General features: G+C 64.2%; 55 protein-coding genes and 1 pseudogene. 28 read left to right on the top strand and 28 right to left on the bottom strand.

The annotated features are described in order from the left end of the window. Window positions 1–87: 87 nt before the first annotated feature. Entirely contained in the window at window positions 88–744 is a 657-nt protein-coding gene (locus ACOI1H_RS02015; protein ID WP_422435046.1) for a DUF2161 domain-containing phosphodiesterase, read from the bottom strand. 81 nt (window positions 745–825) lie between these two features. Here ACOI1H_RS02015 and ACOI1H_RS02010 point away from each other — a divergent pair, with 81 nt between their 5' ends. From ACOI1H_RS02010 to ACOI1H_RS01985, 6 genes are all read left to right on the top strand, one after another. Beyond that, the gene (locus tag ACOI1H_RS02010) at window positions 826–1,743 is read left to right on the top strand and encodes a manganese-dependent inorganic pyrophosphatase (protein ID WP_422435045.1); all 918 of its coding nucleotides are present in this window, start codon (window positions 826–828) and stop codon (window positions 1,741–1,743) included. Between the two features lie 137 nt (window positions 1,744–1,880). After that, entirely contained in the window at window positions 1,881–2,756 is an 876-nt protein-coding gene (locus ACOI1H_RS02005; RefSeq protein ID WP_422435044.1) for a TIGR01459 family HAD-type hydrolase, read from the top strand. A gap of 93 nt (window positions 2,757–2,849) precedes the next feature. Then, window positions 2,850–3,293: a MaoC family dehydratase gene (locus tag ACOI1H_RS02000; protein ID WP_422435043.1), complete on the top strand. Its 444-nt coding sequence runs from the start codon at window positions 2,850–2,852 to the stop codon at window positions 3,291–3,293. 45 nt (window positions 3,294–3,338) lie between these two features. Next, on the top strand, window positions 3,339–4,277 hold the full coding sequence (locus ACOI1H_RS01995; RefSeq protein WP_422435042.1) for a bifunctional riboflavin kinase/FAD synthetase: 939 nt from the start codon (window positions 3,339–3,341) through the stop codon (window positions 4,275–4,277). After that, on the top strand, window positions 4,270–4,755 hold the full coding sequence (locus ACOI1H_RS01990; RefSeq protein ID WP_422435041.1) for a YcgN family cysteine cluster protein: 486 nt from the start codon (window positions 4,270–4,272) through the stop codon (window positions 4,753–4,755). Before ACOI1H_RS01995 ends, ACOI1H_RS01990 begins: the two co-directional genes overlap by 8 nt. Window positions 4,756–4,757: 2 nt before the next feature. Beyond that, window positions 4,758–5,807, top strand: coding sequence for a threonine aldolase family protein (locus tag ACOI1H_RS01985; RefSeq protein ID WP_422435040.1), 1,050 nt, complete (start codon window positions 4,758–4,760; stop codon window positions 5,805–5,807). Here ACOI1H_RS01985 and ACOI1H_RS01980 read toward each other — a convergent pair. Both ACOI1H_RS01980 and ACOI1H_RS01975 read right to left on the bottom strand, forming a co-directional pair. Beyond that, window positions 5,785–6,561, bottom strand: a complete 777-nt coding sequence (locus ACOI1H_RS01980; RefSeq protein WP_422435039.1) for an alpha/beta fold hydrolase — start codon at window positions 6,559–6,561, stop codon at window positions 5,785–5,787. The genes ACOI1H_RS01985 and ACOI1H_RS01980 overlap by 23 nt on opposite strands. Continuing rightward, on the bottom strand, window positions 6,561–7,160 hold the full coding sequence (locus ACOI1H_RS01975; protein ID WP_422435038.1) for a 2-hydroxychromene-2-carboxylate isomerase: 600 nt from the start codon (window positions 7,158–7,160) through the stop codon (window positions 6,561–6,563). The genes ACOI1H_RS01980 and ACOI1H_RS01975 overlap by 1 nt, the downstream gene beginning before the upstream one ends. A 101-nt stretch (window positions 7,161–7,261) precedes the next feature. Here ACOI1H_RS01975 and ACOI1H_RS01970 point away from each other — a divergent pair, with 101 nt between their 5' ends. After that, window positions 7,262–8,278 carry a ribose-phosphate pyrophosphokinase gene (locus ACOI1H_RS01970; RefSeq protein ID WP_422435037.1) on the top strand — a complete coding sequence of 339 codons (1,017 nt, stop codon included), beginning with the start codon at window positions 7,262–7,264 and terminating at the stop codon, window positions 8,276–8,278. On the opposite strand, the gene ACOI1H_RS01965 is transcribed toward ACOI1H_RS01970, so the two are convergent. The 7 genes from ACOI1H_RS01965 to ACOI1H_RS01935 all read right to left on the bottom strand — a co-directional run bounded on the left by ACOI1H_RS01965 (window position 8,275) and on the right by ACOI1H_RS01935 (window position 14,589). Further along, entirely contained in the window at window positions 8,275–8,622 is a 348-nt protein-coding gene (locus ACOI1H_RS01965; RefSeq protein WP_422435036.1) for an H-type lectin domain-containing protein, read from the bottom strand. The two genes, ACOI1H_RS01970 and ACOI1H_RS01965, sit on opposite strands and share 4 nt — an antisense overlap. Before the next feature lie 126 nt (window positions 8,623–8,748). Further along, window positions 8,749–9,189, bottom strand: coding sequence for a F0F1 ATP synthase subunit epsilon (locus tag ACOI1H_RS01960; protein ID WP_422435035.1), 441 nt, complete (start codon window positions 9,187–9,189; stop codon window positions 8,749–8,751). A gap of 9 nt (window positions 9,190–9,198) precedes the next feature. Further along, entirely contained in the window at window positions 9,199–10,623 is a 1,425-nt protein-coding gene (atpD, locus tag ACOI1H_RS01955) for a F0F1 ATP synthase subunit beta (RefSeq protein ID WP_422435034.1), read from the bottom strand. 16 nt (window positions 10,624–10,639) lie between these two features. Next, a complete protein-coding gene (locus ACOI1H_RS01950; protein WP_422435033.1) occupies window positions 10,640–11,518 on the bottom strand; it encodes a F0F1 ATP synthase subunit gamma in 879 nt (292 codons plus the stop codon). Between the two features lie 27 nt (window positions 11,519–11,545). Beyond that, the gene (atpA, locus tag ACOI1H_RS01945) at window positions 11,546–13,081 is read right to left on the bottom strand and encodes a F0F1 ATP synthase subunit alpha (RefSeq protein WP_422435032.1); all 1,536 of its coding nucleotides are present in this window, start codon (window positions 13,079–13,081) and stop codon (window positions 11,546–11,548) included. Continuing rightward, window positions 13,082–13,642, bottom strand: coding sequence for a F0F1 ATP synthase subunit delta (locus tag ACOI1H_RS01940; RefSeq protein WP_422435031.1), 561 nt, complete (start codon window positions 13,640–13,642; stop codon window positions 13,082–13,084). Between the two features lie 212 nt (window positions 13,643–13,854). Then, window positions 13,855–14,589, bottom strand: a complete 735-nt coding sequence (locus tag ACOI1H_RS01935; protein ID WP_422435030.1) for a class I SAM-dependent methyltransferase — start codon at window positions 14,587–14,589, stop codon at window positions 13,855–13,857. Window positions 14,590–14,652: 63 nt separating this feature from the next. Between ACOI1H_RS01935 and gloB the strand changes: the two genes are divergently transcribed. The 3 genes from gloB to ACOI1H_RS01920 all read left to right on the top strand — a co-directional run bounded on the left by gloB (window position 14,653) and on the right by ACOI1H_RS01920 (window position 18,887). Further along, complete coding sequence (gloB, locus tag ACOI1H_RS01930; RefSeq protein ID WP_422435029.1) at window positions 14,653–15,414, top strand: hydroxyacylglutathione hydrolase; 762 nt, start codon at window positions 14,653–14,655, stop codon at window positions 15,412–15,414. A 192-nt stretch (window positions 15,415–15,606) separates the two neighbouring features. Further along, entirely contained in the window at window positions 15,607–17,925 is a 2,319-nt protein-coding gene (clpA, locus tag ACOI1H_RS01925; protein WP_422435028.1) for an ATP-dependent Clp protease ATP-binding subunit ClpA, read from the top strand. Beyond that, window positions 17,922–18,887, top strand: coding sequence for a M23 family metallopeptidase (locus ACOI1H_RS01920; protein WP_422435027.1), 966 nt, complete (start codon window positions 17,922–17,924; stop codon window positions 18,885–18,887). Before clpA ends, ACOI1H_RS01920 begins: the two co-directional genes overlap by 4 nt. On the opposite strand, the gene ACOI1H_RS01915 is transcribed toward ACOI1H_RS01920, so the two are convergent. The 3 genes from ACOI1H_RS01915 to ACOI1H_RS01905 all read right to left on the bottom strand — a co-directional run bounded on the left by ACOI1H_RS01915 (window position 18,884) and on the right by ACOI1H_RS01905 (window position 22,244). Continuing rightward, the gene (locus ACOI1H_RS01915) at window positions 18,884–20,479 is read right to left on the bottom strand and encodes a peptidoglycan -binding protein (RefSeq protein ID WP_422435026.1); all 1,596 of its coding nucleotides are present in this window, start codon (window positions 20,477–20,479) and stop codon (window positions 18,884–18,886) included. The genes ACOI1H_RS01920 and ACOI1H_RS01915 overlap by 4 nt on opposite strands. Window positions 20,480–20,482: 3 nt before the next feature. Beyond that, window positions 20,483–21,583, bottom strand: coding sequence for a biopolymer transporter ExbB (locus tag ACOI1H_RS01910; protein ID WP_422435097.1), 1,101 nt, complete (start codon window positions 21,581–21,583; stop codon window positions 20,483–20,485). 130 nt (window positions 21,584–21,713) lie between these two features. Beyond that, window positions 21,714–22,244 carry a gamma-glutamylcyclotransferase gene (locus ACOI1H_RS01905; protein ID WP_422435025.1) on the bottom strand — a complete coding sequence of 177 codons (531 nt, stop codon included), beginning with the start codon at window positions 22,242–22,244 and terminating at the stop codon, window positions 21,714–21,716. Window positions 22,245–22,306: 62 nt separating this feature from the next. Between ACOI1H_RS01905 and ACOI1H_RS01900 the strand changes: the two genes are divergently transcribed. Beyond that, complete coding sequence (locus tag ACOI1H_RS01900) at window positions 22,307–23,275, top strand: DUF2125 domain-containing protein (protein ID WP_422435024.1); 969 nt, start codon at window positions 22,307–22,309, stop codon at window positions 23,273–23,275. Here the strand turns inward: ACOI1H_RS01900 and gshB are convergent. From gshB to rsmI, 3 genes are all read right to left on the bottom strand, one after another. After that, window positions 23,272–24,216 carry a glutathione synthase gene (gene gshB, locus ACOI1H_RS01895; RefSeq protein ID WP_422435023.1) on the bottom strand — a complete coding sequence of 315 codons (945 nt, stop codon included), beginning with the start codon at window positions 24,214–24,216 and terminating at the stop codon, window positions 23,272–23,274. The genes ACOI1H_RS01900 and gshB overlap by 4 nt on opposite strands. Window positions 24,217–24,282: 66 nt before the next feature. Then, window positions 24,283–24,651: a YraN family protein gene (locus ACOI1H_RS01890; protein WP_422435022.1), complete on the bottom strand. Its 369-nt coding sequence runs from the start codon at window positions 24,649–24,651 to the stop codon at window positions 24,283–24,285. A 2-nt stretch (window positions 24,652–24,653) separates the two neighbouring features. Next, the gene (gene rsmI, locus ACOI1H_RS01885; RefSeq protein WP_422435021.1) at window positions 24,654–25,517 is read right to left on the bottom strand and encodes a 16S rRNA (cytidine(1402)-2'-O)-methyltransferase; all 864 of its coding nucleotides are present in this window, start codon (window positions 25,515–25,517) and stop codon (window positions 24,654–24,656) included. Window positions 25,518–25,635: 118 nt separating this feature from the next. On the opposite strand from rsmI, the gene ACOI1H_RS01880 reads away from it, so the two are divergent. The 3 genes from ACOI1H_RS01880 to murJ are packed head-to-tail and all read left to right on the top strand — an operon-like array spanning window position 25,636 to window position 31,219. Next, complete coding sequence (locus tag ACOI1H_RS01880) at window positions 25,636–26,835, top strand: penicillin-binding protein activator (RefSeq protein ID WP_422435020.1); 1,200 nt, start codon at window positions 25,636–25,638, stop codon at window positions 26,833–26,835. Beyond that, window positions 26,801–29,608, top strand: a complete 2,808-nt coding sequence (locus ACOI1H_RS01875; RefSeq protein ID WP_422435096.1) for a [protein-PII] uridylyltransferase — start codon at window positions 26,801–26,803, stop codon at window positions 29,606–29,608. The genes ACOI1H_RS01880 and ACOI1H_RS01875 overlap by 35 nt, the downstream gene beginning before the upstream one ends. 24 nt (window positions 29,609–29,632) lie before the next feature. Continuing rightward, window positions 29,633–31,219 carry a murein biosynthesis integral membrane protein MurJ gene (gene murJ, locus ACOI1H_RS01870; protein ID WP_422435019.1) on the top strand — a complete coding sequence of 529 codons (1,587 nt, stop codon included), beginning with the start codon at window positions 29,633–29,635 and terminating at the stop codon, window positions 31,217–31,219. A 49-nt stretch (window positions 31,220–31,268) separates the two neighbouring features. Here murJ and ACOI1H_RS01865 read toward each other — a convergent pair whose 3' ends face one another. Continuing rightward, complete coding sequence (locus ACOI1H_RS01865; protein ID WP_422435018.1) at window positions 31,269–31,961, bottom strand: rhomboid family intramembrane serine protease; 693 nt, start codon at window positions 31,959–31,961, stop codon at window positions 31,269–31,271. Between the two features lie 102 nt (window positions 31,962–32,063). Here ACOI1H_RS01865 and trpS point away from each other — a divergent pair, with 102 nt between their 5' ends. The 14 genes from trpS to ACOI1H_RS01795 all read left to right on the top strand — a co-directional run bounded on the left by trpS (window position 32,064) and on the right by ACOI1H_RS01795 (window position 44,040). Beyond that, window positions 32,064–33,092, top strand: coding sequence for a tryptophan--tRNA ligase (gene trpS / locus ACOI1H_RS01860; protein ID WP_422435017.1), 1,029 nt, complete (start codon window positions 32,064–32,066; stop codon window positions 33,090–33,092). 177 nt (window positions 33,093–33,269) lie between these two features. After that, window positions 33,270–33,770, top strand: coding sequence for a VOC family protein (locus ACOI1H_RS01855; protein ID WP_422435016.1), 501 nt, complete (start codon window positions 33,270–33,272; stop codon window positions 33,768–33,770). Window positions 33,771–33,943: 173 nt separating this feature from the next. After that, window positions 33,944–34,810 carry a branched-chain amino acid aminotransferase gene (locus ACOI1H_RS01850; protein WP_422435015.1) on the top strand — a complete coding sequence of 289 codons (867 nt, stop codon included), beginning with the start codon at window positions 33,944–33,946 and terminating at the stop codon, window positions 34,808–34,810. 54 nt (window positions 34,811–34,864) lie between these two features. Next, window positions 34,865–35,320 (top strand): universal stress protein, encoded by a 456-nt coding sequence (locus ACOI1H_RS01845; RefSeq protein WP_422435014.1) that lies wholly within the window; start codon window positions 34,865–34,867, stop codon window positions 35,318–35,320. An 81-nt stretch (window positions 35,321–35,401) separates the two neighbouring features. Further along, window positions 35,402–35,965 carry a NifU family protein gene (locus tag ACOI1H_RS01840; RefSeq protein ID WP_422435013.1) on the top strand — a complete coding sequence of 188 codons (564 nt, stop codon included), beginning with the start codon at window positions 35,402–35,404 and terminating at the stop codon, window positions 35,963–35,965. After that, window positions 35,955–36,617, top strand: coding sequence for a tRNA (adenosine(37)-N6)-threonylcarbamoyltransferase complex dimerization subunit type 1 TsaB (gene tsaB, locus ACOI1H_RS01835; RefSeq protein ID WP_422435012.1), 663 nt, complete (start codon window positions 35,955–35,957; stop codon window positions 36,615–36,617). The genes ACOI1H_RS01840 and tsaB overlap by 11 nt, the downstream gene beginning before the upstream one ends. Beyond that, window positions 36,614–37,030 carry a GNAT family N-acetyltransferase gene (locus ACOI1H_RS01830; protein ID WP_422435011.1) on the top strand — a complete coding sequence of 139 codons (417 nt, stop codon included), beginning with the start codon at window positions 36,614–36,616 and terminating at the stop codon, window positions 37,028–37,030. Before tsaB ends, ACOI1H_RS01830 begins: the two co-directional genes overlap by 4 nt. A gap of 142 nt (window positions 37,031–37,172) precedes the next feature. Next, window positions 37,173–38,168 (top strand): BMP family lipoprotein, encoded by a 996-nt coding sequence (locus ACOI1H_RS01825; RefSeq protein WP_422435010.1) that lies wholly within the window; start codon window positions 37,173–37,175, stop codon window positions 38,166–38,168. Between the two features lie 73 nt (window positions 38,169–38,241). After that, the gene (locus ACOI1H_RS01820) at window positions 38,242–38,598 is read left to right on the top strand and encodes a molecular chaperone GroEL (protein ID WP_422435009.1); all 357 of its coding nucleotides are present in this window, start codon (window positions 38,242–38,244) and stop codon (window positions 38,596–38,598) included. Further along, window positions 38,595–40,202: an ABC transporter ATP-binding protein gene (locus tag ACOI1H_RS01815; protein ID WP_422435008.1), complete on the top strand. Its 1,608-nt coding sequence runs from the start codon at window positions 38,595–38,597 to the stop codon at window positions 40,200–40,202. The genes ACOI1H_RS01820 and ACOI1H_RS01815 overlap by 4 nt, the downstream gene beginning before the upstream one ends. A 3-nt stretch (window positions 40,203–40,205) precedes the next feature. Continuing rightward, complete coding sequence (locus ACOI1H_RS01810; RefSeq protein ID WP_422435007.1) at window positions 40,206–41,327, top strand: ABC transporter permease; 1,122 nt, start codon at window positions 40,206–40,208, stop codon at window positions 41,325–41,327. Between the two features lie 4 nt (window positions 41,328–41,331). Further along, the gene (locus ACOI1H_RS01805) at window positions 41,332–42,300 is read left to right on the top strand and encodes an ABC transporter permease (protein WP_422435006.1); all 969 of its coding nucleotides are present in this window, start codon (window positions 41,332–41,334) and stop codon (window positions 42,298–42,300) included. Window positions 42,301–42,367: 67 nt separating this feature from the next. After that, window positions 42,368–43,288 carry a sulfite exporter TauE/SafE family protein gene (locus ACOI1H_RS01800; protein ID WP_422435005.1) on the top strand — a complete coding sequence of 307 codons (921 nt, stop codon included), beginning with the start codon at window positions 42,368–42,370 and terminating at the stop codon, window positions 43,286–43,288. Next, window positions 43,288–44,040 carry a TIGR02186 family protein gene (locus ACOI1H_RS01795; RefSeq protein ID WP_422435004.1) on the top strand — a complete coding sequence of 251 codons (753 nt, stop codon included), beginning with the start codon at window positions 43,288–43,290 and terminating at the stop codon, window positions 44,038–44,040. Before ACOI1H_RS01800 ends, ACOI1H_RS01795 begins: the two co-directional genes overlap by 1 nt. Here the strand turns inward: ACOI1H_RS01795 and ACOI1H_RS01790 are convergent. The 11 genes and pseudogenes from ACOI1H_RS01790 to ACOI1H_RS01740 form a co-directional block, all read right to left on the bottom strand. Further along, window positions 44,037–45,575, bottom strand: a complete 1,539-nt coding sequence (locus ACOI1H_RS01790) for an ATP-dependent DNA helicase (protein ID WP_422435003.1) — start codon at window positions 45,573–45,575, stop codon at window positions 44,037–44,039. The genes ACOI1H_RS01795 and ACOI1H_RS01790 overlap by 4 nt on opposite strands. 40 nt (window positions 45,576–45,615) lie before the next feature. Further along, a complete protein-coding gene (locus tag ACOI1H_RS01785) occupies window positions 45,616–46,254 on the bottom strand; it encodes an acyl-homoserine-lactone synthase (protein WP_422435095.1) in 639 nt (212 codons plus the stop codon). Between the two features lie 78 nt (window positions 46,255–46,332). Next, on the bottom strand, window positions 46,333–47,118 hold the full coding sequence (locus tag ACOI1H_RS01780) for a helix-turn-helix transcriptional regulator (RefSeq protein ID WP_422435002.1): 786 nt from the start codon (window positions 47,116–47,118) through the stop codon (window positions 46,333–46,335). Beyond that, entirely contained in the window at window positions 47,063–47,278 is a 216-nt protein-coding gene (locus tag ACOI1H_RS01775; protein WP_422435001.1) for a hypothetical protein, read from the bottom strand. Before ACOI1H_RS01775 ends, ACOI1H_RS01780 begins: the two co-directional genes overlap by 56 nt. Window positions 47,279–47,528: 250 nt before the next feature. Further along, on the bottom strand, window positions 47,529–48,578 hold the full coding sequence (locus ACOI1H_RS01770) for a ketopantoate reductase family protein (protein WP_422435000.1): 1,050 nt from the start codon (window positions 48,576–48,578) through the stop codon (window positions 47,529–47,531). A gap of 77 nt (window positions 48,579–48,655) precedes the next feature. After that, window positions 48,656–49,336: pseudogene (locus tag ACOI1H_RS01765) on the bottom strand (dioxygenase); the annotation flags it as partial. A 115-nt stretch (window positions 49,337–49,451) separates the two neighbouring features. Next, entirely contained in the window at window positions 49,452–50,510 is a 1,059-nt protein-coding gene (locus ACOI1H_RS01760) for a maleylacetate reductase (protein WP_422434999.1), read from the bottom strand. Continuing rightward, the gene (locus ACOI1H_RS01755) at window positions 50,510–53,035 is read right to left on the bottom strand and encodes an ATP-binding cassette domain-containing protein (RefSeq protein WP_422434998.1); all 2,526 of its coding nucleotides are present in this window, start codon (window positions 53,033–53,035) and stop codon (window positions 50,510–50,512) included. Before ACOI1H_RS01755 ends, ACOI1H_RS01760 begins: the two co-directional genes overlap by 1 nt. A 71-nt stretch (window positions 53,036–53,106) precedes the next feature. After that, on the bottom strand, window positions 53,107–54,162 hold the full coding sequence (locus ACOI1H_RS01750) for a substrate-binding domain-containing protein (protein WP_422434997.1): 1,056 nt from the start codon (window positions 54,160–54,162) through the stop codon (window positions 53,107–53,109). After that, entirely contained in the window at window positions 54,155–55,174 is a 1,020-nt protein-coding gene (locus ACOI1H_RS01745) for an ABC transporter permease (RefSeq protein ID WP_422434996.1), read from the bottom strand. Before ACOI1H_RS01745 ends, ACOI1H_RS01750 begins: the two co-directional genes overlap by 8 nt. 25 nt (window positions 55,175–55,199) lie before the next feature. Then, window positions 55,200–56,037 (bottom strand): zinc-dependent alcohol dehydrogenase (locus tag ACOI1H_RS01740; protein ID WP_422434995.1); only part of this gene is annotated, 838 nt, incomplete at its 5' end.

Raw genomic sequence — 56,037 nt, 5'->3', positions numbered from 1 at the left:
TCCCGATCTGCTGGTTTTCCGACCACGGATTTTGCACCGGGCCAGACGACCGCAACCCCCTGTCCGATTCCGGCCCTGTCCGCTGGCCTAACCGTCGCCCCAGTCCGCGAGGCCCCGACGCCCGGCCGCGGTCAGGTCATAGACACCGCGACTGATCCGGATGAACCAGCCATAGTGGTCGTCCGCCATGATCCGGGTCGCACCCGGGATTTCGGCCCAGTCCTTGATGCGCGCACCGCTTGACGGGCCGTGGATCGCCAGAAACCGTGCGCAGGCCACCGCATCCTGCCGATAGCCCGTGACCAGCCCGTGCCGCGTCGCACCGCCGGCGTTGGGATCACCCCTCAGCCGGGCAAAGGCCTTCTTCAGCGCCTTCGCTTTCTTCGGAGCCTTGCGCGGCGTGAAGGGCACGGGTTCCGCCAGCACTTCAACCAGCCCGTCGCGCAGGCGCACGGTCATCACGCCCAGCCGCAACCGCCGCGCCATGCCGACGTTCGCCAACAATGCCTTGCGCTGTCCGTCGGCAGGGACCGCCAGATAGACGTCGTCGGTGACGGCCTGCCGCGCGATGCCCTGATGAAACAGGGGCAGTGAAAACCCCGTCTTCATTTCGACCACCAGCACCGCGTCGCCTTTGACGGCCACGACATCGGCGGCCCCGACCTCGCCCTTCACGTCATAGCCTTGCCGGGTCAGGTACGCCTTGATGGCGGGATAAAGGTCAGCTTCGCGCGGTTTGGTCATTGTCGTCCCGTCCTGCGTGACAGCAAGCGCCATCAACACTATAAGGCGGCCAAATCATCACTTGGCATAGGCGAAATGACAATGACCACCCTGATCTTCGGCCACAAATCCCCCGACACCGATTCCACCGGGTCACCGCTGATTTGGGAATGGTTCCTGAAGGACGCAGGCATCGACGCAAAGGCCGTCCTGCTGGGGCAGCCCAACACCGAGGCGGCCTTTGTCGCCCAGCGTTGGGGGTTCGATCTGCCCGAGATCGTGCGCGACATCGCGGACGGCCAGGCCTGCGTCATCGTCGACACCAACAATCCGGCCGAATTGCCAGAGAACATCAACGGAGCCGACGTCCAGGCGATCATTGATCACCACCTGCTGGTCGGCGGGATCAAGACCAAGGGCCCGATCGACGTGACCATCCGTCCGCTGGCCTGCACCGCCACGATCATGCACCAACTGATGGGCGACAAGGCCGCAGGGATGCCCGACGACATCAAGGGGCTGATGCTGTCGTGCATCCTGTCCGACACCCTCGCCTTCCGCTCGCCCACGACGACCCCGGTGGACAAGAAACTGGCCGAAAACCTTGCCGCCGATCTGGGCATCGACATCACCACTTACGCGGATGAGATGTTTGCCGCCAAATCCGACGTCAGCGCGTTCAGCGACGCCGAATTGCTGCGGATGGATTCCAAGGAATACGAGATCGAGGGCACCAAATTCCGCGTGTCCGTGCTGGAAACAACGTCGCCCGCCGCGATCCTCGACCGCAAGGACGCCCTCGTCGCCGCCATGCCCGCCGTCGCGGCCGAGGATGGCGTGGACCAGGTCCTGCTGTTCGTCGTGGACATCATCCGCGAGGAAGCCACGATGCTGCTGCCCAACGACCTGACCAAGCAGGTCGCCCGCGCATCCTTCGATGCCGACACCAGCAGCGACACGGTCGTCCTGCCCGGCGTCATGAGCCGCAAGAAGCAGATCATCCCGAACCTCAAGAAATAGGCGTCCCCCCTGCCACGTCACCGGAGGCACCTGCCTCAGCCTCCGGTATCGTCCACCCGCATTCATCTGGCCAGAAAACTCCCGCCGGAGGCGCCAAGACCGCACCCGGCGACACCCCCACCCGCAAAGGCACCGCCATGGCCCAGATCGTCCACAGCTTCCTTGACATCGCGGGCGACTACGACGCCGCCTTCGTGGACCTTTGGGGCTGCATGCACAACGGCCTCGCGGCCTTTCCCGATGCCGTCAAGGCGATGCAGGATTACCGCAGCGCCGGGGGGCGGGTCATCCTAGTGACAAACGCGCCGCGACCCTGGACGTCGGTGCAGACCCAGATCCAGCGCATGGGTATCCCCGACGACTGTTGGGACGCGATCGCGACCTCTGGCGACTCTGCGCGGGCGGCGATGTTCACGGGGGCGGTGGGACAGAATGTCTATTTCATCGGCGAGGATCACGACCAGTCGTTCTTCAAGCCCATGACGCTGATCGATCACCCGCTGGAAATCGCGCAGGTCCCGCTGGACCGCGCCGAAGGTATCGTCTGCTGTGGCCCCACCGACCCGCATGCCGATCCGTCCGTCTATCGACCGACGTTTCTGGCCGCAAAACAGCGCGGCCTGAAACTGCTCTGCGCCAATCCCGATATCGTCGTGGACCGCGGCGAAAGCCGCGAATGGTGCGCCGGTGCCCTTGCACGACTTTATACAGAAATGGGCGGCGAAAGCCTCTATTTCGGCAAGCCGCACCCGCCGATCTACGATCTGGCTCGCAAACGCCTTGCGGCGCTGGACGGCGGTGCGGATGCCACGCGGATCATCTGCATCGGCGACGGCATCCAGACGGATATCCTTGGCGCGCAGCAGGAAGACCTCGATTCCCTGTTCATTACCGGTGGCCTGGCCGCGGAAGAGACCGAGACGCAGGACTTGCACCCCGCCGGTCCCGCGCTGGAGTCTTATCTTGCACGCGAGATGGTCAGTCCGACCTATGCGATCGGCTTTTTGCGCTAGACCTAAGGCGCACTTGACTTTTTGCAGTCGCAGCGTAATTAAGTTACAAATCGAACCCCTGATGTGATGGTTTATGACTTAAAGGAACGCGACATGCTCGACAACGCCCCGCGCGGCACCATCGTGATCGAGGATCTGGCCGTCGGCATGATGCGGTCACTGCGCAAGGTCGTGACCGACACGGATATCGAGATGTTCGCGCAGGTCAGCACCGACCGTAATCCGGTGCATCTGGACGACGCCTATGCCCGCGACACCATCTTTGAAGGACGGATCGCGCATGGCATGCTGACCGCTGGGCTGATTTCGGCCGTCATCGGGGAACAACTGCCGGGGCATGGCACCGTCTACCTTGGCCAGACCCTGAAATTCCTGGCCCCCGTGCGTCCCGGCGACATGGTGACGGCCGAAGTCGAGGTGACGGCCATCGACTACGGCAAGCGCAAGGTCACGATGGAGACCCGGTGTCTGGTGGACGGAAAGAAGGTTCTGATCGGCGAAGCGGTCGTTCTGGCGCCCTCTGCCAAGTTCGACTGATCCCGACCGCTTGCGCCTGTCTCGGGTGCGGGTTACGCAATCGCCATGCGCATCATCCGTGACACCCTCTACCTTGACCCTGCCGACCGGGGTGCCGCTGCCGCCATCGGCAATTTCGACGGCGTCCATCTGGGGCACCGGGCCGTCATCGACGCCGCGCGCGATGCCGCCGCGCGGCGGAACGCACCGCTCGGCCTGATGACGTTCGAACCGCATCCCCGCCAGTTCTTTGCCCCGGATGCCCCACCCTTCCGACTTATGAACGCCGAAGGGCGGGCCAACGAGCTGGCGAAACAAGGGGTCGAGAAGTTGTATGAGGTGCCGTTCAACGCGGCGCTTGTCGCGCTGACACCGCAGGATTTCGCGCAGACGATCATTCACGACCGGCTGGGGCTGGCGCATGTCGTCGTCGGTGCCGATTTCTGCTTTGGCCGTGACCGCGCGGGCAGCGCCGCCGATCTGGAACGTTTCGGGGCCGAGATGGGCTTTGGTGTCACCATCGCCCCGATGGTCAAGCTGGAGGCGGGGCGTGTCAGTTCCACCGCGATCAGGGCCGCCTTGACGGATGGCCGCCCGCGCGACGCGGCCGCCATGCTGGGCCATTGGCACCGCATCGTGGGCGAGGTCATGCGCGGCGACCAGCGCGGGCGCGAATTGGGGTATCCCACCGCCAACATGTCCATCGTGGGTCTGCATCCGCCCGCGTTCGGTGTCTATGCCGTGCGCATCGACATTGCCGACGGTCCGCACAAGGGACGCTATGACGGGGCCGCCAGCATCGGCGTGCGACCGATGTTCAACGGCGAGGTTCCGAATTGCGAGACCTTCATCTTCGACTTCAAGGGTGATCTTTACGGGCAGCACATCAGCGTGGCGCTGGTCGATTACCTGCGCCCCGAGATGACGTTCGACGGCTTGCCCGGCCTGATCGCCCAGATGGACGCCGACTGCGCCCGCGCCAAGGAAATCCTGTCTCATGTCTGACGCATCGAGCCCCAAGGCGATCGACCGTTCCGGCCTGCGCCCCCGGTTCTGGAAAACCGTGCCGATGGCGAAACTGACAAGGCCGGAATGGGAAGCGCTATGCGACGGCTGCGGCAAATGCTGCCTCAACAAGCTCGAGGACGAGGATACAGGCGATGTCGCGCTGACCCGCGTGGCGTGCCGTCTTTTGGACAACGACACCTGCCTGTGCGCGCAGTATCCGATCCGTCACCAGTTCGTGCCGGAATGCATCGTGCTGACGCCCAAGACGATCAAGGACAACATGTACTGGCTGCCGCAGACCTGCGCCTATCGTCTCGTGGCCGAAGGGCGCGACCTGTATCCGTGGCACCCTCTGCTGTCGGGCGACCCTGACAGCCCGCATGCGGCAGGCGTCACCATGCGCGGCCAGACCATCCCGGAGTTCGAAATCGACGAGGCGGACTGGGAAGATCACATAATCGAGGAGCCGACCTGACCATGTTCTTTGCATCCGACAACGCAGGCCCCGCGCACCCCAAGGTGATGGAGGCGCTGAACGCCGCCAACGACGGCTATGCCAGCGGATACGGCGCGGATGCGGGCATGGGCCGGGTGCGCGACATGGTGCGCGACGTGTTCGAGGCACCGGAGGCCGCCGTCTATCTGGTGGCGACCGGCACCGCAGCGAACGTGCTGACTCTCGCGACACTGGCCAACCCGTGGGAGACGATCTTCTGTTCGCCCATGGCGCATATCCACGAAGACGAGTGTAACGCGCCCGAATTCTTTACTGGCGGCGCCAAGCTGACGCTGGTGGATACGGTCGACGCCAAGATCACCGCGCGGGGTTTGCAGAGGGCGATCGAGAAGGAACAGACCCGCGGCGTCCACGGCCCCCAGCGCGGGCCGGTATCGATCACGCAGGCGACTGAAAAGGGCACGGTCTATACCGCCGCTGAATTGCATGTCCTGACCGACGTGGCCCGGCGCTATGGGCTGAAGGCGCATATGGACGGCGCGCGGTTCACCAATGCGCTCGTGGCCCTGGGCTGTTCGGCGGCAGAGATGACATGGAAGGCCGGGATCGACGCCGTCAGCTTTGGCGGGACGAAAAACGGTCTTCTGGGGGTCGAGGCCTGCATCTTTTTCGACCCATCCGTCGGGCTGGAGTTCGAGCTGCGGCGCAAGCGCGGGGCGCATCTGTTTTCCAAGCACCGCTTTCTGTCAGCCCAGATGGAGGCCTATCTGACCGACGATCTGTGGCTGACGATGGCGCGGCAGGCCAACGACGCCTGCGCGCATCTGATTTCGGGGCTAGAGCATGTGCCGGACGTGCAGGTCCTGTTCGCGCCCCAGTCGAACCTCGTGTTCTTCGATGCGCCGCGCAGCCTGCACCAGAAGGCGCTGGCTGCGGGCGCGGTCTATTACGTAACTTCGGGCGATCCCGACAGCGGTCCGGCGGATGAACGCCTGACCGGGCGGCTGGTCTGCGACTGGTCGACGGATCACGCTGCCATCGACCGCTTCATCGCGCATCTGAAAGGATGATCGCGGCCACATCGGCGGTGTGGGTCATCGGCACCATGTGACCGGCCCCGCCGACCACATGGTCGCGCGCTTGCGGGACCGCCGCGCGGATCGCTGCGTGTATGGCCGGGATGATCGGCAAAGAGGTCTCGCCCCGGATCAGGGTCACCGGCACGGTGATCCGACCAAGCCGGTCGGCTACGCCGTGAATGTCGTCCTGAATGGCCGGCACGCCGGCCATGATCAAGGGCATCCGCCTGATGAAACCCGCGCGGCTGTGATCCGGCATTGCGGACCAATCACCGTCGCCCCAGTCGCCATGAAACAGGCGGGCGGCGATTTCCATGTCACCGGCGTCGACGGCGGCCATGATCGGGCCGAAGCGCGCACGGTGATCGGCCTGCGCGGCAGCGTCGGTGGCAAGGGCGAAATACACAGGCTCGATCAGTGTCACGCGGCTGACCCTGTCGGGGTGATCCAGCGCCATGCGCAGGGCGATCGTCGCGCCGAAGGAATGGCCGATCAGGTGCATCGGGCGGTCGCACAGATCGGCAGCGGCTGTCATGTTTGCGGTCTGGTAATCCTCGCCCCCGTTCCAGTCCTGTGATTTTCCGTGGCCCAGCAGGTCCATCAGCACCGCGTTCCCCGGCAATGCCTGCGCCAGTGGCAGCAGCGCCTCTGACCGGGCAAGCGTGCAGTGCAGCAGCAGATACCGGGGGTCCGGTCCGGTGCGCAGGACGTTCACGTCCAGCCCCGCGTGGCGTTCGACCGGCATCAAATGCGGCCCGACAGATGTGCCTCCAGATCGTCAAGGCGGTCCTCGCCCCAGAACCGCTGATCTCCGTAGGTGATGAAGAAGGGTGCGCCGAAGACACCGAGGCGGACGGCCTCCTCCGTGTTGCGGTGATAGGCTTCGGCCCCCGCCAGCAGGCCCTTGTCGGCCAGTGCCGGATCGAAGCCTGCCTGTGTCAGGCAATCGCGGATCACGTCATCGTCTGCGATGTCGCGGTCCATGGCCCAGCAGGCGCGGGTCATGGTCGCCACAAGTGTCGACAGACTGCCGCCGCCGGCCTCTTGGGCGGCGATGATCGCATAGGCGCTGGGGGCCGGGTTGGTGGGGAAGAAGGCGGGTTTCACGTTCAGCGGCAGGTCGCGCAGTGCGGCGCGGCGCGCGAGGTCCTGAAGGCGGTAGTCCTGCCGGCTGGGATGGCGTTCCGGCACGGGCTGGCCACCGGTACGTGTGAAGACACTCATCAGATCGACCGGGCGATAGGTGATCGTGGCCCCATGCGCGCGGGCGATTTCCTCGGGCCGGATACCGCAGAGATAGGTGTAGGGGCTGATCGTGGCGAAGAAGTAATCGATGTGGGCCATTTCGTTCAGCCTTTCAGGTGTTGATGTTTTCGGGACCGTAGCGGTGTGCTAGGCGGTGTCAACGCGGGCGATTCCGCCGCTGCACCACAAGGACTCCCCAGATGGCTAACCTGCATGAACCCAAGCTGATTTCCGGCAACGCGAACCGACCGCTGGCCGAAGCCGTCGCCGCGCGCATGTCGATGCACCGGGGCATGGATGTCAGCCTTGTGGATGCGCGGGTCGAACGGTTCAACGACGGCGAGATCTTTGTCGAGGTGTTCGAGAACGTGCGCGGCGAGGACATGTACATCATCCAACCGACCAGCAATCCGACGAACGACAACCTGATGGAACTGCTGATCATCGCGGACGCGCTGCGCCGGTCGTCAGCGGCGCGGATCACGGCCGTCATGCCCTACTTCGGCTACGCCCGGCAAGATCGCCGCAGCAAGGCGCGGACGCCGATCACCGCCAAGCTGGTAGCCAATATCCTGGTCGAAGCGGGGATCGAACGCATCCTGACGCTGGACCTGCATGCGACGCAGATTCAGGGGTTCTTCGACATTCCGGTAGACAACCTTTATGCCAGCCCACTGTGGGCGCTTGATGTGATGCACAACTTCAAAGGCAACATGGAAGAGGTGATGGTCGTGTCCCCTGACGTGGGCGGCGTCGCACGCGCGCGCGATCTGGCGCAACGGATCGGGGCCCCCCTGTCGATCGTCGACAAGCGGCGCGGCAAGCCCGGCGAAGTCGCCGAGATGACCGTGATCGGCGACGTGAAGGACCGGGTCTGCCTGATCGTGGACGACCTTGTCGACACGGCCGGCACCCTGTGCAAGGCGGCCGAAGTCCTGATGGAGAACGGGGCCAAGGAGGTCCATTCCTACATCACCCACGGTGTGCTGTCAGGCCCGGCGGTCGAGCGCGTCAGCAAGTCTGTGATGAAGAACCTTGTCATCACAGACACCATCGCGCCCAAGGCCGAGGCGCTGGCCTGCCCCAATATCCGCATCGTCAAGACGGCGCCGATCTTTGCGCAGGCGATCCTGAACACCTGGAACGGCACTTCGGTGTCGTCCCTGTTCAACCACAAGACACTGCAACCGATCTACGAAGGCGTCTACAGCCGCTAAAGGTCCCAGGTGTCGTCGTTACGGATCGGCCCGATGCTGATCCAGGCGACGCGCACGCGGGCGACACGGGTGTCGCCCCAGGTGCGAAACACGATGTCGAAGCCGTCGCGCGTCACCAGTTCGGACGTCACATCCGCGCGGGCGTTTGCTCCGTTCGAGATGTCCCACATCGACAAGGAAACCTGCACGACGGGTGGCGCATCGTAGCTATCGGCAAAGCGCACGCTGCGGCGGGTCAGACGGGGGCCCTCACCGGTCCACATCTCTCCGTCATCCTCGAAATCGGAAAAGAGGACGAGGTCGCCCTGATCCACCCCGACGGTGTGATTGCCGAATTTACGCATGATGTCCTGGTCCGGAAAATCGATGGTCGCTCATATTCGCGTCATTGGGGTATATTGATGATGTGGCAAAGCGAAAAGGCCCCGCGGTGCGGGGCCTTTTGCATGTCTGTTACCGAAATACTGCGGTCAGCCGAAATTGGATTGCTTGGGGTCCAGACCGATATGGGTGCCGACGGCCACCATGTCGGACATCAGCTTGGCCGCGTCGTCGACCGGACCGGGCTCGTTCTCGAAGGTCTCGCGGGCCTTCTTCATCTCGGCACGGGCGTCGTCCATCATGCGGTCATAGACATCCTGGGACATCTCGCCACGCGGCAGTGCGCTTTCGGCCAGGACCGATACGGAGGTCGCGGTGATTTCGGCGAAGCCGCCAAGCACGACGTATTCGTCGATGCCGCCGCTGTGGATGACCTTCAGCACGCCGGGGCGCAGGGTGGTGATGGTGGGCGCGTGGCCCGCCATCGCCGTCATGTCGCCGTCGGCACCGGGGATTTGCACCTCGGAGGCCTCGACCGAGGCCAGACGGCGCTCGGGCGAGACGAGATCGAATTGCAGATGATCTGCCATGATCGCTCCTTACGCCGCGTCTGCGGCCATTTTCTCGGCTTTGGCTTTCACATCGTCGATGCCGCCGACCATGTAGAAGGCACCTTCCGGCAGGTGATCGTATTCACCGGCCACGACGGCCTTGAACGAGGCAATGGTGTCTTCCAGCGCGACCTGCACACCGGGCGAGCCGGTGAAGACCTGAGCCACGTCGAAGGGCTGGGACAGGAAGCGTTCCAGCTTGCGGGCGCGGGCAACGGTCAGTTTGTCGTCCTCGGACAGTTCGTCCATCCCGAGGATGGCGATGATGTCCTGCAGCGACTTGTAGCGTTGCAGGATCTGCTGCACGTCGTTGGCGACCTTGTAGTGCTCTTCACCCACGATGCCCGGATCGAGCAGGCGCGAGGTGGAGTCCAGCGGGTCCACGGCCGGGTAGATCCCCTTTTCCGAGATCGCACGGTTCAGAACCGTCGTCGCGTCGAGGTGGGCGAACGACGTGGCGGGTGCCGGGTCGGTCAGGTCGTCGGCCGGCACGTAGATCGCCTGCACGGACGTGATGGAGCCGTTCTTGGTCGAGGTGATGCGTTCCTGCATCTGGCCCATGTCGGTGGCCAGCGTCGGCTGGTAGCCCACGGCAGAGGGGATACGGCCCAGAAGTGCGGACACTTCGGAACCGGCCTGCGTGAAGCGGAAGATGTTGTCCACGAAGAACAGAACGTCGGTGCCGGACTGGTCGCGGAACTGTTCCGCCATCGTCAGACCGGACAGCGCGACGCGCATGCGGGCACCCGGCGGCTCGTTCATCTGACCATAGACGAGAGCCACCTTGGACTTGGTCAGGTCTTCGGCGTTGATGACGCCGGATTCGATGAATTCGTAGTAAAGGTCGTTGCCCTCACGCGTCCGCTCGCCCACGCCGGCGAAGACGGAGTAGCCGGAGTGCACCTTGGCGATGTTGTTGATCAGTTCCTGGATCAGAACCGTCTTGCCCACGCCGGCACCGCCGAACAGTCCGATCTTGCCGCCCTTGGCATAGGGGGCCAGCAGGTCGATGACCTTGATGCCGGTCACCAGCACTTCGGACGCGGTCGACTGCGATTCGAAGGATGGTGCGGTGTTGTGGATCGAGCGGCGCTCGGTCTCGCCGATCGGGCCCTTCTCGTCGACGGGGTCGCCGACGACGTTCATGATGCGCCCGAGGGTCGCGTCGCCGACGGGCACGGTGATCGTGTTATCCATGTCGGTGACTTCCTGACCGCGGACCAGACCTTCGGTCGCGTCCATGGCGATGCAGCGCACGGTGTTCTCACCAAGGTGCTGCGCCACTTCGAGGGTCAGCAACTTGCCGTTGTTGTCGGTGGTCAGCGCGTTCAGGATCTCGGGCAGGTGGTCCCCGAACTGGACGTCAACGACGGCACCAATCACCTGCGTGATCTTGCCTTTTGCGTTTGCCATAAGTGTTTCTCCAGTCTTAGAGCGCTTCAGCGCCCGAAATGATTTCGATCAGCTCGTTCGTGATCTTCGCCTGACGCGAGCGGTTGAACTCGATGGTCAGGTCTTCGATCATGTCGCCCGCGTTGCGCGTCGCGTTGTCCATTGCAGACATCCGCGCGCCCTGTTCGGAGGCCGCGTTTTCCAGCAGGGCCGCAAAGATCTGCGTGGCGACGCCGCGCGGCAGCAGGTCGGCGAGGATCGCCTCTTCGCTGGGCTCGTAGTCGTAGAGCGTGTTGGTGTCAGACGCGTCAGCCACGGCGTCGAACTTTGCCGGGATGATCTGCTGTGCGGTCGGATGCTGGGCCACGACGTTTTCGAAGCGGGCGAAGAAGATCGTCGCCACGTCGCATTCACCGGCGTCGAAGCGGGTCAGCACGTCCTTGGCAACACGCTGCGCATCGACGTAGGACATCCGTTTCACGTCGGACATGTCGATGTGACCGACGAAGTGGTCGCCCAGTTCGCGCCGCATGCTGTCGCGACCCTTCTTGCCGACCGTCAGGATCTTGACGGTCTTGCCTTCGGAGATCAGCTTCTTGGCACGGACGCGCGCCAGCTTGGCGATGTTGGCGTTGAAGCCGCCACACAGGCCGCGTTCCGCCGTCATTACCACCAGCAGGTGCACATTGTCCGATCCGGTGCCGGACAGCAGCTTTGGCGCAGAGGGCGAGCCCTCCGCTGCCTGGCTCAGACCTGCCATGACCGCGTTGAACCGCTCCGTATAGGGGCGCGCGGCCTCGGCTGCGTCCTGTGCCCGCCGCAGTTTCGCGGCGGCCACCATCTGCATGGCCTTGGTGATCTTGCGGGTCGACTTGACCGACGCGATCCGGTTCTTAAGGTCCTTGAGACTAGGCAAAACCTAAACTCCTCTCTCGGGCAAAGGTTATGCGAAATCCTTGGCGAAGGCGTCGATGGCGGCCTTCAGCTTGGCTTCTGCATCGCCCTTGATCTTGGGGTCCTCGTTCGTGATCATGTCCAGCACGTCGCGGCCTTGCGTCCGCATGTGCTTCAACAGACCGGCTTCGAAACGACCGACCTGCTTAGTGTCGATCTTGTCCAGATAACCCTTGGTGCCGGCATAGATGACGGTCACGATCTCGGCGTTGGTCAGCGGCGAATACTGCGGCTGCTTCATCAGTTCCGTCAGACGCGCGCCACGGTTCAGCAAACGCTGGGTCGCGGCGTCAAGGTCGGAGCCGAACTGAGCGAAGGCCGCCATTTCGCGGTACTGCGCAAGCTCCAGCTTCACCGGACCGGCGACCGATTTCATCGCGTTGGTCTGGGCAGCCGAACCCACGCGGGACACGGACAGACCGGTGTTCACGGCGGGGCGGATGCCCTGGAAGAACAGTTCCGTTTCGAGGAAGATCTGGCCGTCGGTGATCGAGATCACGTTCGTCGGGATGAACGCCGACACGTCGCCGCCCTGCGTTTCGATGATCGGCAGCGCAGTCAGCGAACCGGAACCATTGTCCTCGTTCAGCTTGGCCGAACGCTCCAGCAGGCGAGAGTGGAGGTAGAACACGTCGCCGGGATAGGCTTCACGGCCCGGCGGGCGACGCAGGAGCAGTGACATCTGGCGGTAGGACACGGCCTGCTTGGACAGGTCATCATAGATGATGAGCGCGTGCTTGCCGTTGTCGCGGAAATACTCGGCCATCGCGGTGGCGGAATAGGGGGCCAGATACTGCATCGGCGCGGGGTCGGATGCGGTGGCGGCGACGATCGTGGTGTATTCGATGGCGCCGGTCTCTTCCAGCTTCTTCACCAGCTGGGCCACGGTGGACCGCTTTTGGCCGATGGCGACGTAGATGCAATACAGCTTCTCGGAGTCGTCCTTGGCCGCGTCGTTGTAGGACTTCTGGTTCAGGATCGTGTCGAGCGCCACGGCGGTCTTGCCGGTCTGGCGGTCGCCGATGATCAGCTCGCGCTGGCCACGGCCGATCGGGATCATGGAGTCGATGGCCTTCAGGCCGGTCGGCATCGGTTCGTGCACGGATTTGCGCGGGATGATGCCGGGGGCCTTCACGTCGGCCACGCGACGCTCTGACGCGTTGATCGGACCCTTGCCGTCCAGCGGATTGCCAAGACCGTCAACGACGCGGCCCAGCAGTTCCAGACCGGCAGGCACGTCCACGATGGACTTCGTGCGCTTGACGGTGTCGCCTTCCTTAATGTCGCGGTCAGAGCCGAAGATTACGACGCCGACGTTGTCGGTCTCGAGGTTCAGAGCCATGCCACGGATGCCACCGGGGAATTCCACCATCTCGCCGGCCTGCACGGCGTCGAGGCCATAGACGCGGGCGATACCGTCACCGACGGACAGCACGCGGCCAACCTCGGCGACTTCGGCATCCTGACCGAAGTTCTTGATCTGGTCCTTCAGGATCGCAGAGATTTCAGACGCTTGGATCGCCATTTATCCGACCTCTTTCATGTTGTTCTGGAGTGCATTGAGTTTGGACGCGATCGAGGTGTCGAGCATGCGGCTGCCGACCTTGACGATCAAGCCACCAAGAATGGAGGCGTCCACGGTTTCCTTGATGCTGACGGTCTTGCCGACCTGGTCGGACAACGTCTTGGCCAGCTCGTCGCTTTGCGTCTTGCTCAGCGCCTGCGCGGTGGTGACTTCGGCGATGACTTCGCCGCGGTCGGTGGCCAGCATGTCGCGCAGGGTGCCGACGATGCCGGGCAGCACGAACAGGCGACGCTTGTCGGCCAGCAGACCCAGCAGATTCGCCATCGTGTCCGACAGCGCCATCTTCTGGGCGATCGCCTTTACGGCGGCAGCTTGCTCGTCACGGCCATAGAGCGGCGAGGTGATCAGATCGCGGAAATCGGCGCTTTCGGACAGGGCGGCGTCGAGAGCGTCGACGTCCTGTTCCATCGCCTTGAGATTGTTGCCATCCTTGGCGATGTCGAACACCGCTGACGCATAGCGCCCGGCGATACCCTGTGTGATCGAAGCTGGTTCGGACACGTCCACCCTTCCGATATAAGGCCCCCGCGACCCCAAAAGGGTCCGGAGGCGTTCACGTCTCCTCGAAGTTTCCGAGGCATTAAAATCTGCGCCGATCTAACAGAGGAGTTATCCCCCCGCAACATGTTAAGCCGATTTTTCGCGAATGGTGGAACCGAAGACGGACGGGGCATTTCGGCGCTCGGGACGAAGTGTCGCAGGGGGCCGGACCGTCATGCCGGTGCCGCTTCGGGAAAGGGTGCCAATGCGGTGTCGCGGGATCGCACGCGCAGTCGCGGCCCGTTGGCGGCGGGCGATTGCTTGCAGGCTTCGACGATCAGGACACCCCCGCCCGCCAGCATCGGAATTGCGTGACCCGCCCCTTCCAGCACGGTCGCCATGCGGCGCCACAGCGGATTGTGCGACGGCGGCTGATACAGTGTCGCGCGAACGCTGCCGATGTCGAAATCATGCGCACGCAGCTGGATTTCCAGCTGACTCGGCGAATAGGGGCGCCCGAAGCCAAAGGGCGTGCGATCGGACCGGGACCAGAGCCCCGCCCGGTTCGGCACGATGAAGATCGCCCGCCCGCCCGGTCCCAGGACGCGATGGCACTCATTCAGCACGGCGGTCGGATGCTCTGTCGTCTCGAGCCCGTGCATCACGACCAGCTTGTCCACGAACCCGTTCGGCAGCGGCCAGAGCGTATCCTCGCACAGGACGGTGACATTGGGCTGGCCGGCGGGCCAAGGCATGACACCCTGCGGACCGGGCATCAGGCCGATGACACGACGCGCATCGCCGAGATAGGGGCGCAGCAGCGGCACCGCGAAACCGAAGCCCGCGACCGTCTGGCCCTTTGCCTCGGGCCACATTCGCACCAGTTCATCACGTATGACCTTCTGCGCAGCCCGGCCAAGTGCGCTGCGGTAGTAGAAGTTGCGCAGTTGAAGTACGTCGAGATGCATTGCGGTCTGCGTGGTCCATTGGCGGGCTTGCAGCCTACCCTAGCAAAGAATAGCGAACTTGCCATGCCCGTTGAACTGATCACCGTCCCTTGCCTGTCAGACAACTATGCGTTCCTGATCCACGACCCGCAGACCGGCCAGACAGCGCTCGTGGATGTGCCCGAGGCGGCGCCGGTTCAGGCCGTGCTCGATCAGCGGGGATGGTCCCTGACGGACATCCTGATCACGCACCACCATGACGACCATGTGCAGGGGCTGCAGGCCCTGCGCGGCGACGCCCGCGTCGTGGGTGCCAAGGCCGATGCCCACCGCCTGCCGCGTCTGGACACGGAGGTTGCGGACGGGGACACGATCACGGTCTGCGGTCAGCAGGTCCACATTTTCGACGTGTCCGGCCACACCATCGGTCACATCGCGTTCCATATGCCCGAGACCCAACTGCTTTTTACCGCCGACAGCCTGATGGCGATGGGGTGCGGGCGGTTGTTCGAAGGCACGCCATCGCAGATGTGGAACAGCCTGCAAAAGCTGCGCGCCCTGCCCGGCGACACGACGGTCTGTTCCGGTCACGAGTACACGATGACGAATGTGCGTTTTGCATTATCCCTTGAACCGAACAATCCAAAGATTATGTCTCGATCCGAGGCTACGCGGACGGCGCGTGAAAACGGCCATGCCACCGTCCCGTCGCTTTTGTCGCTGGAGTGCGAAACCAACCCGTTTCTGCGCGCCGACGATCCGGTTCTGGCACAGGCCATCGACATGGCCGACGCACAACCCGCCGAAATTTTCACCGAAATCCGGGCCCGCAGGGACCGGTTCTGACACCTCTCGGGCAGACTGAATCGCTTTTGCCCGTCAGACCGCCGCGTTCACGACACGTCATTCTTTTTGTGAACAGGCTTAACAAGAAAAACCTTGAAGGTTGGGCCGAAAAGCCAAACTCTCAAAGACAAGGCCACGGTCCGTTCCGGATGACCCGCCCACCGGACCCCCGAATAGCAAGGAGCACCCGAAGTGCCATCTTTTTCAACGACGCTCGAGCAGTCCATTCACGGAGCCCTGGCCCTGGCCAATGCACGCCGTCACGAACTTGCCACGCTGGAACACCTGCTGCTGGCCCTGATCGACGAGCCCGACGCCGCACGCGTGATGCAGGCGTGTTCGGTCGATCTGGATGAGTTGCGCAAGGACCTTGAAGATTTCATCTCGGACGATCTGTCGACGCTTGAAACCGACGTCGACGGATCAGAAGCGGTGCCGACGGCCGCGTTCCAGCGCGTCATCCAGCGCGCGGCGATCCACGTCCAGTCGTCGGGCCGGACCGAAGTGACAGGTGCCAACGTGCTGGTCGCGATCTTTGCCGAACGCGAAAGCAACGCGGCCTATTTCCTGCAGGAACAGGACATGACGCGCTATGACGCGGTCAACTTCATCGCGCATGGCGTGGCGAAGGACCCGGCCTTCGGCGAAAGCCGCCCCGTGCAGGGATCGACCCCGCGCGAAGAGGACGAGAGCGTCACCGATGGCGACAAGAAGGAATCCGCGCTGGCGAAATATTGCGTGGACCTGAACGCGAAGGCGGGCAAGGGTGACCTTGATCCGCTGATCGGCCGCGCGCACGAGGTCGAACGCTGCATCCAGGTGCTGTGCCGCCGCCGCAAGAACAACCCGCTGCTGGTGGGTGATCCGGGCGTAGGCAAGACGGCCATCGCCGAAGGACTGGCCTACAAGATCGTCAACCACGAAGTGCCGGAGGTGCTGTCGAAGGCCACGATCTACAGTCTCGACATGGGCGCGCTGCTGGCCGGCACACGCTATCGTGGCGATTTCGAGGAACGGCTGAAGGCCGTGATGACCGAGATGGAGAACCACAAGGACGCGGTCCTGTTCATCGACGAGATCCACACGATCATCGGGGCCGGTGCGACCTCTGGCGGCGCGATGGACGCGTCCAACCTGCTGAAGCCCGCGTTGCAGGGCGGCAAGCTGCGCTGCATGGGGTCCACGACCTACAAGGAGTTCCGCCAGCATTTCGAAAAGGACCGCGCGCTGTCCCGCCGGTTCCAGAAGATCGATGTGAACGAGCCTTCGGTCGAGGACGCTGTGAAGATCCTCAAGGGTCTGAAGCCCTATTTCGAGGAGCATCACGGGGTGAAATACACCTCTGACGCAATCAAGGCGGCCGTCGAATTGTCGGCGCGCTACATCAACGACCGCAAGCTGCCGGACAAGGCCATCGACGTCATCGACGAGGCGGGCGCGTCCCAGCAACTGCTGCCCGATTCCAAGCGTCGCAAGACCCTTGGCATCAAGGAGATCGAAGCCGTCGTGGCCAAGATCGCCCGCATCCCGCCGAAGAACGTCAGCAAGGACGATGCCGAAGTTCTGAAGGATCTGGAATCGTCGCTGAAGCGCGTCGTCTTCGGTCAGGATCAGGCGATTGAGGCGTTGGCCTCCGCCATCAAGCTGGCCCGTGCGGGTCTGCGCGAGCCTGAGAAGCCGATCGGCAACTACCTGTTCACGGGTCCGACCGGCGTCGGCAAGACCGAGGTGGCCAAGCAACTGGCGGATACGCTGGGTGTGGAATTGATCCGGTTCGACATGTCCGAATACATGGAAAAGCACGCAGTCTCTCGACTGATCGGCGCGCCTCCGGGGTACGTCGGTTTCGATCAGGGCGGCATGCTTACCGACGGTGTCGACCAGAACCCCCACTGCGTCCTATTGCTGGACGAGATGGAAAAGGCGCACCCGGATGTCTACAACATCCTGTTGCAGGTGATGGACCACGGGAAACTGACCGACCACAACGGCCGGACGACCGATTTCCGCAACGTGATCCTGATCATGACCAGCAACGCCGGCGCGTCCGAAATGGGCAAGAACGCGATGGGCTTTGGCCGCGAAACCCGCGAGGGCGAGGACACGGCAGCGATCGAGCGCATCTTCACGCCGGAATTCCGCAACCGTCTGGATGCGATCATCAGCTTCGGCGCGTTGCCGAAAGAGGTGATCATGAAGGTGGTCGAAAAGTTCGTGCTGCAGCTTGAGGCGCAATTGATCGACCGCAACGTCCATATCGAACTGACCCCCGCCGCGGCCGAATGGCTAGGCAACAAGGGTTACGATGTCAAGATGGGCGCGCGTCCGCTGGGCCGGGTGATCCAGGAACACATCAAGAAGCCGCTGGCCGAGGAACTTTTGTTCGGCAAGCTGGTGAAGGGTGGTTTGATCAAGGTCGGCGTGAAGGGCAAGGATCTGGACCTGACGTTCGAGGCACCGGAACAGGCCCGAATTTCGGGCAAGAAGCCGCCTTTACTGACGGCTGAATGATCCGAAACGGCGCAATCGCGATCCTGTCCCTCGCAGCCACAATGGCTGCGGGGGACATTCTTTTGATACCGCCGCTGGACTGCGATCTGACGCAGACCTGCTACATCCAGCAGGGCGTCGATCACGATCCGGGCTCCGGTGCGCAGGATTTCCTGTGCGGCCGGTTGACCTATGACGGGCACAAGGGGACCGACTTCGCCCTGCCCTCTCTGGCGATGCAGGCAGAGGGCGTCGATGTCATCGCTGCTGCGCCCGGCACGGTGCGCGGCGTGCGCAACGACATGGCAGATGTCTTGCAGGGCATGCCTGGCGCGCCCGATGTGGCGGACCGGGAATGCGGCAACGGTGTCGTCGTCAGCCACGGCGATGGCTGGGAAACGCAGTATTGCCACATGAAACAGGGCTCTGTCGTTGTCCAAACCGGGCAAAGGGTCGTGATGGGGCAGGTGATGGGACAGGTCGGATTGTCCGGGCAGACGCAGTTTCCGCATGTCCATCTGTCGGTGCGCAAGGACGGTGCGGTCGTCGACCCGTTTGCACCCGATGCCCCGAACGCCTGTGGCGACGCATCGGGCAAGACGCTTTGGAATACGCCTTTCGCCTTCGTGCCCGGCGGGCTAATCAGCGCCGGTTTCAGTGACGCTGTGCCGGAATATGCCGCGATAAAGGCCGGAACGGCAGCCCGCCAGACGATGCCGGCCACGGCACCGGGTCTGGTCGTCTGGGGATTCGCCTTTGGCGGCAGGGTCGGCGACTCGGTGACCCTGGCGATCCGGGGTCCGCAGGGCGAGGTCTTCACCGATACGCAGACGCTGGACCGCGATCAGGCGCAACTGTTTCGGGCCGGAGGCAGACGGGTGCCTCCGGGCGGTTGGCCTCGTGGCGACTATGCCGGCACGGTCGAGATGCGGCGGGACGGCCAGACGCTCGATGTGCAAACCACGACGGTCACGCTGGACTAGCGTTCGGTCAGCTTCAATTCGATCCGCCGGTTCTGGGCGCGGGCAGCGTCGGTGTCCGCCGGGTTCAGCGGCTGGAATTCGGCAAAGCCGTTGGCGGACATGCGGTTGGGCGGAATGCCGAGGCTTTCCATGTATTTGACGACCGACAGGGCGCGGGCCTGCGAAAGCTGCCAGTTGTCTGCAAACTGGCCGTTGCCCGACAGCGGCACATCGTCCGTGTGACCGTCGACGCGGATGATCCAGTCGATGTTGTCGGGAATCCGGTCTGCGATCTGCCGCAACAGGGTCGCAACCTTCGCAATCTCCTGTCGGCCACGCGCCGAGAGGGTCGCGTCGCCTGTGCCGAACAGCACCTCTGACGAAAACACGAAGCGGTCACCGGCAATCTGCACACCATCAAGCCCTTCGACCAGTCCGCGCAGCTCACCGAAAAAGTCCGACCGGAAGCGTTCGAGGTTCTGATTCTCGGCCTCCAGCCGCACACGCTCTGCTTCTTCGAGTGCCGCGCGACGGCGTTCTTCGGCAGCGACCCGGGCCAGCGCGGTGTTCAGTTGGGCACCAAGCTGCTCGATCTGCACGTCAGCATCCTCGCTTTCGCTTTGCGCGACGTTCAACAGGGATTGCAACGTCCCGACCTGCTGGCGCAGCGCCGCGACCTGTTCGTTCAGCAGCGCGGTCTGGCGTTGTGCCGCGGCGCTCAGCTCCTGCTCTTCGGACAAGGCGGCATTGGCCGTCGCCAGCAAGGCCGCCTGACGCTCCGCTTCGCTCAATGCTGCGGTCCGGGTCGATTCCACGGCGGACAGGTCGGAGGCCAACGCGTCCCGGCCGGCATTCGCGGCGGCCAGTAGGGTCAACGTCTCCTCGGCCCGCTTGCGCTGTTCTTCCAGCGAAAGGGTCATCGCAGTCAGTTCGGTATCCGCAGTCTCAAGCCGTTCTCGCAACGCGGCGGCGGCGGCGGCATCGACAAGCTGCGCCGCTTCAAGGTCGCTGATCCGCTCAGACTGATCGCTGGTCTGTGCCGTCAGGTCGGCGGTCTGCGCGTTCAGGTCATCGACCAACGCCTGAAGCGCGTCCCGGCGGGCCGCAGCAAGACGGGCGGCCTCTGCCTCCGCATCCACCTCGGACCGGGCGGTGGCCAGTGCAAGGGTCAGTTGCTCCTGTTCGGACAGAAGGTCCGCGTTGCTGTCCTCCAACCCGGCCACCTGCGCCGACAGATCGGCCCGCTGCGCCAGAAGTCCCGCGACCTGCGCCTCGAACCCGGTGATCCGGTTCTGCGCGCTTTGCAGCGCGGCGGCGGTCTGGTCGCGTTCCTCGACCAGCACGGCAATGCGTTCGGACTGCGCGGCGTTGTCCTCGGTCAGGGTCGCCGTCTCGGCCTGCGACAGGCCCAGCGCGTTGGTCAGGGACGCCACCTGCCCCGCCAGATCGTCCAGCTGCGTCGCCTGCCCACTGATCGTTTCACGCAGGACGAACTGGATCACCATGAAGATGGTCAGCACGAACATCAGCACCAGCAGCAGGCCGGTCATCGCATCGACGAAGCCGGGCCAGATGTTGCCGTTCATGCGCTGGGTGCGACGGGACAGGGCCATGCGTCAGGCGTCCCTCCTGCTCTGCTTGATCGCGCGGGTCAAACCGGCAAGATCGCTGCGCAGATCGGCCAGCGTTTCCTGCCGGCCGGCGGCGACCTCTTCCAGCAGGCGCAGCATCTGCGTATCGATGGACCGCAGCCGCATCCGGCTTTCCGCGTCAAGGCCGTCGACGCCACCATCCTGCATCTGCGTGATCAGACGATCCTGCCCTTCGGCGATGCGGGTCAGCAACGCCTCGTTCGCCCCGTTGCCACGCTGGCTGTCGACCAGGCGTTCGATGGTGCGAGTCAATTGCGAAAGGTGATCGTCGGCCTGGCCCCGGGTCTGTTCGGCCTGCACGAACATCTCTTTCATCGTGTCCAGCTGCGCACCCATGTGGTCGGCGAAGGCCGCCATCATGGCGCTGTCCTCGCCCGCGCCACCGTCCTCGCCGCTGGCGAAACCAAGGCGCGTGATCGTGGACAACCAATCCTCAAGCTCGCGGTAGAAGCGGTTCTGACCGTGTCCGGCAAAAAGCTCCAGCAAGCCGACGACAAGCGACCCCGCCAGCCCGAGGAGGGAAGACGAGAACGCCGTGCCCATGCCGCCCAGCTGGCTTTCCAACCCCTGCTGGAGGCGGGCGAAGACCTCTGCCCCGCTTTCGTCTGCGGCGGGGTTCAGCGACCTTATCGTCTCGACCAGCGCAGGCACCGTGGTCGCCAGACCGTAAAAGGTGCCGAGAAGGCCAAGAAAGATCAAAGTGTTGCCAAGATACCGCGTGATCTCTCGATCTTCGTCGATGCGTTGCGCGACGGAATCCTGGATCGAGGTCGCGGCCGTCGAGGAGATGTGCATCCGCGCACCCCGCGACCGCAGCAACGTCGCAAGGGGGGCCAACAGCGACGGTGCAACGGTGATCTGGTGGCCGGGACGATGGGTCGCGAACCCCTCGATCCATTCCACCGATTTCATCAACTGCCAGACCTGCGCAAAGGTCGATCCGACGCCCAGCACGAAGACGAACAGGATCAACCCGTTCAGGTAAGCGTTCGACAGAAAGATTTGCCGCATCTGCGCAAAGCCGACGTAGATCCCCGCCCCGACCAGCGCCAGCGCGATCAGCATGGATGTGATCTGCCGCACGGGCTGGGAAAACTGCGGCGGCACGTCGGGCCTCTTGAAATCCGTCACGTCGGGCGGTCCTGTCCTGTCATTCGTCAACAGCCTAAGTGTGTTACGGGGCAAACGGAAACGATTAATCGGTGACGGTCAAGGCCCGCACACGGTCCACCAACCAGCGCATGTCAGGATCCACGATGTCCATCTGATCCAGATGCGCCGCCGTTCGATAAAGGTATTCGGGGTTCGGGCCGCGCCCGCCCGTACTGCGCGCGATCATCCGGGCCTGCGTGTCCAGATCAAGCTGGACGTACTGGTCGTGTTGCGGGTCGATCACATAGGCCACCGCGTCCTGCGGACCGTCCTCGGTCTGCAGCGTCACGGTGCGTTCTAGATAGGCCGAAGAGATCAGTTCCCTGTCCCGCAGCATCTTCAGCACGTGTTCCGCCTCTGCATCCTCGGCGCGAAAGGCCATGCCGGTGCATTGCCCGCCCGGCACGGCATCGAGTGCCAGCACAAGACCGGGTGCCTCTGGCGTGCCGCGATGGTGGATCGACAACATGCAAAAGCTGCGGTGATAGTCGTGCAGGACCGCGCGGCGTGCCTCGGCCGGGGTGAAACCGGGGTTCCACAAAAGCGAGCCATAGCCGAAAACCCACAAGCGCATGTGACTGGTCCTTCCTTCCCGCCCCCTATAAACGCGGGGCGAACCGAATGCGAGGGCCCGCCATGAAGCTGTTGTTGACCGTCGTGCTGGTCGTGGCCGCACTCTATGCAGGATATTGGGTACTGGCGTCCCGCGGGCTTGACGGCGGCCTGCGAAACGGCATTGCCGCGGCAGAGGCACAGGGGTGGCGGATCGAGACCGAGAGCCTGACAACGGGCGGCTTTCCCTCTCGCTTTGATGTGACCGCGCGGGAACTTTCGGTGACCTCGCCGGATGGCACGTTCGTCTGGCAGACCCCTTGGGTCGAGACGGCGGCCCTGTCCTACCGCCCGAACAAGGTTATCGCAGTCTTTGCGCCCAGTCAGACCGTGACAGTCGGTCCGCAGATCATTGCGGTGAACGCCGATGGGTTGCGCGCCAGCTTCGCCGTCGCGGCCACGACGGCGCTCGGCTTTGACACCATGACCGCCGAAGCGCAGGGGTTGACGGTCACGACCGCAGCGGGGACTGGACTGTCAGCGGGCAAGAGCCTGCTGGCTCTGCGCGCCCTGGACCCGCAGCCGAACACCTACGAAGGCTTCCTGAGCCTCGACGATCTCGTGACCGTGGCCGGGCTGCCCGGTCTGCCCGCGGGCGCGGCACGGCTGACGACGGACGCGACAATGGTGCTCGATCGGCCGCTGGACCGCCATGCGATGATGCCGGCGCGCCCCTTGATCCAGGAACTGACGCTCAACAGCCTCGATCTGACCTGGGGCGACCTGCGGCTGACGGGCAGCGGTGCGCTGACCGTGGATGCCGCAGGGTTGCCGACCGGGCAGATCGCCTTGAAGGCCAAGGGGTGGGACACGGTGGTCGATCTGCTGGCTGCGACAGGGGCAATCGCGCCGCAATCTGTGCAGACGATCCGGACGATGGCCGGCCTGCTGTCGGCTGACGATACCCTGTCGCTGCCCTTGACCTTTGCCAATGGCGGCATGGCATTGGGACCGATCCCGCTTGGCTCGGCCCCGGTGATCAGACTGCCCTAGTCCACGCGGCGGGCTTCGATCGCCAGCCAGATTTGCGCGGCGATGTTGGTGCCGTCGAAGCGTTCCAGTTCCTGGATGCCGGTGGGCGAGGTCACGTTGATCTCGGTCAGCCAGTCGCCGATGACGTCAATGCCGACGAAAATCTGACCCTTCTCGCGCAACAGTGGCCCGATCCGCGCGCAGATCTCGCGATCCCGGTCGGTCAGCGCGACCTTTTCGGGTCGGCCGCCGACATGCATGTTCGACCGTGTCTCGCCTGCCGCCGGCACGCGGTTGATCGCCCCGACGGGTTCGCCGTCGACCAGGATGATGCGCTTGTCACCCTTGGCGACCGCCGGCAGGAATTTCTGCATGATCAATGGCTCGCGGTTGATGCCGGAAAAAAGCTCGTGCAGCGATGCGAGGTTGCCGTCACCCTGTGACAGCTTGAACACGCCGGCCCCGCCATTGCCGTAAAGCGGCTTCAGAATGACATCGCCGTGGGCAGACCGAAAACCGCGCAGGGTGTCGAGGTCGCGGGCTATCATCGTGGGCGGCGTCAGGTCCTGGAACCGCAACACCAGCAGTTTCTCGGGGTAGTTGCGGACCCAGAAGGGATCGTTCACCACCAGCGTCGTGTCGCGGATCATGTCCAGCAGATGCGTCGTGGTGATGTAACCCATGTCGAAGGGCGGGTCTTGGCGAAGCCAGACGACATCGAAATCCGCCAGATCGACTTCGGCGGCTTCCCCGAGTGAATAGTGATTTCCCTTTTCCCGCCGCACGGTCAGCGGCCAACCGCGTGCCGTCACGCGCCCTTCACGATAGGCAAGCTTGTCTGGCGTGTAGTAGAACAGCCTGTGGCCGCGGGCCTGTGCCTCTTCCGCGATGCGGAACGTGCTGTCGGCATCGATGTTGATCGGCCCGATCGGGTCCATCTGAATCGCGACTTTCAAAGACATGGGCGGCCTTTCGGAACGGGTTGCGTCACCGATATGGCGCAGGCCCGACCGATCCGCAATGGCGCGTCACCAACCGCCGAAGGCGTTCGCCACGACCCGCACATCGCCGGACTGATCGACGGTCGCCACATCGAACCGCATCGGCGTCAGCGAACCGCGCGGTTCGCCACCGACGAATTCGCAGGCCGCCATGCAGATCCGGTCCATCTGCCGACGCGTCACACGCTGCGCTGCCTGCGCATGGGTCCGGCTTTTCTTCACCTCCACGAACACGACGGAATCGCCGTCGCGCAAGATGAGGTCGATTTCGCCACCCTGCCCCCGCCACCGGCGCGCCGCCTCGGCGCAGCCGCGCGCGGCGTAGCACCGTGCGACGATATCCTCGGCCGCGACGCCCGCATGATAGTTCGTTCGGCTGCGTATCGATGTCGACATTGTCATTCGTCCTTTCGATCCATATCCAAGGCCGTCTGATAGACCTGCCTGCGGGGCAACCCGAGCGCGCCGGCGACTGCCGTGGCCGCATCCTTCACCCGCATCGTCGTCATCGCGTCGCGCAGGGCCTTTTCGACATCGCCGTCCGCCACGGTTTGGGCACCGGCACGGCCGATCAGCACGACGACTTCGCCCTTTACGGCGCGACCTTCGAAATCGCCCATCAGCGATCCCAACGTTCCGCGCGACACCTCCTCGAACTTCTTCGTCAGCTCGCGGCACACCACCGCAGACCGACCTTCCCCCAGAACATCGCACGCATCACTTAACAGATCGTGAACACGCTTGGGCGATTCATAGATCACCAAGGTAAACGGCATCTCTCGGACCTCTGCGAGTTGCGTCTTGCGTTGTGAAGCCGCCGCGGACAGAAAGCCGAGGAATGCGAAGCGGTCGGTCGGCAGGCCCGCGACCGCAAGGGCCGTCAGCACGGCCGACGCGCCGGGTGCCGCCGTCACCGGAAGCCCCGCGGCCTGAACCGCAACTGCCAGTTCATAGCCGGGATCGGCGATCAGAGGCGTGCCCGCTTCCGACACACAGGCGACGGATCGACCCGCGGCGATGGCTGCGACAAGGCGGTCGACCTGACCCGCGTTGCTGTGATCGTGAAAGGCAACGACCTGTCTCTTGCCCAGCGGAACGCCATGTATCTCCATCAGTTTTCGGGCCGTCCGGGTATCCTCGGCTGCAATCAGGTCACAGCTTGCAAGGATATCGAGCGCGCGCAGGGTGATGTCGCGGGCCGACCCGATCGGGGTCGCGACAAGATACAATCCCGCGCTCAATGGTCTGATCTCGTGATTCATGCCTAGACCCCTGTGCGCCCTGCCTTATGATGCCCGAGCCATTCAACAATGGGGACCTGCGGGCATGACGACAACGCCCGTCGCACTCCAACGACCGAAAAACAAGAGGATGCTGCCGATGATTGCCTTGCTGCCCCCCGCGCCCACACCCATTCTGCGCCGGCTGGCTGCGCGCATGACAGGGTTTCTGGCCTTCACCTGGCTGGCCGCCTGTGCGGCCATGCCCATCAACGAGCAAACGAACACAGGTGTCGCCATCGACCCCAATGCGCCCGTGCAGGTCGCGCTGCTGGTGCCAGCCGGGTCCGGCGATTCCAACGATGCGACCCTGGCACGCAACCTCGAGAATGCGGCCCGCCTGGCGATTGCCGACCTGAACGGTGTTCAGATCGACCTTCGGGTCTACAACAGCGGGGCCAGTCCCGCAATGGCCGCGCAGGCCGCGACTCAAGCCGCCGACGAGGGGGCGAAGATCATCGTCGGCCCGCTTTACGGCGAAACGGTGAACCCGGTCGGCAATGCCGTGGCCGCGCGCAACATCAACGTGCTGGCATTGTCGAACAATCCGACCGTGGCCGGCGGAAACGTGTTCATCCTCGGGTCCACCTTCAACAACACCGCCAACCGCCTCGTGTCATATGCGCGCCAGACAGGGATCGAGCGATTTGGCGTCGTCCACGCCAACGACCTTGGCGGTCAGCTTGGCCGCGATGCGATCATCTCGGCGGTGCAGGCGAACGGCGCGCAGGTCGCCGGGGTCGGCAGCTATCCGCTGTCCCAACAAGGCATCGTGTCGGCAACACCGCAGATCGCCGCCACGCTGAAGGCAGCGGGGGCGCAGGCTGTCTTTCTGACCGCCGGGGCAAACGCCGACCTGCCCTTGATCGCGACCGCCCTGCCCGAGGCGGGCGTCAATCCGGTCGACACACGGTATATCGGACTGACCAACTGGTCCGTCGCCCCGCAGGCGCTGGCGCTGCCGGGCGTGCAGGGCGGGCTGTTCGCGGTCCCGGATCGCGGCACTGTCGCAAGTTTCGAAGCACGCTATCGCGCGGCCTACGGCAACGATCCACATCCGCTGGCCGGCCTGGCCTACGACGGGATCGCCGCGATCGGCGCACTGGCCGCGACCGGAAACCGCAATGCGCTGACCAAATCGGCCCTGACCACCAGCCAGGGTTTCCAAGGCACGAACGGCATCTTTCGCTTCCTGCCGTCGGGTCTGAACGAACGCGGCCTGGCCATCGCCACCGTGCGCGGCAACCAGATGGTTGTCCTTGAAAATGCCCCACGCAGTTTCGGCCGTGCTGGCAGCTGAACCGATCGGTCATCCCATCGCCGCGACGCCGGAGGATCTGATCCTGCCGGCGTCGCAGATTTTTGACGCGGCCGATGTCGCCTTTCAGCTGGCCGAGATCACCAAGGCCGTGCCCGACGACCGGACCCTGCGGGCCGCCACGGTGGGAATTCTCAAGGCCGCGCAGGCGCGGGGCCGCGCGGCGATCCGCGAGGCCTTTCTGGCACAGCCGTTCCGCGCCACGCCGACCACCCGCGCCTACAGTTGGCTGACCGACCAGATCATCAAGACGGTGCTGGAAGTCGCCCGCAACCACCTGCACCGGCTGCCCAATCCGACAACCAGCGAGCGGCTGTCCGTGATCGCGGTCGGCGGCTATGGTCGTGGCGAGATGGCACCCCATTCCGACGTGGACCTGCTGTTTCTGACACCCTACAAGATCACCCCCTGGGCGGAGAGCGTAATCGAATCCACGCTTTACATGCTGTGGGACCTCAAGATGAAGGTCGGCCATGCCAGCCGCACCATCAAGGACTGCCTGCGCCTTGCGGGCGAGGATTACACGATCCGCACCTCTTTGGTGGAATACCGCTATCTCACTGGTGACGAACGGTTGGCCGAAGACCTGGGCAAGCGCCTTTGGACCGAGCTTTTCAAGTCCTCCGCCCCCGATTTCATTCAGGCCAAGCTGGACGAACGCGCCCAGCGTCACCGCAAGCAGGGCGGTCAGCGCTATATGGTCGAACCCAACGTTAAAGAGGGGAAAGGCGGCTTGCGCGACCTGCAATCCCTTTACTGGATCGGCAAGTATATCCACGGCGTCCGGGACGCTTCCGAACTGGTGCGCCACAAGGTCTTTACACAGGAAGAATACGAGACCTTCCGCGCCGCGCATGAATTCCTCTGGGCCGTGCGCTGTCATCTGCACCTGATCGCCGACCGCGCGCAGGACCAGTTGACCTTCGACATGCAGGTCGCCGTGTCAGAGGCGATGGGCTATGCCGACGGCGGCGGGCGGCGCGGCGTCGAACATTTCATGCAGGCCTATTTTCGCCATGCCACGATGGTCGGCGACCTGACCCGGATATTCCTGGTCGCGCAGGAAAAATCCCACGCCAAGGCGGCCCCGATGCTGGAACGCCTTCTGCGGCGCAAACCCAAGGTCCAGCCGCCCTATGCGATCAAGCAGAACCGCCTGACCGTCTCGGGCCCCAAGACCTTTCTCGCCGATCCGATGAACCTGCTGCGCATCTTCGAGGAATCGATGCGCACCGGCACGCTGCTGCATCCCGATGCCATGCGCCTGATCGCGGCGAACCTGCATTTGATCGACGCGTCGCTTCAGAACGACCCGGAGGCGAACAAGCTGTTCCTGGGCCTGCTGGTGAAGCACGGGAACCCCGAACGCGCCCTGCGGCGCATGAACGAGCTTGGCGTGCTGGGGACGTTCATTCCGGACTTTGCCCCGATCGTCGCGATGATGCAGTTCAACATGTATCACCATTACACGGTGGACGAACACATCATCCAGTGCATCAGTCACCTGAGCCAGATCGAGCGGGGAGAGCTGGGCGAAAGCCTGCCGCTGGTCTCGGGTATCCTGAAGGCGGGCGTGAACCGCAAGGTCATCTACGTCGCCCTGCTGCTGCACGACATCGGCAAGGGCCGGCCAGAGGATCATTCGATCCTCGGCGCCCAGATCGCGCGCCGCGTGGCACCGCGTCTGGGACTGAACAAGCGCGAATGCGAGACGGTCGAATGGCTGATCCGCTACCACCTGCTGATGTCGGACACGGCGCAGAAGCGCGACATTTCCGAACCGCGCACGATCCGTGGCTTTGCCAAGGCGGTGAAATCCGTCGAGCGGCTGGACCTGCTGACGGTGCTGACGGTCTGCGACATAAGGGGCGTCGGGCCGGGTACCTGGAACAACTGGAAGGCCGTGCTGCTGCGCAACCTCTATGCCGCAACGCGCTCTGCGCTGGACAACGGGCTGGAGGACGTGAACCGGGAAACCCGCGAGAACGTGGCAAAACGGTCCCTGCGCGACGCGTTGTCGGGCTGGGACACGGCGCATGTCAAACGCGAGATGGGGCGTCACTATGGCCCCTACTGGCAGGGGCTGCCGCCCGCGACGCACGTGATCTTTGCGAACCTGCTGCGTGACATTCCCAATGACGAGGTGCGCATCGACCTGATGCCGGACCCCGATCGCGATGCAACCCGCGCCTGTTTCGCGATGGTCGATCATCCCGGCCTGTTCAGCCGCATGACCGGCGCGCTGGCGCTGGTCGGCGCGAACATCGTGGATGCCCGCACCTATACGTCGAACGACGGCTACGCGACGGCGGTGTTCTGGATTCAGGATGGCGACGGTCACCCGTTCGAGGAAAGCCGCCTGCCGCGCCTGCGCAACATGATCCACAAGACCCTGATGGGCGAAGTCGTTCCGCGCGACGCGCTGGCCGACCGCGACAAGCTGCCGAAACGGATGCGGGCCTTCCGGGTGCCGACCACCATCACCTTCGACAACGAAGGGTCGGAGATCTACACCATCATCGAGGTGGACACCCGCGACCGTCCCGGCCTGCTGTTCGACCTGACCCGGACGCTGGCCAACGCGCATGTCTACATCGCGAGTGCCGTGATCGCGACCTATGGCGAACAGGCCGTCGACACGTTCTACGTCAAGGACCTGACAGGGCTGAAATTCCACAGCGAAACCAAACGCCACGGGCTTGAACGCCGCCTGCGCGAGGCCATTGACCGTGGCAGCGAACGGGCGCAAACGTGACGCCGCAATCGTAAGGGCCGCCCCATGAAACCGATCCGCCTGATGTCCGGCTTCTTTACCGTGGGCATCTGGACCCTGCTGTCCCGCGTGATGGGCTTCGTCCGCGACATCATGATCGCGGGCTACCTTGGCACCGGCCCGATCGCCGAAGCCTTTCTCGTCGCCTTCTCGCTGCCGAACCTGTTTCGCCGTTTCTTTGCCGAGGGCGCGTTCAACATGGCGTTCATCCCCATGTTCTCGAAAAAGGTGGAATCGGGTGAAGGCGCAGAGGATTTCGCGCAGGATGCCTTTGTCGGCATGGCGGTGATCCTGACCGGGTTCACGATCCTCGGCATCGTCCTGATGCCGCTTCTGGTGACGGCGATGGCCGCAGGCTTTCGCGGCGACGCGCGATTCGATCTGGCGGTGGAATACGGTCGCTACGCGTTTCCCTACATCCTGTTCATCTCGCTTGCCGCACTTCTGTCGGGCGTGCTGAACGCCACGGGTCGCTTCATGGCTGCGGCAGCCGCGCCGGTGCTGCTGAACATGGTCTTCATCGTCACCATCGTCCTCGCCGCAGCATTGGGCCGCCCGATGAGCGATACGCTCGGCATGGGCCTGGATCAGGCGCTGGGGCTGCGCGTCGGGGATTCGCTGGCGCTGTCCGTGCCGTTCGCGGGCATGGTGCAGATGGCCGTCGTCTGGTGGGCCGCGGCGCGCGCGGGCTATCCGCTGCGGTTCAAGCGACCCCGCATGACACCGGAACTGAAGCGTCTTGCCTATATCGCCGCCCCGGCCGCCCTCGCAGGTGGCGTCGTGCAGATCAACCTGCTGGTCGGTCGTCAAGTCGCAAGCTTCTACGAAGGGGCCGTGGCCTGGCTGAATTATGCGGACCGGCTCTACCAACTGCCCCTCGGTGTCGTGGGGATCGCCATCGGCGTCGTGTTGCTGCCGGATCTGTCGCGCCGGCTGCGCGGTGGCGATACGGCAGGGGGACGGGACGCATTCAACCGGGCGTCCGAACTCAGCCTCGCGCTGACGGTTCCCGCCGCCGTGGCGCTGATCGTCATTCCGCTGCCGCTGGTCTCCGTCCTGTTCCAGCGCGGTGCCTTCACGGTGGACGATACGGCCGCAACCGCCCTGACGGTCGCGGTCTATGGCCTCGGCCTGCCTGCCTTCGTACTGCAAAAGACGCTGCAACCGCTGTTCTTCGCGCGGGAGGACACCCGCAGCCCCTTTCGCTATGCCGCGATCGCGATGATCCTGAATCTTGTGCTGGCCGTGGGCCTTGCCCCGTTCATCGGGTTCATCGCCGCAGCCCTCGGCACGACGATGACCGGCTGGGCGATGGTCGTCCTGCTGTGGCGTGGCAGCCGGAACATGGGCGCGGCGGCAACGCTCGACGACCGCTTCAAGGCGCGGATCTGGCGCATCATCATGGCCGCGGCCGGGATGGGCGTCGTCCTGTGGCTGACGCAGGTGATCCTTGGCCCCTGGTTCGGATCGCCGGGCCTGCGCTACATCGCCCTTTCCGCACTCGTCGGGGTCGGGATCGTCAGCTACTTTGCCATCGGACAGGCCGTCGGCGCCTTCAAACTGCAGGAATTCCGCCGCGCGCTTCGGCGCTGACCCGCATTCATCTGGCCAGATAAACTCTCCCGCTGAAGGCGTCCCGCCCTTACCTTTGACGCAGCCGCACAAGCAGCGCGCTCCACCCGCCCGGGGCCAGCACGGTGGATGCGGCAAAGCCTGCGACAAAGCCCGCGAGCTCGGCGATCCAGATCGGGCTGGACCCGAACAGAAGTCCGAAGGCGAGTTGCAACGCCAACAGGAAACCGATCAGGCGGAATGCGGCGATCTGGTTCTGGCCGGCTGCGCCAAGCCGCAACCACAGGATATAGGTAAAGGCGCCGATCAGCCCGTAGACCGCCGGCCAGACCCCGAACAGCGGCGTGGCCCCGCCGACGCACACGCCGAACGCCAGCGCCCCGGCCAGGGTGCCCAGCACGAACACCACCAGCGTCGCCAGCGGCGAAAAGACATCGCCCACGAACTTGCCCAGGGCCAGCAACAGCGCCGCGCCGAACAGCGCGTCGGTAAAGCTGCCGTGCACGAAGGCATAGGTGACGAACCGCTTCAGCAGGTCGAGACTGGTGTCGCCGCGCGACCAGACATAGTCCAGCACGGCGGGGGAAAACGCATAGTCGTTGAGTGCCGTCAGACGCCAGCCGATTCCGTTCGGTCCGCCGACAAGGCCCGCTGCACCGGCACTGAGCGTCAGTTCGATCGCGACGACGGCAATGACTAGCAGAAGGATCACCGGCGGTATGGCGTTGAAGGGGCTCTCGAAGGGTGCGGGTTCGTCGCTCATGGTCGGTTGGCTTTCTGCAGGAACGCGGCGATTGTTGATGTTCCGGGGCCGCTCTGGCATGGGTAAGCGACCCTGCTCCCACTGACCACCCCGGATGATCCCATGACCCAGACCACCCCTACCCCCGCCGCCTTCACGCAAAGGGTCTTTTCCGGCATCAAGCCGTCAGGCGGGCTGACGCTGGGCAACTATCTGGGTGCCATCAAGCGCTTTGTCGGGATGCAGGGCCAGATGGAGACGATCTATTGCGTCGTCGACCTGCATGCGATCACCGTCTGGCAGGACCCCGGCGAACTGAGCCATGCGACCCGCGAGGTCGCCGCAGGCTACATTGCCGCCGGGCTGGATCCCACGCAGTCGATCCTGTTCAACCAGTCCCGCGTGTCCGGCCACGCAGAGCTGGCATGGATCTTCAACTGCGTCGCCCGGGTCGGCTGGATGAACCGGATGACGCAATTCAAGGACAAGGCAGGGTCGAACGCCGAAAAGGTGTCGTTGGGGCTTTACGCCTACCCGTCGCTGATGGCCGCCGACATCCTGCTGTATCACGCGACCCATGTGCCGGTGGGCGAGGACCAGAAGCAGCACGTGGAATTGACCCGCGACATCGCGGCCAAGTTCAACCATGATTTCAAGATCGATTTCTTCCCCGAGACGGAAGCGGTCATCGACGGCCCTGCAACGCGGGTGATGAACCTGCGCGACGGCACGAAAAAGATGTCGAAGTCGGGCGATTCGGACATGGAACGCATCAACATGCGCGACGATGCCGACACCATCGCGAAAAAGTTCCGAAAGGCCAAGACCGACCCGGAGCCACTGCCGGACACACTGGACGGGCTGAAGGACCGGGCCGAGGCGCGCAACCTGATCGACATCTACGCCGCCCTGTCGGATGCGACACCCGAAGCGGTAATCTCGGAATATGCCGGTGCCGGCTGGGGCCGGTTCAAGCCCGCCCTTGCCGACCTCGCCGTGGCGAAGCTCGCACCGATATCGGAAGAGATGACACGCCTGATGGACGACCCCGCCGAGATCGACCGCATCCTTGCCGACGGGGCCGACCGGGCCCGCGCCATCGCCGCACCGATCCTGGCACGCACCTACGAGATCGTCGGCCTTCTGCGCTGACCCAGCGCCAAGGCCGACCGGTCGCGCAGGTGCGCTGCCTGAAGGCAGCAGCCTCCGGCGGAGATATTTTTGACCAGAAGAAGACTGGCCTGCGCAAGGGTGCAGGGCTTGCGTGTGGAAATACCGTCTTCTGTGCGCAAACCTCGGGTTTATATTGCGGTCAAAGGAGTGCTTGCCATGACTGATCTCGCACCTGCCGCCACACGTATCGGGCACGTTCACCTGAAGGTCGCCGACCTCGACCGTGCCATCGCCTTCTATGCCGGTGTGCTGGGGTTTGCGGTGACGCAACGCTATGGCCCGCAGGCCGCGTTCCTGTCGGCAGGCGGCTATCACCACCACATCGGTCTGAATACCTGGGAAAGCGCGGGGGCAACGCCGCCACCGCCGGGGCATACGGGGCTGTATCATACGGCGTTTCTTTACCCTGACCGCGCGTCGCTGGCGGCGGTTCGGCGTCGGGTGCTGGCCGCCGGGATTCCGCTGGACGGCGCTGCCGACCGCGGCGTGTCAGAGGCGATCTATCTGCGCGACCCGGACCAGAACGGTGTCGAGCTTTACGTCGACAGGGACGCGGCAAAGTGGCCACGCGACGCGCAGGGCCAACTTCGCATGGTGAACAGTCGGTTCGATCTGCAAGCGCTGCTGGATGCACACCCGGATTTCGAATCGTCATAAATCTGAATCCCGCGGCGGTCAGGATCACCGTGCAGTTCCCCGGCTGCACTCCCGAAGGATCGCCGCCTGTCCCGGTGCGATCCCGGCGGCGCGTCCTGTCCCGGATGCGCCGCCTTTACCCGCCTGCCCGCTTTGCCTAGGGTGCCGCCGATCCCATCCCGAAAGGCAGCGTCATGGCGACCGGCACCCAGATCCGCACGTATTTCGAGGGCCGCTGGCATGACGGCGATCTGGCCGTCATGCGGGCCGCCGATCACGGGTCCTGGCTGGGCACCACGGTCTTTGACGGTGCCCGCTATGCCCATGGCGTCGTGCCCGACCTTGTCGCCCATTGCGCCCGCGTGAATCGGTCCGCCACCGCGCTGATGATCACGCCGACCGTGGATGCCGCCGACATGGTGCAGATCGTGCGCGAGGGGTTGGCCGCCTACGCGCCCGACACTGCCGTCTATATCCGGCCGATGTACTGGGCACTGGAGGGCGGCGATCTGGGCATCGTGCCGAAGGAAGGGGCCACCGGATTCGCCATCAGCCTCGAGGCGATTCCGATGGCCGCCGCCGGGGCGTCGACGACCCTCACCACCACCCGCTTTCGCCGACCGGTCATGGAGGACAACGTCGTCAACGCCAAGGCGGGGTGTCTTTACCCCAACAATGCCAGAATGTTGGCAGAGGCGCGATCCAAGGGGTTCGGCAACGCGCTGGTCGCCGACGCGATGGGAAATGTGGCCGAGACGGCCAGCGCCAACGTCTTCATGGTGCGCGACGGCGTCGTCCTTACCCCGATCCCGAACGGCACCTTTCTGGCCGGCATCACGCGGGCGCGCCACATGACGCACCTGCGCGCAAATGGCTACGATGTGCGTGAGGCGGTTCTGACCTTCGACGACTTCCGCACCGTCGACGAGGTGTTCCTGTCGGGCAACATGATGAAGGTCACGCCGGTCAGCGCGTTTGATGACAGGCAGTACAACAGCGGCCCGGTGACGCAGGCCGTGCGCGAGATGTATTGGGACTGGGCCGCGACCGAAACGCTGTGACCGTTGCCAGCCGCGCTGCAATCCGACAGGATGCGCCGAACCGGAGGGGTCAAGATGCGCAAGTTCCTTGTCGTGCTGGATGACAGCCGCGAATGCCTGAATGCAATGCGTTACGCCGCCATGCGGGCGTCCAAGACGGGTGGCGGCGTCACCGTGCTGTCGATCATCCCGCCGGACGAATTCAACCACTGGATCGGCGTCGGAGAGATATTCCGCGAGGAAGCCCGGGAGCGGATCGAGGTGCATTTCGAAGTCTTCGCCAAGTGGATGCGCGACCGGCAGAACGTGAACCCGAACCTCGTCATCCGCGAGGGAGAGCCGATGCCGGAAATCATGGCGCAGATCGCCGAAGACCCGGAGATCGGCGTACTGGTTCTGGGGGCAAGCGACGATAACAAGGGGCCGGGACCGCTGATCTCTGCCCTGTCGCGGCAGGCGGGGACATTGCCGATCCCGATCACGATCGTGCCGGGCGATCTGTCGAAGGAAAAGCTGGAAGCGATCACCTGAGACGAGTTAGAATGGTTCCAAACCTTGACGGATGCGCCCGAAAGGCGCATATCTGATACCTGACAAAAAAGGACGGCTATCATGTTCATCCAGACCGAATCGACGCCGAACCCAGCGACGCTGAAATTCCTGCCCGGGCAGACCGTGCTGGATGTGGGGACCGCCGATTTCCCGACGCCAGAGGCGGCAGGGTCCAGCCCACTGGCACAACGTCTATTCGCCGTCGACGGCGTGGAGGGCGTGTTCTTCGGCATGGACTTCGTGACCATCACCAAGGCGGATGCCGTCGATTGGGACCACATCAAGCCCGCCCTGCTGGGCGCGATCATGGAACACTACCAGTCCGGCCAATCGGTGATGGGCGAGGACCACAAGCCCGTTTCGGGCCATGCGACACATGAAGGCGAGGACAGTGCCATCGTGGATCAGATCAAGGAACTGCTCGATACCCGCGTGCGGCCCGCCGTGGCGCAGGACGGTGGCGACATCACCTTCCACGGGTTCGAACGCGGCGTCGTCTATCTGCACATGCAGGGGGCCTGCGCCGGTTGTCCATCCTCGACCCTGACCCTGAAGATGGGGATCGAGAACCTGTTGCGGCACTATATTCCCGAAGTGACCGAGGTGCGGCCTGTTGCCGCCTGATCCGAACATTCTGGCATTCGACACCTCGGCGGCGCACTGCGCCGCCGCTTTGCTGCTGGGCGATCGGATCATCACCCGCACCGACGACATGGCACGTGGTCAGGCCGAACACCTGATGCCCATGCTGGAGGAGATGCTGGCGAAGGCAGGGCTCGTCTGGGCCGACCTCGACCTGATCGGCGTCGGTGTCGGACCCGGCAACTTTACCGGCATCCGCATGTCCGTGGCCGCTGCGCGCGGTCTGGCGCTGGGCCTTGGCAGACCCGCCGTCGGCGTCGGCGTGCTGGAGGCGCAGGCCTTTGGCACGGTGGGTCCGGTTCTGTCCACCCTGCGCGCGCCACGCGACATGGTCTATGCCCAACGCCTGAATGACGGCTGGCCCGATGCCCCGCCGGTCTTTACCGACCTCACCGGCGCACTGGCCCTGACAGGGACGGATGAGGTCGCTGTGCTGGGCGATATGGCGCAGGTGATGCATGATGCCCACGGCCTGATTATCGGCACCCCCGTCGCCAGCGTCGTCGAAGGCATCGCCCTGCTGGCTGCCGATCCGATCTATCGCATGGACCATCCCGATCGCCCTGCGCCGCTGTATCTGCGTTCTGCGGATGCTGCCCCTGCCCGCGACGCACCGCCCACCATCGTCCCATGACGCCGACCGCCCTCGCCGCCACGCACCGGGCGGCGTTCACGACCGAACGCCCGTGGTCCGCGGTGGAGTTCGCCGATCTGCTGGCGCAGCGCGGCGTGATCCTGTGCGGCATCACCTCTGCCTTCGTTCTGGGCCGGGTGACCTTCGACGAGGCGGAAATCCTGACCATCGCCACGCATCCCGACAGGCGTCGCAAGGGCCTTGCGCGCGCTGCGCTGGCGGCATTTTGCGACCGCGCCGTGCGGGCCGGTGCGGCGACGGCGTTTCTGGAGGTGGCTGCCGACAATGATGCGGCGCGCGCGCTCTACGCCTCTGAAAACTTCACGCAGGTGGGGCTGCGTCGCGCCTATTATCACCGTGTCGACGGGCCGCCTGCCGATGCCGTGGTTCTGCGCCGCGATCTGACCGCCTGAATTTTGACCGCTTGGCAAAACTTCAGGCAAGTTCCGCAAAGAAACGGTTGACCACCGTCACACGGCGTTGCCTTATCAGGCCATCAAACACGGGCGGCGCGAACCGCCCGGTCTGCAACTGACGTTCCTTGGGAGACGACACATGACCATCTTCACGAAATTCCTTGGTGCCACTGCGGCGCTGGCTTTGTCTGCCGGTGCGGCACTGGCCGATCCTGCAATCATCTTCGACCTGGGCGGCAAGTTCGACAAATCGTTCAACGAATCCGCATTCAACGGCGCGACCCGTTGGGCCGAGGAAACTGGCGGCACCTTTGCCGAGGTCGAGCTGCAGTCCGACGCCCAGCGCGAGCAGGCGCTGCGCCGCTTCGCCGAATCCGGTGCCAACCCGATCGTCATGGCCGGCTTCTCGTTCGCCACACCACTGAGTGATCTGGCCGCCGATTATCCCGACACCAAGTTCGTCATCATCGACGCCGTGGTCGAGGCACCGAACGTGAAATCCGTCGTCTTCAACGAAGAGCAAGGATCCTACCTTGTCGGCATGCTGGCCGCGATGGCGTCCAAGACCGGCACCGTGTCCTTCGTCGGCGGCATGGACATCCCGCTGATCCGCAAGTTCGCCTGCGGCTATGCCGAGGGTGCGAAGGCCGTGAACCCGGACATCAACGTGATTGCCAACATGACCGGCACCACCCCCGCCGCGTGGAACGACCCGGTGAAGGGCACCGAATTGACGCTGGCGCAGAAGTCTCAAGGCTCTGATGTGGTGTTCCAGGCGGCCGGCGGTACCGGCGTCGGCGTCCTGCAAGCCGCTGCGGACAACGAGATGCTGGGCATCGGCGTCGACGCCAACCAGAACTACATGCACCCAGGCCAGGTCCTGACGTCGATGTTGAAGCGCGTCGACAACGCCGTCTATGACGCCTTCACCGCAGGCGATGCGATCGAACCGGGCATCGCGTCGCTGGGTGTCGCGGAGGACGGCGTCGGCTATGCAATGGACGAGTTCAACGCCGACCTCATCACCGCTGAAATGCAGGCCGCCGTTGAAGAAGCCAAGGCCGGGATCGCCGACGGTTCCATCACCGTACATGACTACATGTCCGACGAATCCTGCCCGGCACTGACGTTTTAAGCGTCCCAGGCCAATATGACATCGGGGCCGCGCTGAACCATCGGCGCGGCCTCTTGCCCATCGGGGGACAGGCATGACCGACACGATCCAGCATTTCTTCGACGCCTGGGGCGAGGGTGACGCGACCCGCCGCCGTGACCTGATCGCAGGTGCGATGGCCGATGATTTCATCTATGCCGATCCGCGCACGGGACAGGACGTGACGACATTGGACGCGCTGGCGGACTACGTCGGGGAATTCACCGCCACCGCCGTCGGCTGGACCGCGACCGTCGTGCAGTCCGATGGCCACGGCGACCACCACCGCGCCGTCATAGCGTTTCTGGAAGACGGTGAAGCCCGCCAGCACGGTACCTATTACGCCCACATGACAGAGGGTCAGATCGCTGCCCTGATCGGATTCGTCGGGGCCGGAGGATTGTCCGCATGACATCTGCTGCCGCAGCCTCTGCCCCCGCCATCGAACTCAAGGGAATCTCGAAATCCTTCGGGCCGGTGCAGGCCAACAAGGACATTTCCATCCGCGTCATGCCGGGCACGATCCACGGTATCATCGGCGAAAACGGCGCCGGCAAGTCGACGTTGATGAGCATCCTCTACGGATTCTACAAGGCTGACGCGGGCGAAATCTTCATTGCTGGCAAGCGCGTCGACATCCCTGACAGCCAGGCCGCGATCGCGGCGGGTATCGGCATGGTGTTCCAGCACTTCAAACTGGTGGAAACCTTCACCGTCCTTGAGAACATCGTCCTGGGGGCAGAGGATTCGGGCTTGCTGCGCCCATCGCTCGCCCGTGCGCGGCGTGAACTGACCGCGCTGGCCAAGGAATACGAGCTGAACGTCGATGCGGACGCGCTGGTTGCCGACATCGGCGTGGGCATGCAGCAGCGGGTCGAAATCCTCAAGGCGCTGTATCGCCGCGCCGACATCCTGATCCTCGACGAACCGACCGGCGTGCTGACCCCGGCAGAAGCGGACCACCTGTTCCGCATCCTCGAAAACCTGCGGCGCGAGGGGAAGACGATCATCCTGATCACTCACAAACTGCGCGAGATCATGGAGATTACCGATACCGTCAGCGTCATGCGGCGCGGCGAGATGACGGCCACGGTGAAGACCGCCGAGACCAGCCCGCCGGAACTGGCGGAACTGATGGTAGGCCGCAAGGTCCTGCTGCGGGTCGACAAGAAACCCAGCACGCCGGGTCGGGTGATCCTTGACGTGAAGGATCTGAACGTCACCGATGCCAAGGGCGTGCACCGCCTGAAGGGCGTCAGCTTTCAGGTGCGGGCCGGAGAGATTCTGGGCATCGCCGGGGTCGCCGGCAACGGGCAAAGCGAGTTGCTGGAGGTGCTGGGCGGTTACGAAAAGGCGACAGGCACGATCCAGATGAACGGCGACCCGATCGACCTGACCGGCACGAAATCCGACGCTCAAAGCCGCCGCTCCCGCAGCATCGCCCATGTGCCGGAGGATCGTCAGGCCGAGGGTCTGATCATGGACTATGCCGCATGGGAAAACGTCGCCTTCGGCTATCATCGCGATCCGAAGTATCAATCGGGCATCCTGATGAACCACGCGGCGATGATGCAGGATACCGAGGAAAAGATGGCCCGCTTTGACGTGCGGCCACCCGATCCGAAACTGGCGGCCAAGAACTTTTCCGGCGGCAACCAGCAAAAGATCGTCCTCGCGCGGGAAATCGAGCGCAATCCAGACCTGCTGCTGATCGGCCAGCCGACGCGCGGCGTGGATATCGGTGCCATCGAATTCATCCACCAGCAGATCGTCGCGCTGCGTGACCAGGGCAAGGCGATCCTGCTGGTCAGCGTGGAGCTGGAAGAAATCCTAGCCCTGTCCGATCGCATCGCTGTGATGTTCGACGGGCGGATGATGGGCGAACGCGATCCGGCGCAGACGAACGAGCGGGAACTTGGCATGCTGATGGCCGGCGTGACGGGTGCCCCGTCAGAGGTCAGCGTCGAAAAGATCGAGGAAAATCTGGCCCACGCGGGCACGGGCGAAAGGGTCTGAGACATGGACGTGATGCCGAAATGGGCCGACGTGATCCTGATCCCGATCATTTCCCTGCTGTTGGCCGCGATCCTGTCGGCGCTGGTGATCCTCGCCATCGGTGAAAACCCGTGGGAAGCGCTGAAGCTGATGGTCGATGGCGCGCTGGGGTCGACCTATGGTTGGGGCTACACGCTTTATTATGCGACGAATTTCATCTTTACCGGCCTTGCCGTCGCCATCGCCTTTCACGCCCGGATGTTCAACATCGGCGGCGAAGGGCAAGCGGTGCTGGGTGGTCTGGGTGTGGCGCTGGTCTGCCTTTACATCCCCTTTCCGCACTGGTCGCTGGCCCTGATCGCGGCCACGGCGGGGGCCGCGCTTTTCGGGGCCGCCTGGGCGTTCATTCCGGCCGTCCTGCAGGCCAAGCGCGGCAGCCACATCGTCATCACGACGATCATGTTCAATTTCATCGCGGCAGCCTTCCTGAACTACCTGCTGGTCGGCGTGCTGAAGCCTGCGGGCAACATGGAACCGGCGACCGGCAAGTTTCCCGAGACGACGTTCCTGCCGTCGTTTCAGGACATGTTTTCCACAGCGGACAACGCCCTGTTCCGCGGCGCACCGGCCAATGTCACCTTCTTCGTCGCTGTCGCGGCCTGCATCGTGATCTGGGCGCTGATCTGGCGCACGCGGCTGGGTTACGAGATCCGCGCCTTCGGCCATTCGGAATCGGCGGTGAAATATGCCGGCATCAGCCCGACGAAGATCATCGTGATCTCGATGGCCATTTCGGGTGCCCTTGCCGGCATGATGGCGATCAACAACGTGATGGGAGAAGCGGAGCGTCTGGTCCTGAACGCCGTCGAAGGGGCCGGTTTCATCGGCATCGCAGTAGCGCTGATGGGCCGCTCGCACCCCTTCGGCGTGTTTCTGGCCGCGATCCTGTTCGGGTTCCTGTATCAGGGCGGCGCGGAACTGGCGCTTTGGACGTCGATCCCGCGCGAGCTGATCGTCGTCATTCAGGCGCTGGTGATCCTGTTCACGGGCGCGCTGGACAACATGGTGCGGATGCCGCTGGAAAGCTTCTTTCTGGCGCGGCGCCGGGCGGCAAAACCCAAGACCAAACTGACCCCGGCGGAGTGACGACATGGACCTGCTGACGCTCCTGCAACTGCTCGATTCAACCGTGCGCCTTGCGACACCCTTGCTGTTGGCCTGCATCGCCGGCCTTTATTCGGAACGCGCCGGCATCTTCGACATCGGGCTTGAAGGCAAGATGTTGGCCGCCGCGTTCCTTTCCGCCGCCATCGCCTTCACCACCGGAAGCGTGTGGCTGGGCCTGCTGGCCGGCGTCGCGGCATCGTTGGCCCTATCGGCCATACACGGGATCGCGTCCATCACCTTTCGCGGCAATCAGCTGATTTCCGGCGTCGCGATCAACTTTCTGGCGGCGGGCCTGACGGTCGTCATCGCGCAAAGCTGGTTCGGTCAGGGTGGCCGGACGCCGCAACTGGCCGGGGCCGCGCGGTTCAACCCGATCACCCTGCCCTTCGCCGATCAGGTGCGCGACGTGCCAATCGTCGGCCCGATCTACTATGAACTCATCTCGGGCCACACGGCGCTGGTCTATATCGCCCTGCTGATCGTGCCACTGACGTGGTGGGTGCTCTATGCCACGCGGTTCGGCCTGCGCCTGCGCGCGGTTGGCGAAAACCCGGCGGCGGTGGACACGGCCGGCGTCTCGGTCATCGGCCTGCGCTTTGCCGCTGTGGCGATCTGCGGTGTGCTGTGCGGCTTGGCCGGTGCCTACCTCGCGACCGCATTGCAGGCCGGCTTCACCAAGGACATGAGCGCGGGGCGCGGCTATATCGCACTGGCGGCGCTGATCTTTGCCAAGTGGAAGCCCTGGCCTTGCCTGGGGGCGACACTGCTGTTCGGCTTCCTGCAAGCCCTAGCGCTGCGGCCCGACCTGATCGAGCGCACCGTTGGCTTCAACGTGCAGACCCAGCTTCTGGATGCCTTGCCCTATATCCTGACAGTGGTGATCCTGGCCGGGTTCGTCGGCAAGGCGATCCCACCCAAGGCGGGTGGAGAGCCCTACGTCAAGGAACGCTGACCGAACGGTTTGACACCGGTGCCGATCCGCAGTCTTGTAAGGCGGCGCATCCCCCACGGGACACTCGATGCAACTTTACCTGCCCATCGCCGAGATTTCGGTCAACGTTTTCCTGATCCTCGGGCTGGGCGGCCTCGTGGGCGTGTTGTCGGGCATGTTCGGCGTGGGCGGCGGGTTCCTGATCACGCCGCTGCTGTTCTTTGTCGGCATCCCTCCCGCAGTGGCGGTTGCCACGTCGACCAACCAGATCGTCGCGTCGTCCTTTTCCGCGCTGCTGGCGCATCTGAAGCGGCGCACGGTCGATCTGCGGATGGGCGTCGTGCTGCTTATCGGCGGCCTCGTGGGGTCGTCGCTGGGCCTCGTGATCTTCAACACGCTGCGCGAACTCGGGCAGGTCGATTTGTTGGTCAGCCTGTTCTACGTCGTCTTTCTGGGCGTCATTGGCGGACTGATGCTGATCGAAAGCGTCAATGCCATCATCAAGTCGCGTCGTCCCGGCGGTGCGCGCAAGCCGCGCAAGCATCATTACTGGGTCCATAATCTGCCGCTGAAGGTCAAGTTCCGGGTCTCGGGTCTTTACATCTCGGTCATTCCGCCGCTGCTCGTCGGCGTTCTGGTAGGCATCCTGTCGGCGATCATGGGCGTCGGTGGCGGTTTCGTCATGGTGCCCGCGATGATCTATCTGTTGGGGATGCCGACCAAGGTCGTCATCGGCACGTCGTTGTTCCAGATCATCTTCGTCACTTCCTACACGACGATGCTGCATGCGACGACGAACTACACCGTCGATATCATGCTGGCCCTGCTGCTGATCGTCGGCGGCGTCATCGGCGCGCAGATCGGCACCCGCATCGGGCTGAAGCTGCGCGCAGAAAGCCTGCGCATCCTGCTTGCGATCCTCGTCCTGCTGGTCTGCGGCAAGCTGGGGCTGGACCTGCTGCTGCAACCGTCAGAGCTTTATTCCCTGAAGGCGGCGGGAGAGGTGTGATGCGGTGGGTGGCCCTCCTTCTGCTGGTCCTGGCCAGTCCCCTGCGGGCCGAAAGCATCGTGCTGGGGCTCAGTCAGGATTCCGTGTCGATCACCGCCAGTTTCGACGGGTCCGACATCCTGATCTTCGGCGCTGTCAGTCGCACGGCACCGGAACCGGTGGACAGTGGCGCGCTTGGCGTGATCATCGCGGTCGCCGGTCCCGATCAGGAGGTTTCGGTCTACCGCAAGTCGCGGCAGCTGGGCATCTGGATCAATACGGCAGAGGTCGAGGTCGACCGCGCCCCGTCGTTCTATGCCGTGGCGACCAGCGGCCCGCTGAACGAAGTGCTGCGCGATACCGAAGACCTGCGCAACGAAATCACGATTCCCCGCGCGATCCGGTCCGTCGGGGCCACGGTGTCCGACAGCGGGGCGTTCACCGATGCGTTGATCCGCATCCGGGCCAAGGAGTCGCTGTTCCAGATGAACGAAGGTGCCGTCGATCTGGAACAGGATACCCTGTTCCGTGCGTCCTTTCGCCTGCCCGCGAACCTGATCGAGGGCGACTATCTGGCCCGCATCTTTCTGACGCGGGGCGGTCGGATCATCGATACGCAAAGCACCGTCATTCCGGTGCAGAAGGTCGGGCTGGAACGCTGGCTTTACAACCTCGCCCATGTGCAGCCGTTCCTGTATGGTCTGCTGTCGCTGATCATTGCCGTGGCGGCGGGGTGGGCGGCATCAGCGGGGGCTGCGGCGCTGAAGCGCTAATCCTCGTCCGACTGCACCGTCAGCGTCAGCGGGGCCGGTCCGGCATCCAGATCGTCGACATGCAGGAACGGGTCCGTAGGCTTTGCCAGCCGGTTGCGCACGACCCAGCGCAATTGCGTCTCGGCCCGCGTGATCGCGACATAGGCAAGACGTTTCCACAGCGGTTGCCCGGCCTCGACTCGACCCATGCGGGACGCCATCTCGATATCCGGGGCAAAGACCTGCACCGTGTCCCACTGTGACCCCTGTGCCTTGTGGATTGTCACAGCCGCCCCATGCAGAAAGGTCGCGCCCATCTTGGCCGCGAAGGGGATGAAGGGTTCGTCGTTCCCTTCCAGTTCGATCTTGACGATGCTGGCGGCGGACATCTGCGGGTCGATCGCCCCCAGCACATGCAGCCGACTGAAGCCGGGCCGCTTGCCCGGCCCAAGGTAGATGACCTGTGCGCCCTTGATCAGGCCGCGCGCCTCCAGGTCCAGCCGCTTCTTGCGATGCTTAATCGGCAATTCGATCCCGTCGCAGATCAACGGCTCTCCTGGCAAAAGGCTGTCAGCGGGCGCGTCAAACGCGGCGCGGAAGGCATGGATCAAGCGGATGCGCGTCTTGTTCGTCCAGACGAGGCAAGGCGAGCGGGCCATCAGGTCCGCCTCGACCCGCTGGGCGACGACGACACGTTCGTCCTTTTCGGCAGCCTCGGTCACCATCCGTTCGAAATGATAGAAGTCCAGCATCGGATCGGCCAGCGCATGAGCCAGATCGAGGATCGGATTGTCGGCGCTTTGGCGATGGATGCGGCTCAGCGTCAGGACACGCTTTTCAGGCAACGTCTCGAACACCATGCCGCCCGACGACTGGACGGGCGGCAATTGCGCCGGATCACCGAACAGCAGAAGCGTCGGAAAGATTTCCTTGAGATCCTCGAACTGCTTGGCGTCCAGCATCGAGGATTCATCGACAAAGCCGATGTCCAGCGGCTCTTCGCGCCGCTTCCATCCGGTGATGAAATCGCTGCCGCGCAGGCCCGCGGCAGCAAGGGCTGCGGGGACGGATTTGTGCCCCTGATAGGACGCCCAGGCGCGGTCAAGTGCCACGTCGGTCAACTGTTCGACCGCAGGCCGTTCCCCCTGCCCGGCCAGCCATTCCGCGACCTTTTCGAACTGGGGATCATAGACCGGAGTGTAAAGGATGCGGTGGATCGTCGTCGCGGGCACGCCGCGGTTGCGCAAAACCGACGCGGCCTTGTTCGTCGGGGCAAGGATTGCCAGCGTCCGGCGATTCTGCCGCTTCTTGCCTTCGTAATCACCGGACACGATGTCGACGCCTGCCGTTTCCAGCGCGCGGTAAAGTGCCGCCAGCAGCATCGTCTTGCCGCTGCCCGCCTTGCCGATGACCGCCAGAACCTCGCTGACGTCGGTTTGCGGCGGTTGCAGCAGATCGTCGGTCAGGTCGACACCGGCCTGCCGCAGTGCCAGCGTGACGCTGTCCCAGGCGGCGGCCTGATCGTCGGAAAAGGTGATGGTGGCGGGGGCATTCATGGCGCGACCCTACCCGGCCCCGCCCGCCCCTGCCAGACCCTCAGGCGGCGATTTGCACAGGTCCAGCGGCAAGCGTGTGGCCAAAGGACCGCGCGAACCACGCCTCCGAGATTTCGGACGACACGCCGGCCCGGCGCAGGACGCGCAGCCGGTCATCCGCGCGGTAGGGCCAGAGGCCGACACTGATTGCGTCGCGACCGCTGCCGCTGCGGCCCAGCACCTCTGGTGCTGCCCCGATGGCGTTGTAGATGCGGATCATCCGCGCGTCGAAGACACCCAGCAGGTGGGTCAGGGCAAAGGCGCGCATCAACTCTCCGCCAGCCAGCATCAACAGCCCCGCGACCCGGGGGCCCGCATCGGGCGCCAGGCAGAAGCGCGTGCATTCCCAGATCAACGGGGTTGTGATCGGATGCGGCATCAACGCAGAGAAGTGGTCGGTGACCATCGTGCGCCCCGACATCGGCAGAAACCGCATCGACCCGCCGTGCACGCCGGGGGTCGGTTCCCAGATCACATAAAGCGGGTTCAGCGCGTCATATGCGTCCGTCTCCCACCCTGCCGCGTCGACGGTGACCTCCCATTTCAAGCGGTCCCGGAACTGAACCGCACGGTCACGATGCATGGTGGCCCGCAGGTCGGGATGGTGACGCAGGTCGTCGGCAGAGATGTAGCGGATCATGGTGAAGTATCCTGTCATATTCATGACAGAACCTGCGACGGACGTAGCTAATCAAGTTGCGCTGGTGCGCGCGCAGGGTCAGCCTGCCGACGCAACACCCGCAACGGCCAGCCGCCCCGGCCAGCCCCCCTGCGCCTCGCGGGCGGCCCCACCGACGACGATCAGACCTTCAGACATGGCACGCGCCACCGCATGAACGGTGTTGGAGGCCCCCAGCTTGTGACGCGCGCTTTCGATGTAGGCCCGCAGCGTATGTTCGGGAATCGCAAGCATGTCCGCCGCCTGGGACCGGGAATAGCCCATCGCGAGAAACGTCAGGGCATCGACCTCTCTTGGCGAAAGGGGACGCACGGCATCGGGGGATCGCCCCTTTTCCAGTTGAAGTGCCTTCGCGTTGAGGTAGTGGGCAATGACGATCATATCGCGCTGTGACGACAGGGTGAACTCCTCCCACTCTGCATCGGTACAGGTGTGCGAGACGGTGAACATGGCGAACTGACCGTTCGGGCCACGGATCGGGATGGAATATCCCTGATTGCCGACCCCATGCGCCAGCGAATCCGATCGAAACGCGCGCGCCGCCTTGGAGGTCCAATCCACCCGCTTCCAGTCGACCGGATGAAATCGTTGAAAGCTGCCGAGCACGACCGGGTCGACGCGGATGTATTCCTGATCCTGATAACGCTGCGCCCAATCCGGGCTATAGGTGCCAAATCCATACTGTTCTCCATCGACGCTGATCCAGTGATAGACGACGTGATCGACCCGCAGCACGTCCCGCAGTGACATGATCAGGCCCTGTATCTGGTCAAGACGGTCGGTAGTTTCCAGCTCCTGCAAAAAGCGGTTCAGCGTATTCCGCATCGTAGCGCACATGGCCCAAGGGCCCCTCGGACGACGACGCGATTTCTGCCGATGCCACGATCGCGGCTTCGCGCATCCGGTCCGCCACGAGAGGCAGGCCGTTCTTGCACGCGAAGGACTCCAAATCGGCCAGAACGTCTATGATCCACTTATGTCCCACGGTCACATTTCCCTGTGAATGGTTAATGAAAAATTAACAACCCACGGTCGCATGGGCAAAATTAACAAAATACTCACTTCTTGAGCCCCCTCCGAACTGGGGGGAAGGTACTTGGCCAAGTGTCTGGAGGACACAGGAAAGACCGGATGCACCGGTCTGGTTGCTCCGAAATCGGAGGGCGGGCGGGCGATAATTCGGCTTGGCGGAGTGACATACGAGAATCCGGTAAAATTGCCGGGATTTGCCGTAGTCACATCGTCGACGCAGGCGCACCGCGCGCGGACACGAGATCGTCTCGGTTGTCCCGCGTCAACACACGTCGTCCGGCTTCGATCTCGAAGGCCAACTGCACAACATGGGCATTGACCGGGGCGGACCTGCCATGGTCGGCCAGCGTCTTGACCACCCATCCATTGACTTCGTCGATCTCGGCTCGGCGGCCCTTGCGCCAGTCCTGCAAAGAGGTCGTCAGCGTATCCTCGCGCGAGAAGGTCTTGAGCACCTCGTCGAAGATTTCGTCCACGTAGCGCTCCGGATGGTTGCTCATTACCGGGGGCATGCCGATGATCGGCATGATCGTGGCACCGTCTGCCAAGGCGGCCTCCATCGCCTCGTAGCCGGCCCTGCGCATCAGGTCGAGCATGCCAGGCAGACGCGCCGCGTCGTTCAGTGCCGTGTCAATGATGGCCGAGGGGATAAGCTCTGCCGCATTGACGACCAGCTTCATCCACTTGGCAGAGCGGATGTCGTCCGTGACCTCGACCCTGCCCGCGTGGCGCAACAGCGTCGCGACCTCTTCGACCTCTGGCTGCTTGTCAGGGTCAAGCGCGCCCAGCGCGAACCAGCTTTCGTCGTGGTCGTTCTGCCGTGTGGTCACGCCGGGCGTCCACATGTTCGACGCGATCTCGATCACGGCACCGATGGTGCGTCCGCGCCCGACGATGGACGCGATATCCTCATGCGTCATGCCGTTCTGCAACCCGACGACAAAACCGTCAGCGGCCAGCACCGGCTTGATCAGTTCGGTGGCCCAGCGGGTGTCGTAGGCCTTTACCACAAGGAACACGAGGTCGAAGGGCTGCCTGACCTCTGCCACCTCGCACAGGTGCAGGGCCTTGACCGGCGTGTGGATTGTGCGGGTCGGCATGTGGACGGTCAGACCATCGCGGCGCATCGCCTCTACATGGGCCGGCCACTGGTCGATGAAGGTCACATCAAGGCCCGCACGCGTGAAATCCGCCGCGATGGAAGCACCCTGCGCCCCGGTGCCAAGGAAGGCGATGCGCGGATTGGCCTTCATCGGCGCACCTCCGGCATCATGACGAAATCGAAGGTGGATCGCCAGATTGTCGGGCCGTCGGGTGTGGCCGCATAGTCGGCGATCAGGGTCCGTTTCACGCCGAAGACGGCATCAGATGTCAGATAGTCATCGCCCTTCACAAAGGTATGGGTGACGACCGTTTCATGCCCCGGCGCGCTGACGATGAAGTGCATATGCGCGGGCCTGTAGGGGTGACGACCCAGAAGCCCAAGCATCTGTCCGACCGGACCGTCGTCCGGGATCGGGTAGGACACCGGCTTGATGCCTTGGAACGAGTAGCGCCCATCGTCGCCGGTGACGAAAACGCCCCGGTTGTTCGGCTGCGGCTGCAGGTCCGGCTGCTGCACGTCGTAGAAGCCGTTCGCATTGTCGGACCAGACGTCGATGCGCGCGCCCTTGACGGGGGTGCCGGTCAGGTCGGTGACGCGCCCCTCGAACAGGCAACTTTCGCCGACGCCGTCCTTGCTGATGTTCGTGCCCATCGGATATTCGGGCACGCCGTCAACGTGGAACGGGCCAAGGACCGTATTCTCGGTTGCGCCGTCGGGGCGTCGGTTATTGATCGCATCGACCAGCATCGACACGCCCAGCACGTCCGACAGCAGGATGAACTCTTGCCGGTTGCCGTCGCACATCTGTCCGGTCTTCGTCAGGAATGCGACCGCCTGTGCCCATTCGTCCTGCGTCAGTTCCACATCCTTGATGAAGGCGTGCAGGTGCGAGACAAGGGCGTTCATCACGCGGGCCAGGCGCGGGTTGGTGCCGTCACCCACGCGCGCCGTGACGGTGGCGACAGACTCCCTTTCATTGAAATAGGCGACGGCGGGATCGGACATGAAGTGGCCTTTCAGGTCAGCTTTCGGGGCGCGCGCCATCAAAGGCCCGCGTCAGCAGCGCGTGGATGCCGTCGCGGGTGACGGCGCGCGGATTGGCGTAGGGGTTACTGACTGCCAGATCGGCAACGCGGGACAGATCGCCGCGCGCAAGGCCAAGATCCTTCAGCGCAAGGGGCGCGCCGAGCTGTCGGGCGAGGTCGTGCAAGCCACCTGCCAGATCGCCACCGAACAGCGCCGCGGCGGGGGCCAGCGCGTCGCGCGCGGCGTTGGCATTGTAGGCGGCGGTGTGCGGCAACAGGGTCGCGTGCGTTTCCGCATGCGGCAGGTCGCAGGCCCCGCCTAGCGTGTGGCACAGCTTGTGATGCAGCGACATGGCAACGGATCCCAGCACGACCCCGCACAGCCAGGAGCCGTAGAGTGCGTCGCTGCGGGCGCCGATGTCGGTGGGGTTGCTGACGATGGCAGGCAGAGCCTCTTTCAACGCGCGGATGCCTTCGACGGCCAGCAGCGATGTCACAGGGTTGGCGTCGGGCGCGTAAAGCCCCTCGACCGCGTGGGCCATCGCATTCAGACCGCTGGCCACGCTCATGGCCACGGGCAGGCCAGTGGTCAGGGTCGGGTCGTAGATCACGACCTCCGGCCTGATCTTCGGGTCGCGGATCGTCGTCTTGGTGCCGTCCTCGGTCTGGCCCAGGATATCCGTCACCTCTGATCCGGCGTAGGTCGTGGCAATGACGATCTGGGCTGCGTCGTTGCGGAACGCGATGGCCTTGCCCAGACCGATGGTCGACCCGCCGCCCAGCGCCACGATGCAATCCGCGCCGCAGGCGTCATAGGCGGCCAGCGCGGACTGCGTCACCGCGACGGGCGTATGCATCGTGGCTTGGGTAAAGCTGCCGGCCGCCAGCGGGCCAAGCTGATGGGCCAGCGCCGCGAGGTCCGCCGCCTGAAACGAGGTCGAGAGCAGAAGCGCCCGCGTGCATCCCAGCCGCTCGATCTCAGCGCCGACCTGCGCCAGCGTGCCGGGACCGAAGATCACCCGCGACGGGGCGGCCTGATAGACGAAATCACGCATCACGTCGGCACCTCGGCCCGGCTGCGGGCGGTGGCGTAGATCAAAGCCGCCACCACGATCAGCGCGCCTTGAAAGAAGTATTGATACGCCTGTGACAGCCCGAGGAAAGACACCGCATTCAGCACTTCCGTCAGCAGCACGGCCCCCAGGATCGTGCCGACGAAGGTGCCGCGCCCACCGCGCAGACTGGTGCCGCCAAGCACGACCGCCGTGATGCTGGACAGGGTATAGTTGATGCCCTGCGCCGGATCGCCGACGCCGATCTGCGCCATCAGCATGACGGCACCGCAGGCCGTCAACAGCGAGACGAGGATGTAGCCGGCGATGAAGACACGATCGACGCGGACGCCAAGGCGGCGGGCGGCCCCTTCATCCGATCCGACGGCGCGCAATTGCCAGCCGCCACGGGCGCGGCGCAGTACCGTTTCACCGACCAACGCCACGGCTATCAAAACGATGAACGCGACTGGAATCGGCCCCAGCTTCCACGTCAGCCAGTCCATGACGGTGAAGTTGATATAGCCCCCCGGTCCGTCGCGCAGCACAAAGCTGAGGCCCTGCAGGCCGATATACATCGCCAGCGTCGCCGCGATGGGCGTGAAGTTGGCGTAGCGCATCAGGCTGCCGTTCACGGCCCCCACGACGGCGGCGCAGGCGAACATCAGCACGAAGCCTAGCGCGATCGTCGGCACGGCTTGACCGTCGTTGATGAAGAACGAGCCCACGACGACAAGGAACCCCGCCAGTGGCCCAACCGACAGGTCGATCCCGCCCATCAGCAGCGCGACGGTCTGTCCCATCGCGATGAAGCCCAGCGCCGTCGCCAGCAGCAGGATATTCGAGATGTTGAATGCCGACAGGTAGTTCGCGTTCTGTCCGAACACGTAAAGTCCCAGCAGCACGATGACCGCTGCCAGCGGAATTGCGGTCGCATTGTCGGATTGCACCAGATGCCGCCAGCCGGCACGGGCCTGTCGCACCTGCGCAGTGGGTTCTCCGACGTGCGGGGCGTGTGCCTCGGCCTGCACGGCGGCACCGACGATCCGTTCTTCGGTGATCGCGTCGCCGTGCAGGACCTCCGTCACGCGCCCGCGCGACATGACGACGACGGTGTCACACAGCCCTTCGAGTTCGGCCGCGTCCGACGAATTGACGATGACCGGCGTGCCGGCGGCAGAGACTTCGCGCAGGATACGGTAGATCTCGAACCGGGCACCGACGTCGACGCCCTGCGTCGGCTGGTCCGCGATGATGTAGCCGGGCTGCGACAGCAGCGCGCGGGACATGACGATCTTTTGCTGGTTACCCCCCGACAGGGACAGGACCTTGGCCTCCAACCCCGGCGTCTTGACGGCAAGCTGGGCAAAGATGTCCTGCACCGCCGCCCGTTCGCGGCCCCGGTTCAGGACGCCGCCGCTGGCAAAACGGTCGAGAGCGGAAAACGTCGCGTTCTCTCGCACGGTCAGATCGGTGGCGAGCCCTTCCTCGTGCCGGTCGGCGGGCATGTAGGCCGCGGTGCGCGACAAGGCGTCCGCCTTCAGTACGGTGCCGTTCAGCAGGACCTGCCCGGAAAACGGCAACAGGCCCGCCAGTGCACGCATCAGTTCGGCCTGCCCGTTGCCGTCCACGCCGGCTATCCCGATAATCCGGCCCCGACCCACTTCAAAGCTGACGTCGGCAAAGTTCCGACCGGTTAGTCCCTTGACGGCAAAGTTGATGCTGGCGTCGGTATTGTCGGCTTTCGGCGGAAACGCAGAAACGAGCGATCGCCCGACGATCATGTCGAGCAGGTCGCGATCGGTGACGTCCGCGACGCGCGCCGTGCCGCGCAGACGACCATCGCGCAACACGGTCACGCGGTCCGCGATCTGCCGCAACTCGGCCATGCGATGGGTGATGTAGATGACGGCGGTGCCTTGCGCTGCCAGTGCGCGGATGCGCGCGAACAGCATCTCGGTCGCGTCCTGATCGAGTGCTGCCGTCGGTTCGTCCATGATCAGGATGCGCGGCTGCACGGCCAGCGCCTTTGCTATTTCCAGCAGGTGGCGCTGCGGCACGGTCAGGTCGGCGGCGCGGGCGTTCAGAGGCACGTGCAACCCGACGGCGTCCAGCATCCGCCGCGCGGCCGTTGATGTGTCGCCCTCTGCAAAGACGTGCTGTGGCAGTGCCACGCGCAGATTTTCCAGCACGGTCAGATCGTTCAACACAGCCGGGTGCTGATAGGCGATGGACACGCCCAGGGCCGCAGACCGCGCGGGCGTCATGGGAGAGATCGCGACGTCCCCGACGTGGATGGTGCCGGCGGAAGGCTGCAACACACCCGAGATGATGTTCATCAGCGTCGATTTACCGGCACCGTTCTCGCCCAGGATGGCGTGGACCTCTCCGGGAAAGATGTCGACGGATACGTCGACAAGCGCTGCCACGCTGGCGAAATACTTGGTTACGCCGGTCAGGCGCAGCGCCGGTGCCGCGACGGTGCCGTGGCGGGTGTCGGTTCTGGTGGTCGTGTCGACGACGGTCATGTCCTGTCCTGCACTGGCGAATGTCGCGGGGGTGGTCCGGGCACCTGAAGCGCCCGGACCGAGTCTTGCGCTTACTGACCCACAGCTGCGGCCTGAGCCTCGCCCGTCATTTCCGCCGACAGATAGATCGACCCCGGCAGTTCCGGGCGGCAATCGACGGCGCTGGGCGTGCCGCTGACCGAATCCTCGAAGACCGGGGCCTTGAAGATTTCCTCGGTCGGCGGCGTGCCGCCCGTCGCCTCGGCCACGGCCCATTGGACGGCCAGACGCACGTTGTCATTGCCGGTCGCCACGGTGAACAGCTTGAAGTCCGGGTTGGCCTCGTGATTTTCGGCCCAGAAGCAGGACAGGGAATTGCCGTCCGACGTGGCGATCGCTGGGATGGATCGGCCGAATTCGCTGAACACCGGCAGCGCGCCGACCAGCGAGGGGCCGAAGTCGGACACGATCATGTCGATCTTGTCGTTCTTGGCGATTTCTGCCGACAGGACCTGCTGCGTCAGCGACGGGTCCCAGTTGGTGACGGCAAAGGGCTCGGGGTTGATGAAGACATAGCTGTCGTCCAGCACCGACTTCATCCCCTCCAGCTCGTCCACGCCCTGGCTGTTGCCGGCGGGGCCAGAGATGAACAGCAGGTTGCCGCCTTCGGGCAGTTGCGCCTTGATCCAGTTGCCCCAATTGACGCCGTCTTCCTTGAAGGATGAACCGATGAATTTGGTGTAGTTGGTGCCGGCCTCGCCACCGACGTTCACGCGGTAGGGCACCACGATAGCCCCCGCGCGATAGGCGTTGGTCAGCGCGGGCAGCACGGCGGGGCCTGCGTCACCGAAGACGACCAGCGCCTTGATGCCGCGCGCGACCATCGAGTTGATGTCCGAGATTGCCTTTTGCGTATCGCCTTGGCCGTCCGCATATTCGAATTGCGTGATGCTGGGGCATTTGGCAACTTCTTCCTTGCCGGACGCAGTCGTGACCAGTCGCCAGCTATTGCCGCCAAAGCCGTCAAGCAGCGCCAGCGACGCCTCGTTCGGGCCACACCAGCTTGGCACGTCCTGCGCCATGGCACCGGTGGCCCCCAGCGTCAACGCCAGCGCCGAAACCGCGATCTTCAGTGAGTTATCAAGCATTGTCCGTATCCTCCATTTTGGGCGTTTCTTTGATGGGTGATTGCCGGCGCCACTGGATCGAATAGACTCCGATCCCAAAGACGAGCGCCAAGGCCTGAATGATGGTCTGTGCCGAAAACGGCACCCCGACAGTCAGCGCGAACTGGCTGAGCAGGTTCAGAAAGACGGCGGCGATGACCGTCGTGACGGGAAACCCCCGCCCGCCCAGCAGCGAGGTGCCAGCCAGCACGACGACGGCGACGGATGGCAACAGCAGCGCGTCGCCTTGAAAGGCTGTCGGTTCGCGGGTGATCCCTGCGATCAGGATGCCAGCCACGCAGTAATGCAGCTGCGCCAGCACATAGGCCATCGCCTGATAGCGGCGCACCGGCAGGCCCGCCGCATGGGCGGCCATCGGATTGGCTCCGATCACCTCGAACCGCCGGCCTTGGGCGGTCTTCTTCATGACGCCCGCGACAACGAAAAGGATGGCCAGCGCAAACAAGACCGCATGGGGAATGAAGAGGGTCTTGCCGCCAGCGATCTGCGCGAGCAGCGGCGTCGTGGTGCGCGGCACGCCGCCCGAGACGGCAAACACGATGCCATACAGCATCGCGTTCATGCCGATGGTCGCCACGATGGCGTTCAACCGCATGACACCGACAAGAAATCCGTTCGCCAATCCGGCGGCGACGGCGAGCGCGAGGGCAATCAGCACGGCAGGCAAAAGCTGCGCATTGTCACCCGATGGCAGGTGCGTGACCAGCACCACGGACAGTGACACGCCACCCGCAAGCGACAGGTCGAACCCACCCTGCTGGACAACCAGCATCTGACCCAGACCCACGATGGCGATGACGGCGGCAAAGGGCAGGCTGCCGGCCAGCCCGCCGTAGGACACGGCAGACGGCGCGAAGATCAGGCACAGCAAGACCAGCACGACGGTCGAGGCCGCGACCGTGACAAAGCCACGCGCCAGCGGGAGCTGCGTCAGGCCCATGCGAGGGGCCGAGATGTTGGTTGCATGTGTCATCCGTTCCCCTCCCTTTCCAGTTGCGTCAGCCGATGTTCAGCGTGACCTTGACGGCCCGCTGCGGGTCCTTGCCCAGTTCGAAGGCCGCAAGCGCGTCATCAAGGCCAAAGCTGTGCGTCTGGATCGGCGACAGGTCGATGCCCGTGCGCTCCAGGAACCGGATCGCCCCCGGCCAGACACCGGGCGACCCGATGCAGCCGCGCACGGTCAGGTCCTTGATCTGGATCTTGCCGAGTTCGACCGGGAATTTCTGGCCAATGTTGATGCCGACCATCGACACGAACCCTTCAGGCCGCGCGTAGTCAAAGACGTTTGCCAGCGATGCCGCGTGACCCGCACATTCGACGACCAGATCGGCACCGCCTTTGGTGATCTCGGTGATCGCCTCGATCGGGTCCCCGTCGGTCGGATCGACGACAGCGTCTGCCCCCAGCTTCATCGCGATGTCTCGCCGCAAGGGCACCGGATCGACGACGATGACCCGCGCGCCCATACCGATCGCCGCCGCTGCGGACACAAGCCCGATGGTCCCGCCTCCAGAGATCACGACGGTCTGCGACGCATCGACCCCGCCGTGGCGCAGGACCGCGTAATAGCCGCAGGTGAACGGTTCGATCAGGGCACCCTTGGCATCATCGACACCGTCGGGCAACTTGTGCAGCCACTCGGGGCGGGCGGCGAAATATTTGCGGTTGGCACCGTCCATGGAAAAGCCGAAGTGGTGGATGCGGTCAGGCGTGCGGATCACGCATTCGCCGACGACGCGGTCGCCGACCGTCAGGCCCTTCACGTTGGCCCCGACCTCGACGACCTCGCCCACCCATTCGTGGCCGGGCGTGACGGGATAGCTGATCGGGATGATG

The organism is Loktanella sp. DJP18, from assembly GCF_049310965.1.
Lineage (GTDB): Bacteria > Pseudomonadota > Alphaproteobacteria > Rhodobacterales > Rhodobacteraceae > Loktanella.
This window is presented reverse-complemented; position numbering and strand designations above follow the sequence as displayed.

What these genes read in the sequence shown, in the direction of transcription:
- ACOI1H_RS02015 (WP_422435046.1), bottom strand. Translation starts at nt 744, where the DNA reads ATGACCAAACCGCGCGAAGCTGACCTTTATCCCGCCATCAAGGCGTAC.
- ACOI1H_RS02010 (WP_422435045.1), top strand. Translation starts at nt 826, where the DNA reads ATGACCACCCTGATCTTCGGCCACAAATCCCCCGACACCGATTCCACC.
- ACOI1H_RS02005 (WP_422435044.1), top strand. Translation starts at nt 1,881, where the DNA reads ATGGCCCAGATCGTCCACAGCTTCCTTGACATCGCGGGCGACTACGAC.
- ACOI1H_RS02000 (WP_422435043.1), top strand. Translation starts at nt 2,850, where the DNA reads ATGCTCGACAACGCCCCGCGCGGCACCATCGTGATCGAGGATCTGGCC.
- ACOI1H_RS01995 (WP_422435042.1), top strand. Translation starts at nt 3,339, where the DNA reads ATGCGCATCATCCGTGACACCCTCTACCTTGACCCTGCCGACCGGGGT.
- ACOI1H_RS01990 (WP_422435041.1), top strand. Translation starts at nt 4,270, where the DNA reads ATGTCTGACGCATCGAGCCCCAAGGCGATCGACCGTTCCGGCCTGCGC.
- ACOI1H_RS01985 (WP_422435040.1), top strand. Translation starts at nt 4,758, where the DNA reads ATGTTCTTTGCATCCGACAACGCAGGCCCCGCGCACCCCAAGGTGATG.
- ACOI1H_RS01980 (WP_422435039.1), bottom strand. Translation starts at nt 6,561, where the DNA reads ATGCCGGTCGAACGCCACGCGGGGCTGGACGTGAACGTCCTGCGCACC.
- ACOI1H_RS01975 (WP_422435038.1), bottom strand. Translation starts at nt 7,160, where the DNA reads ATGGCCCACATCGATTACTTCTTCGCCACGATCAGCCCCTACACCTAT.
- ACOI1H_RS01970 (WP_422435037.1), top strand. Translation starts at nt 7,262, where the DNA reads ATGGCTAACCTGCATGAACCCAAGCTGATTTCCGGCAACGCGAACCGA.
- ACOI1H_RS01965 (WP_422435036.1), bottom strand. Translation starts at nt 8,622, where the DNA reads ATGCGTAAATTCGGCAATCACACCGTCGGGGTGGATCAGGGCGACCTC.
- ACOI1H_RS01960 (WP_422435035.1), bottom strand. Translation starts at nt 9,189, where the DNA reads ATGGCAGATCATCTGCAATTCGATCTCGTCTCGCCCGAGCGCCGTCTG.
- atpD (WP_422435034.1), bottom strand. Translation starts at nt 10,623, where the DNA reads ATGGCAAACGCAAAAGGCAAGATCACGCAGGTGATTGGTGCCGTCGTT.
- atpA (WP_422435032.1), bottom strand. Translation starts at nt 13,081, where the DNA reads ATGGCGATCCAAGCGTCTGAAATCTCTGCGATCCTGAAGGACCAGATC.
- ACOI1H_RS01935 (WP_422435030.1), bottom strand. Translation starts at nt 14,589, where the DNA reads ATGCATCTCGACGTACTTCAACTGCGCAACTTCTACTACCGCAGCGCA.
- gloB (WP_422435029.1), top strand. Translation starts at nt 14,653, where the DNA reads ATGCCCGTTGAACTGATCACCGTCCCTTGCCTGTCAGACAACTATGCG.
- ACOI1H_RS01920 (WP_422435027.1), top strand. Translation starts at nt 17,922, where the DNA reads ATGATCCGAAACGGCGCAATCGCGATCCTGTCCCTCGCAGCCACAATG.
- ACOI1H_RS01915 (WP_422435026.1), bottom strand. Translation starts at nt 20,479, where the DNA reads ATGGCCCTGTCCCGTCGCACCCAGCGCATGAACGGCAACATCTGGCCC.
- ACOI1H_RS01910 (WP_422435097.1), bottom strand. Translation starts at nt 21,583, where the DNA reads ATGCTGATCGCGCTGGCGCTGGTCGGGGCGGGGATCTACGTCGGCTTT.
- ACOI1H_RS01905 (WP_422435025.1), bottom strand. Translation starts at nt 22,244, where the DNA reads ATGCGCTTGTGGGTTTTCGGCTATGGCTCGCTTTTGTGGAACCCCGGT.
- ACOI1H_RS01900 (WP_422435024.1), top strand. Translation starts at nt 22,307, where the DNA reads ATGAAGCTGTTGTTGACCGTCGTGCTGGTCGTGGCCGCACTCTATGCA.
- gshB (WP_422435023.1), bottom strand. Translation starts at nt 24,216, where the DNA reads ATGTCTTTGAAAGTCGCGATTCAGATGGACCCGATCGGGCCGATCAAC.
- ACOI1H_RS01890 (WP_422435022.1), bottom strand. Translation starts at nt 24,651, where the DNA reads ATGTCGACATCGATACGCAGCCGAACGAACTATCATGCGGGCGTCGCG.
- rsmI (WP_422435021.1), bottom strand. Translation starts at nt 25,517, where the DNA reads ATGAATCACGAGATCAGACCATTGAGCGCGGGATTGTATCTTGTCGCG.
- ACOI1H_RS01880 (WP_422435020.1), top strand. Translation starts at nt 25,636, where the DNA reads ATGATTGCCTTGCTGCCCCCCGCGCCCACACCCATTCTGCGCCGGCTG.
- ACOI1H_RS01875 (WP_422435096.1), top strand. Translation starts at nt 26,801, where the DNA reads ATGCCCCACGCAGTTTCGGCCGTGCTGGCAGCTGAACCGATCGGTCAT.
- murJ (WP_422435019.1), top strand. Translation starts at nt 29,633, where the DNA reads ATGAAACCGATCCGCCTGATGTCCGGCTTCTTTACCGTGGGCATCTGG.
- ACOI1H_RS01865 (WP_422435018.1), bottom strand. Translation starts at nt 31,961, where the DNA reads ATGAGCGACGAACCCGCACCCTTCGAGAGCCCCTTCAACGCCATACCG.
- trpS (WP_422435017.1), top strand. Translation starts at nt 32,064, where the DNA reads ATGACCCAGACCACCCCTACCCCCGCCGCCTTCACGCAAAGGGTCTTT.
- ACOI1H_RS01855 (WP_422435016.1), top strand. Translation starts at nt 33,270, where the DNA reads ATGACTGATCTCGCACCTGCCGCCACACGTATCGGGCACGTTCACCTG.
- ACOI1H_RS01850 (WP_422435015.1), top strand. Translation starts at nt 33,944, where the DNA reads ATGGCGACCGGCACCCAGATCCGCACGTATTTCGAGGGCCGCTGGCAT.
- ACOI1H_RS01845 (WP_422435014.1), top strand. Translation starts at nt 34,865, where the DNA reads ATGCGCAAGTTCCTTGTCGTGCTGGATGACAGCCGCGAATGCCTGAAT.
- ACOI1H_RS01840 (WP_422435013.1), top strand. Translation starts at nt 35,402, where the DNA reads ATGTTCATCCAGACCGAATCGACGCCGAACCCAGCGACGCTGAAATTC.
- ACOI1H_RS01830 (WP_422435011.1), top strand. Translation starts at nt 36,614, where the DNA reads ATGACGCCGACCGCCCTCGCCGCCACGCACCGGGCGGCGTTCACGACC.
- ACOI1H_RS01825 (WP_422435010.1), top strand. Translation starts at nt 37,173, where the DNA reads ATGACCATCTTCACGAAATTCCTTGGTGCCACTGCGGCGCTGGCTTTG.
- ACOI1H_RS01820 (WP_422435009.1), top strand. Translation starts at nt 38,242, where the DNA reads ATGACCGACACGATCCAGCATTTCTTCGACGCCTGGGGCGAGGGTGAC.
- ACOI1H_RS01815 (WP_422435008.1), top strand. Translation starts at nt 38,595, where the DNA reads ATGACATCTGCTGCCGCAGCCTCTGCCCCCGCCATCGAACTCAAGGGA.
- ACOI1H_RS01810 (WP_422435007.1), top strand. Translation starts at nt 40,206, where the DNA reads ATGGACGTGATGCCGAAATGGGCCGACGTGATCCTGATCCCGATCATT.
- ACOI1H_RS01805 (WP_422435006.1), top strand. Translation starts at nt 41,332, where the DNA reads ATGGACCTGCTGACGCTCCTGCAACTGCTCGATTCAACCGTGCGCCTT.
- ACOI1H_RS01800 (WP_422435005.1), top strand. Translation starts at nt 42,368, where the DNA reads ATGCAACTTTACCTGCCCATCGCCGAGATTTCGGTCAACGTTTTCCTG.
- ACOI1H_RS01795 (WP_422435004.1), top strand. Translation starts at nt 43,288, where the DNA reads ATGCGGTGGGTGGCCCTCCTTCTGCTGGTCCTGGCCAGTCCCCTGCGG.
- ACOI1H_RS01790 (WP_422435003.1), bottom strand. Translation starts at nt 45,575, where the DNA reads ATGAATGCCCCCGCCACCATCACCTTTTCCGACGATCAGGCCGCCGCC.
- ACOI1H_RS01785 (WP_422435095.1), bottom strand. Translation starts at nt 46,254, where the DNA reads ATGATCCGCTACATCTCTGCCGACGACCTGCGTCACCATCCCGACCTG.
- ACOI1H_RS01780 (WP_422435002.1), bottom strand. Translation starts at nt 47,118, where the DNA reads ATGCGGAATACGCTGAACCGCTTTTTGCAGGAGCTGGAAACTACCGAC.
- ACOI1H_RS01770 (WP_422435000.1), bottom strand. Translation starts at nt 48,578, where the DNA reads ATGAAGGCCAATCCGCGCATCGCCTTCCTTGGCACCGGGGCGCAGGGT.
- ACOI1H_RS01760 (WP_422434999.1), bottom strand. Translation starts at nt 50,510, where the DNA reads ATGCGTGATTTCGTCTATCAGGCCGCCCCGTCGCGGGTGATCTTCGGT.
- ACOI1H_RS01755 (WP_422434998.1), bottom strand. Translation starts at nt 53,035, where the DNA reads ATGACCGTCGTCGACACGACCACCAGAACCGACACCCGCCACGGCACC.
- ACOI1H_RS01750 (WP_422434997.1), bottom strand. Translation starts at nt 54,162, where the DNA reads ATGCTTGATAACTCACTGAAGATCGCGGTTTCGGCGCTGGCGTTGACG.
- ACOI1H_RS01745 (WP_422434996.1), bottom strand. Translation starts at nt 55,174, where the DNA reads ATGACACATGCAACCAACATCTCGGCCCCTCGCATGGGCCTGACGCAG.